51 protein-coding genes (2 of these 51 only partly in view) are annotated in these 57399 nt (G+C 65.6%); 33 read left to right on the top strand and 18 right to left on the bottom strand.

Translation table 11 applies throughout. The features are described 5' to 3' along the window. The 6 genes from QX121_RS17015 to QX121_RS17035 form a co-directional block, all read left to right on the top strand. On the top strand, window positions 1-671 hold the 3' portion of the coding sequence (locus tag QX121_RS17015; RefSeq protein ID WP_315812552.1) for a LysR family transcriptional regulator. It extends 181 nt beyond the left edge of the window; 671 of the gene's 852 nt are visible here — the last part of the coding sequence; the start codon falls outside the window, past its left edge; its stop codon occupies window positions 669-671. A 72-nt stretch (window positions 672-743) separates the two neighbouring features. After that, window positions 744-3809: a DNA polymerase I gene (gene polA / locus QX121_RS17020; protein WP_315812553.1), complete on the top strand. Its 3066-nt coding sequence runs from the start codon at window positions 744-746 to the stop codon at window positions 3807-3809. Between the two features lie 10 nt (window positions 3810-3819). Next, on the top strand, window positions 3820-4929 hold the full coding sequence (locus QX121_RS17025) for a DUF262 domain-containing protein (protein WP_315812554.1): 1110 nt from the start codon (window positions 3820-3822) through the stop codon (window positions 4927-4929). Then, window positions 4926-5381, top strand: a complete 456-nt coding sequence (locus QX121_RS31645) for a HEPN domain-containing protein (protein WP_409999344.1) — start codon at window positions 4926-4928, stop codon at window positions 5379-5381. Before QX121_RS17025 ends, QX121_RS31645 begins: the two co-directional genes overlap by 4 nt. Before the next feature lie 804 nt (window positions 5382-6185). Beyond that, on the top strand, window positions 6186-7385 hold the full coding sequence (locus tag QX121_RS17030) for a glycosyltransferase family 87 protein (protein WP_315812555.1): 1200 nt from the start codon (window positions 6186-6188) through the stop codon (window positions 7383-7385). Between the two features lie 84 nt (window positions 7386-7469). Beyond that, window positions 7470-8105 (top strand): LysE family translocator, encoded by a 636-nt coding sequence (locus tag QX121_RS17035; protein WP_315783931.1) that lies wholly within the window; start codon window positions 7470-7472, stop codon window positions 8103-8105. Between the two features lie 129 nt (window positions 8106-8234). On the opposite strand, the gene QX121_RS17040 is transcribed toward QX121_RS17035, so the two are convergent. After that, window positions 8235-8861, bottom strand: coding sequence for a glutathione S-transferase family protein (locus QX121_RS17040; RefSeq protein ID WP_315753834.1), 627 nt, complete (start codon window positions 8859-8861; stop codon window positions 8235-8237). 169 nt (window positions 8862-9030) lie between these two features. Here QX121_RS17040 and pyrE point away from each other — a divergent pair, with 169 nt between their 5' ends. Together pyrE and QX121_RS17050 are read left to right on the top strand one after the other, a co-directional pair. Further along, window positions 9031-9588 carry an orotate phosphoribosyltransferase gene (gene pyrE, locus QX121_RS17045; RefSeq protein WP_315734978.1) on the top strand — a complete coding sequence of 186 codons (558 nt, stop codon included), beginning with the start codon at window positions 9031-9033 and terminating at the stop codon, window positions 9586-9588. 188 nt (window positions 9589-9776) lie between these two features. Continuing rightward, window positions 9777-10595: a DUF2865 domain-containing protein gene (locus tag QX121_RS17050; protein ID WP_315812581.1), complete on the top strand. Its 819-nt coding sequence runs from the start codon at window positions 9777-9779 to the stop codon at window positions 10593-10595. Between the two features lie 105 nt (window positions 10596-10700). Here QX121_RS17050 and QX121_RS17055 read toward each other — a convergent pair whose 3' ends face one another. Continuing rightward, window positions 10701-11132: a hypothetical protein gene (locus QX121_RS17055; protein WP_315753838.1), complete on the bottom strand. Its 432-nt coding sequence runs from the start codon at window positions 11130-11132 to the stop codon at window positions 10701-10703. Between the two features lie 190 nt (window positions 11133-11322). On the opposite strand from QX121_RS17055, the gene QX121_RS17060 reads away from it, so the two are divergent. The 3 genes from QX121_RS17060 to QX121_RS17070 all read left to right on the top strand — a co-directional run bounded on the left by QX121_RS17060 (window position 11323) and on the right by QX121_RS17070 (window position 15279). Beyond that, window positions 11323-11625 (top strand): GIY-YIG nuclease family protein, encoded by a 303-nt coding sequence (locus QX121_RS17060; RefSeq protein ID WP_315812556.1) that lies wholly within the window; start codon window positions 11323-11325, stop codon window positions 11623-11625. A gap of 221 nt (window positions 11626-11846) precedes the next feature. Further along, window positions 11847-14354 carry a glycogen/starch/alpha-glucan phosphorylase gene (locus tag QX121_RS17065; protein WP_315812557.1) on the top strand — a complete coding sequence of 836 codons (2508 nt, stop codon included), beginning with the start codon at window positions 11847-11849 and terminating at the stop codon, window positions 14352-14354. A gap of 106 nt (window positions 14355-14460) precedes the next feature. Then, complete coding sequence (locus tag QX121_RS17070) at window positions 14461-15279, top strand: thioesterase family protein (RefSeq protein WP_315812558.1); 819 nt, start codon at window positions 14461-14463, stop codon at window positions 15277-15279. Between the two features lie 160 nt (window positions 15280-15439). Here QX121_RS17070 and QX121_RS17075 read toward each other — a convergent pair whose 3' ends face one another. After that, window positions 15440-17053 (bottom strand): phosphoenolpyruvate carboxykinase, encoded by a 1614-nt coding sequence (locus QX121_RS17075; protein ID WP_315734988.1) that lies wholly within the window; start codon window positions 17051-17053, stop codon window positions 15440-15442. Between the two features lie 728 nt (window positions 17054-17781). After that, window positions 17782-18507, bottom strand: a complete 726-nt coding sequence (locus QX121_RS17080; protein WP_315812582.1) for a HugZ family protein — start codon at window positions 18505-18507, stop codon at window positions 17782-17784. A gap of 214 nt (window positions 18508-18721) precedes the next feature. Between QX121_RS17080 and QX121_RS17085 the strand changes: the two genes are divergently transcribed. From QX121_RS17085 to QX121_RS31650, 6 genes are all read left to right on the top strand, one after another. Then, entirely contained in the window at window positions 18722-19423 is a 702-nt protein-coding gene (locus tag QX121_RS17085; protein WP_006611449.1) for a response regulator transcription factor, read from the top strand. 242 nt (window positions 19424-19665) lie between these two features. Continuing rightward, on the top strand, window positions 19666-21471 hold the full coding sequence (locus tag QX121_RS17090) for a sensor histidine kinase (protein ID WP_315734990.1): 1806 nt from the start codon (window positions 19666-19668) through the stop codon (window positions 21469-21471). Further along, window positions 21468-21929, top strand: coding sequence for an HPr kinase/phosphatase C-terminal domain-containing protein (locus QX121_RS17095; protein ID WP_315734992.1), 462 nt, complete (start codon window positions 21468-21470; stop codon window positions 21927-21929). The genes QX121_RS17090 and QX121_RS17095 overlap by 4 nt, the downstream gene beginning before the upstream one ends. A 195-nt stretch (window positions 21930-22124) precedes the next feature. Further along, window positions 22125-22526 (top strand): PTS sugar transporter subunit IIA, encoded by a 402-nt coding sequence (locus tag QX121_RS17100; RefSeq protein WP_315734995.1) that lies wholly within the window; start codon window positions 22125-22127, stop codon window positions 22524-22526. Next, entirely contained in the window at window positions 22523-22852 is a 330-nt protein-coding gene (locus QX121_RS17105; RefSeq protein WP_315734997.1) for an HPr family phosphocarrier protein, read from the top strand. Before QX121_RS17100 ends, QX121_RS17105 begins: the two co-directional genes overlap by 4 nt. 87 nt (window positions 22853-22939) lie before the next feature. Then, complete coding sequence (locus QX121_RS31650) at window positions 22940-23473, top strand: putative immunity protein (RefSeq protein ID WP_409999345.1); 534 nt, start codon at window positions 22940-22942, stop codon at window positions 23471-23473. Window positions 23474-23520: 47 nt separating this feature from the next. On the opposite strand, the gene QX121_RS17110 is transcribed toward QX121_RS31650, so the two are convergent. Continuing rightward, window positions 23521-25125 carry a glycosyltransferase family 39 protein gene (locus tag QX121_RS17110; RefSeq protein ID WP_315812559.1) on the bottom strand — a complete coding sequence of 535 codons (1605 nt, stop codon included), beginning with the start codon at window positions 25123-25125 and terminating at the stop codon, window positions 23521-23523. A gap of 116 nt (window positions 25126-25241) precedes the next feature. On the opposite strand from QX121_RS17110, the gene lepA reads away from it, so the two are divergent. From lepA to QX121_RS17125, 3 genes are all read left to right on the top strand, one after another. Beyond that, window positions 25242-27053, top strand: a complete 1812-nt coding sequence (gene lepA / locus QX121_RS17115; RefSeq protein WP_315775624.1) for a translation elongation factor 4 — start codon at window positions 25242-25244, stop codon at window positions 27051-27053. Window positions 27054-27126: 73 nt separating this feature from the next. Then, the gene (locus QX121_RS17120; RefSeq protein ID WP_315812560.1) at window positions 27127-28053 is read left to right on the top strand and encodes a hypothetical protein; all 927 of its coding nucleotides are present in this window, start codon (window positions 27127-27129) and stop codon (window positions 28051-28053) included. A 420-nt stretch (window positions 28054-28473) separates the two neighbouring features. Next, a complete protein-coding gene (locus QX121_RS17125) occupies window positions 28474-30441 on the top strand; it encodes a methyl-accepting chemotaxis protein (RefSeq protein WP_315812561.1) in 1968 nt (655 codons plus the stop codon). An 18-nt stretch (window positions 30442-30459) separates the two neighbouring features. On the opposite strand, the gene QX121_RS17130 is transcribed toward QX121_RS17125, so the two are convergent. After that, window positions 30460-30858, bottom strand: coding sequence for a rhodanese-like domain-containing protein (locus QX121_RS17130; protein ID WP_315812562.1), 399 nt, complete (start codon window positions 30856-30858; stop codon window positions 30460-30462). Between the two features lie 97 nt (window positions 30859-30955). Here QX121_RS17130 and ftrA point away from each other — a divergent pair, with 97 nt between their 5' ends. Beyond that, window positions 30956-31987: a transcriptional regulator FtrA gene (gene ftrA / locus QX121_RS17135; protein ID WP_315812563.1), complete on the top strand. Its 1032-nt coding sequence runs from the start codon at window positions 30956-30958 to the stop codon at window positions 31985-31987. On the opposite strand, the gene QX121_RS17140 is transcribed toward ftrA, so the two are convergent. After that, complete coding sequence (locus QX121_RS17140; protein ID WP_315775627.1) at window positions 31961-34180, bottom strand: putative bifunctional diguanylate cyclase/phosphodiesterase; 2220 nt, start codon at window positions 34178-34180, stop codon at window positions 31961-31963. The genes ftrA and QX121_RS17140 overlap by 27 nt on opposite strands. Window positions 34181-34573: 393 nt before the next feature. On the opposite strand from QX121_RS17140, the gene mepA reads away from it, so the two are divergent. After that, on the top strand, window positions 34574-35515 hold the full coding sequence (mepA, locus tag QX121_RS17145; RefSeq protein ID WP_315735718.1) for a penicillin-insensitive murein endopeptidase: 942 nt from the start codon (window positions 34574-34576) through the stop codon (window positions 35513-35515). A 172-nt stretch (window positions 35516-35687) separates the two neighbouring features. Then, window positions 35688-36206, top strand: a complete 519-nt coding sequence (locus QX121_RS17150; RefSeq protein ID WP_315735011.1) for a hypothetical protein — start codon at window positions 35688-35690, stop codon at window positions 36204-36206. Between the two features lie 3 nt (window positions 36207-36209). Here the strand turns inward: QX121_RS17150 and QX121_RS17155 are convergent, their stop codons facing one another. Further along, entirely contained in the window at window positions 36210-38003 is a 1794-nt protein-coding gene (locus tag QX121_RS17155) for a potassium/proton antiporter (protein WP_315735013.1), read from the bottom strand. 209 nt (window positions 38004-38212) lie between these two features. Here QX121_RS17155 and QX121_RS17160 point away from each other — a divergent pair, with 209 nt between their 5' ends. The 3 genes from QX121_RS17160 (at window position 38213) to QX121_RS17170 (ending at window position 41355) form a co-directional block, all read left to right on the top strand. Then, entirely contained in the window at window positions 38213-39532 is a 1320-nt protein-coding gene (locus tag QX121_RS17160) for a mechanosensitive ion channel family protein (protein ID WP_315812564.1), read from the top strand. 97 nt (window positions 39533-39629) lie between these two features. Next, complete coding sequence (gene map / locus QX121_RS17165; protein WP_315812565.1) at window positions 39630-40454, top strand: type I methionyl aminopeptidase; 825 nt, start codon at window positions 39630-39632, stop codon at window positions 40452-40454. Window positions 40455-40551: 97 nt separating this feature from the next. Then, window positions 40552-41355, top strand: a complete 804-nt coding sequence (locus QX121_RS17170; RefSeq protein WP_315812583.1) for an intradiol ring-cleavage dioxygenase — start codon at window positions 40552-40554, stop codon at window positions 41353-41355. Here the strand turns inward: QX121_RS17170 and QX121_RS17175 are convergent, their stop codons facing one another. Beyond that, entirely contained in the window at window positions 41356-42546 is a 1191-nt protein-coding gene (locus tag QX121_RS17175) for an MFS transporter (RefSeq protein ID WP_315812566.1), read from the bottom strand. It abuts the gene before it with no gap. A gap of 185 nt (window positions 42547-42731) precedes the next feature. Next, window positions 42732-43511, bottom strand: coding sequence for a methanethiol S-methyltransferase (gene mddA, locus QX121_RS17180; protein ID WP_315775632.1), 780 nt, complete (start codon window positions 43509-43511; stop codon window positions 42732-42734). Window positions 43512-43657: 146 nt separating this feature from the next. Here mddA and QX121_RS17185 point away from each other — a divergent pair, with 146 nt between their 5' ends. The 4 genes from QX121_RS17185 to QX121_RS17200 all read left to right on the top strand — a co-directional run bounded on the left by QX121_RS17185 (window position 43658) and on the right by QX121_RS17200 (window position 47059). Continuing rightward, window positions 43658-45208: an alpha/beta fold hydrolase gene (locus tag QX121_RS17185; protein ID WP_315812567.1), complete on the top strand. Its 1551-nt coding sequence runs from the start codon at window positions 43658-43660 to the stop codon at window positions 45206-45208. Window positions 45209-45244: 36 nt separating this feature from the next. Continuing rightward, the gene (locus QX121_RS17190) at window positions 45245-45412 is read left to right on the top strand and encodes a hypothetical protein (RefSeq protein WP_315783961.1); all 168 of its coding nucleotides are present in this window, start codon (window positions 45245-45247) and stop codon (window positions 45410-45412) included. 70 nt (window positions 45413-45482) lie between these two features. After that, complete coding sequence (gene radC / locus QX121_RS17195; RefSeq protein WP_315775855.1) at window positions 45483-46196, top strand: RadC family protein; 714 nt, start codon at window positions 45483-45485, stop codon at window positions 46194-46196. Between the two features lie 149 nt (window positions 46197-46345). Further along, complete coding sequence (locus tag QX121_RS17200) at window positions 46346-47059, top strand: hypothetical protein (protein ID WP_315812568.1); 714 nt, start codon at window positions 46346-46348, stop codon at window positions 47057-47059. 11 nt (window positions 47060-47070) lie between these two features. Here QX121_RS17200 and QX121_RS17205 read toward each other — a convergent pair whose 3' ends face one another. Continuing rightward, the gene (locus QX121_RS17205) at window positions 47071-47931 is read right to left on the bottom strand and encodes a DMT family transporter (protein WP_315753878.1); all 861 of its coding nucleotides are present in this window, start codon (window positions 47929-47931) and stop codon (window positions 47071-47073) included. Window positions 47932-48086: 155 nt separating this feature from the next. On the opposite strand from QX121_RS17205, the gene QX121_RS17210 reads away from it, so the two are divergent. Then, window positions 48087-49493, top strand: coding sequence for a PLP-dependent aminotransferase family protein (locus QX121_RS17210; RefSeq protein WP_315812569.1), 1407 nt, complete (start codon window positions 48087-48089; stop codon window positions 49491-49493). A gap of 3 nt (window positions 49494-49496) precedes the next feature. On the opposite strand, the gene QX121_RS17215 is transcribed toward QX121_RS17210, so the two are convergent. From QX121_RS17215 to QX121_RS17245, 7 genes are all read right to left on the bottom strand, one after another. After that, window positions 49497-49826, bottom strand: coding sequence for a hypothetical protein (locus QX121_RS17215; protein ID WP_315715302.1), 330 nt, complete (start codon window positions 49824-49826; stop codon window positions 49497-49499). Between the two features lie 107 nt (window positions 49827-49933). Continuing rightward, the gene (locus QX121_RS17220; protein ID WP_315812570.1) at window positions 49934-51586 is read right to left on the bottom strand and encodes a PAS-domain containing protein; all 1653 of its coding nucleotides are present in this window, start codon (window positions 51584-51586) and stop codon (window positions 49934-49936) included. Between the two features lie 159 nt (window positions 51587-51745). Continuing rightward, on the bottom strand, window positions 51746-52342 hold the full coding sequence (locus QX121_RS17225; protein WP_315735724.1) for an AprI/Inh family metalloprotease inhibitor: 597 nt from the start codon (window positions 52340-52342) through the stop codon (window positions 51746-51748). A gap of 92 nt (window positions 52343-52434) precedes the next feature. Beyond that, the gene (locus QX121_RS17230) at window positions 52435-53418 is read right to left on the bottom strand and encodes a 2-hydroxyacid dehydrogenase (protein ID WP_315775637.1); all 984 of its coding nucleotides are present in this window, start codon (window positions 53416-53418) and stop codon (window positions 52435-52437) included. Then, entirely contained in the window at window positions 53418-54146 is a 729-nt protein-coding gene (locus QX121_RS17235; protein WP_409997693.1) for an ABC transporter permease, read from the bottom strand. The genes QX121_RS17230 and QX121_RS17235 overlap by 1 nt, the downstream gene beginning before the upstream one ends. Before the next feature lie 83 nt (window positions 54147-54229). Beyond that, window positions 54230-55030, bottom strand: coding sequence for an ABC transporter ATP-binding protein (locus tag QX121_RS17240; protein ID WP_315812571.1), 801 nt, complete (start codon window positions 55028-55030; stop codon window positions 54230-54232). A gap of 25 nt (window positions 55031-55055) precedes the next feature. Beyond that, window positions 55056-56075: an ABC transporter substrate-binding protein gene (locus QX121_RS17245; RefSeq protein ID WP_409999118.1), complete on the bottom strand. Its 1020-nt coding sequence runs from the start codon at window positions 56073-56075 to the stop codon at window positions 55056-55058. A gap of 99 nt (window positions 56076-56174) precedes the next feature. Here QX121_RS17245 and QX121_RS17250 point away from each other — a divergent pair, with 99 nt between their 5' ends. Both QX121_RS17250 and QX121_RS17255 read left to right on the top strand, forming a co-directional pair. Continuing rightward, entirely contained in the window at window positions 56175-57005 is an 831-nt protein-coding gene (locus QX121_RS17250) for a creatininase family protein (protein WP_315812572.1), read from the top strand. A 229-nt stretch (window positions 57006-57234) separates the two neighbouring features. Further along, on the top strand, window positions 57235-57399 hold the 5' portion of the coding sequence (locus tag QX121_RS17255; protein WP_315812573.1) for a hypothetical protein. It continues 111 nt past the right edge of the window; only the first 165 of its 276 coding nucleotides appear in the window; the start codon lies at window positions 57235-57237; its stop codon lies beyond the right edge, outside the window.

Genomic DNA, 57399 nt, shown 5'->3' on the forward strand with positions numbered 1-57399 from the left:
AGGACGGCCGCCGCCTCGCCGCGGCCGCCGGCCCGATGGAGCAGGCCGCGTTCGCGATCGAGCGCGCCGTGGTCGCATCGCGTCCCGGTCTGGCCGGTGAGGTCTCGGTCAGCGCGCCGCCGACGCTCGCCAACAGGCTGATCGCGCCACGGCTGGTCGAGCTGCACCGACGGCATCCCGCCATCATCATCAAGCTGATCGGCGAGAAGCGCAGCGCCTCGCTCAACCGACGGGAAGCCGACATCGCTCTGCGACTGTCGCGTCCCGACGAGCCCGGCCTGATCGCACGCAAGATCGGCCGCTTTGGCTTCAACCTCTACGGCGCGCCGCACTATCTCAAGGAGACGCCGCAGCATGCGCTCGGATTCATCGCCTATGATGCCAGCATGGACTCGGCACCCCAGCAGCAATGGCTGAAGGCGGTCGCCGGGCAGCGCACGATCGTGTTTCGGAGCAGCGATCTCGAGAGCCAGGCCGCAGCGGCGCGCGCAGGGCTGGGGCTCGCCGCCCTGCCGCATTTTCTCGGCGATCATGATCCCGACCTCACCCGCTTCGAAGCCGGCGCGGCCATCAGCAGGGACATCTGGCTCATCGTTCATCGCGACCTTAGGCGCACGCCCCTCATTCGCGCCGTCATGGAGTTCCTGACCCGCTGCGTCCGACCGGACTGAGGGGCGGAAAAATCCGGTGCGCATGGCGTCGTCACGGCTGTCAATGCGAGCGAAAATCCCTACATTGCGGCCATGCCCAAAGCTCCCCAGAAAGCCGCCGCCACGCCCGCCGCTCCCGCGCCTGCCGCCGCCAAGGGCGCGGCCAAGGGCGACCATGTGTTCCTGGTCGACGGCTCGTCCTACATCTTCCGCGCCTATCACGCGCTGCCGCCACTCAACCGCAAGTCCGACGGGCTGCAGGTCAATGCCGTGCTCGGCTTCTGCAACATGCTGTGGAAGCTGCTGCGCGACATGCCCGAGACCGACCGTCCCACGCATCTGGCCATCGTGTTCGACAAGTCCGAGGTCACGTTCCGCAACAAGATCTATGCCGACTACAAGGCGCACCGGCCGCCGGCGCCCGACGATCTGATCCCCCAATTCGCGCTGATCCGCGAGGCGGTCCGCGCCTTCGAGCTGCCCTGCCTGGAGCAGGCCGGCTACGAGGCCGACGATTTGATCGCGACCTATGCGCGGCTTGCCTGCGAGCGCGGCGCCACCACCACCATCGTGTCCTCCGACAAGGATTTGATGCAGCTCGTCAACGACTGCGTCACGATGTACGACACGATGAAGGACCGCCGCGTCGGCATCGCCGAAGTCATCGAGAAGTTCGGCGTGCCGCCGGAGAAGGTGGTCGAGGTGCAGGCGCTGGCCGGCGATTCCACCGACAACGTACCGGGCGTGCCCGGCATCGGCATCAAGACCGCCGCGCAGCTGATCACCGACTATGGCGATCTCGAAGGGCTGCTGACGCGCGCGGGCGAGATCAAGCAGCCGAAGCGGCGCGAGGCTCTGATCGAGAACGCCGAGAAGGCGCGGCTCTCGCGCCAACTGGTGCTGCTCGACGACAAGGTCGCGCTCGAGGTGCCGCTCGACGACCTCGCGGTGCACGAGCCGGATCCGCGCAAGCTGATCGCGTTCCTGAAGGCGATGGAGTTCACGACGCTGACGCGCCGCGTCGCAGAGTATTCGCACATCGATCCCGCCGACGTGTCGGCGGATGAGCAGTTGAAGAGTGGTGCGGGCACTGCTGCCTCCGTTCCCTCCCCCCTTGTGGGGGAGGGTCAGGGAGGGGGGCACCCCACCAACGGTGCCGCCGCAGCACCCCTCTCCCCAGCCCTCCCCCACAAGGGGGGAGGGAGCCCTCGCACCGGTGATCCGCGTACCGACAAGTCGGCGATGAGCAAGGGCACGCCGGCGAGCCTCGCGGAATCCAGGGCGGAGGCGGCGAAGAGCGGGCGGATCGATCGCGACAAGTACCAGACGCTGCGTAGCCTCCCAGAGTTGAACACCTGGCTCGCGCGCATCCATGACTTCGGCCGCGTCACTCTCGAGGTCAAGGCCAGCTCGATCGATCCGATGCAGGCTAGCTTGTGCGGCATCGCCCTGGCACTTGCGCCGAATGAGGCCTGCTACATCCCGCTGGCGCATCGCCAGGCCGGCGATGGCGGCGGCCTGTTCGATGCCGGGCTCGCGCCGGACCAAATCAAGGAGAGCGATGCGCTCGCCGCGCTGAAGCCGGTCCTCGAATCCACAGGGCTGCTCAAGATCGGCTACAACATCAAGTTCATCGCCGTGCTGCTGGCGCAGCACGGCATCACGCTGGCGAATGTCGACGACATCCAGCTGATGAGCTACGCGCTCGATGCCGGGCGCGGCTCGCACAAGCTCGAGTCTCTGGCCGAGCACGTGCTCGGCCACGCCGTGCTCGGCGAAAGCGAGCTGATCGGCAGCGGCAAGAACAAGCTGACGTTCGAGCAGGTCGCGATCGACCGGGCCGCGGCGCATTCGGCCGAAGCGGCCGATGTCATTCATCGCGTCTGGCGCGTGCTGAAGCCGCGCCTCACGGCCGAGCGCATGACCGCCGTCTACGAGACCTTGGAGCGGCCGCTGGTGCCGGTGCTCGCGCGCATGGAGCGGCGCGGCATCTCGATCGACCGCCAGGTGCTGTCGCGTCTGTCCGGCGATTTCGCCCAGACTGCCGCTAGGGTCGAGGCCGAGCTGCAGGAGCTGGCCGGCGAGCCGATCAATGTCGGCAGCCCCAAGCAGATCGGCGACATCCTGTTCGGCAAGATGGGCCTTTCGGGTGGCACCAAGACCAAGACCGGCGCCTGGTCGACGTCCGCATCGATTCTCGACGACCTCGCCGAGCAAGGCAACGAGTTCGCGCGCAAGATCCTGGAATGGCGCCAGGTCTCGAAGCTGAAATCGACCTATACCGATGCGCTGCCGACCTATGTCAACCCGCAGACGCATCGCGTGCACACCACCTACGCGCTGGCGGCGACCACCACCGGCCGGCTGTCGTCGAACGAGCCGAACCTGCAGAACATCCCAGTCCGGACCGAAGATGGCCGCAAGATCCGCCGCGCCTTCATCGCGACTCCCGGCCACAAGCTGGTGTCGGCCGACTACTCGCAGATCGAGTTGCGGCTGTTGGCGGAGATCGCGGACATCCCGGTGCTGAAGCAGGCGTTCAAGGACGGGCTCGACATTCACGCGATGACGGCGTCCGAAATGTTCGGCGTGCCGATCAAGGACATGCCGAGCGAAGTCCGCCGCCGCGCCAAGGCGATCAATTTCGGCATCATCTATGGCATCTCCGCCTTCGGCCTTGCCAACCAGCTCGGCATCGCCCGCGAGGAGGCCTCGGCCTACATCAAGCGCTATTTCGAGCGCTTCCCGGGCATTCGCGACTACATGGATGCGACCAAGGAGTTCTGCCGCAAGCACGGCTATGTCGTCACGCTGTTCGGCCGCAAGTGCCATTACCCGGAGATCAAGGCATCGAACGCCTCGGTCCGCGCCTTCAACGAGCGCGCCGCGATCAACGCGCGGCTGCAGGGCACCGCAGCCGACATCATCCGGCGCGCCATGACCCGCGTCGAGGAGGCCCTGGCGCAAAAGAAGCTGTCGGCTCAGATGCTGCTGCAGGTGCATGACGAACTGATCTTCGAGGTGCCGGACGACGAGGTCGCCGCGACCTTGCCGGTGGTGCAGCACGTCATGCAGGACGCCCCCTTCCCGGCGGTGCTGCTGTCGGTGCCGCTACATGTCGACGCCCGCGCGGCTGATAACTGGGATGAGGCGCATTGAGGATACGATGATGGATGATCAATTGGAGCTGCTTGACGGCATCGAGCTAAATACAATCGCCGAGGCTAAAGACCTCGAGAACGTGCTCGACGAAGCGGAAAGCGAAGCGCACCTAAGCGATTCGTTTACGATATCGAGCTACGGCGCCGACTACACTGTAGATTCTCTCGTGAAGAGAATGAGAACAGAATCTTTCTTCGTGCCCCCATTTCAGAGATCGCTCGTGTGGAACGCGCGACAGGCATCAAGATTTGTAGAGTCGTTGCTGATGGGTCTACCTGTACCTGGCATCTTTGTGTTTCGAGAGGCGAAAACAAACCGCCATCTCATCATCGACGGCCAGCAGCGGCTGAAGACATTACAAGGCTTCTACGATGGACTTTTCCGTGGTCAAGAATTTCGCCTGCAAGACGTTCGAAAGCCGTGGGCAGGCAAAACATACAAGGAACTTGATACACAAGACGTCTTGCGGCTGGACGATTCCATCGTCCACACTACCATCTTTCGTCAGGAAAAGCCTGACGACAACACCGACAGCATATACGAAGTATTTGAGCGCATAAATTCCGGCGGCATAAAGCTCTCCGATCAAGAGATTCGCGTCTGCGTCAATTTTGGTGGCTCTAGTGAGCTTCTGCGCCAATTGAATGAAATTACCTCTTGGAGGCAACTTTACGGCGCAAAAAGCGCACGACTGAAAGACCAAGAACTGATTTTGCGTTTCTTAGCCCTGACCCACAACTTGGACAACTACTCCAGGCCAATGCGCACTTTCCTCAATCGATTCATGGAGTCGAACAAGTCTCTGGAGAAAACGGCTGCCGAAAAATACTTTTCCGAATTCAAGACAGCCATCGATTTTATCCAAAGCGCCCTCGGACGTCGCGCGTTCCGTCCTGAGCGTTCTCTTAACACCGCCGTTTTTGACGCAGTTATGGTTGGCACCGCGAGCCGCTTAAACAAAGGCGAAATCACAGATCTCGGTGGCTATGCCAAGGCCTACGATGAGCTTCTGGCCGATAGCGGATTTCGGGAGGCTTACACTAGGTCTACCGCCGACGAGGAAAAGGTTAGAGCACGAATTGGCTTAGCCCGAGATGCGTTTGCGAAATTGTCATGACGCCGACATATTTCAGTTTGGAGAAAAAGATCGAGTACTTGCTTGGCAAGATCAAAGATATTGACGATGACTATTTGCGATCTCACATCGCAAACTACGTTTGCGTGCTTCTAAGCGGACTGCTAGAGGCAGCAATTCGAGAGATAATCTCGGCGTGCTCAGAGCGCACGTCGACGCCGCGAATGTCGAGTTTCGTTAAATCTAGGATGGATGGGTTTCGGAACCCAGACATTGAGAAGATAACAGCACTACTGTCCTCGTTCGACAGAGCGATTGCTGAACGGCTTGAGAGTTTTTGGGACGAGGAGATCAAAGACGCGATCGGGTCAATTGTAGGAAATCGACACCTCATTGCGCACGGTCGCGACACTACAGTAACGTACAGTCGAGTATCCGAGTGGCATGGATGCGCAAAGAAGTTCATCAGTTTCTTAGAAGCTGAGTTCAGTTGATAGGCAAGCCGGAAGACGGCCCGTTGCCGGAATGCACTTGCATGCGGCGGAGCAACTCGATTTCACGATATCAAACAGCCTGAGATACACTTTCGCCTTCTCTCGTCACGATCTGCCCGAGTGGTGCAAACAATCCGCCCCTTCGAATTTCGATGAGGGCGCAGGGAAGGCCGGACCTGCGCGACGGCTTTAACTGCTGCTTCGCTTTCTCCCTGGCGCATCGGGCTTCTGGCCACCACCCCCACGCGAAGCAGAGCCTCAACGAAAGTTGATATCAGCATCGGGATATCAGGACCGCGCGACTTGACCGTGCATGCCCTGCTGTTCGTCCGGTGGTCAAGACCACGCTGCAGCGAAACAGGCCCATCGCATCCCCGCCAACGATCCGTGACGCTCGCGAAGCGCCCCTCGTGCGGCGGCGGGACGAGCAGAAATGTGCAGGTGATTTGCCCGACAAGGCAGCGCTGGCCGCCTGCGATAAACTACCTCGACGGGCAATTTGCGCACGAGGGGCATTCCCGCGGGGCCAGGGTTATCGCGTCTGACGATCTGAGTTTTCGCCAGGCTGTCTCCACATCGTCATGCCAGGGCCCCGTCCCGGCCATGACGACGCGGAGAAAGCTGGTAGCAAGCAGATACTCTTGTGCAAGATGCTGACGTGGCTCGGCGGCCGGCGACGACTTTACCCTTCGTTGACCATGATGCAGACCGGCGATTGTCGCCTGCGAGACGGTAAGACGGCGTGCAATTAGTTTGGACAAGAGTGCCCTCCGTGACAACGAACACGCTGGCCCAGACAGTCCCATGACCGCGACGTCATCCGCAGCCACCCATCGGACGCGCAACCGTCGCACGCTGCTGGTCCTGCTGATCGCACTCGTGCTCTACAACGGTGCCTATCTCGTCAGTTGGTGGCTGTCGTCGCCGCAGCCGGCGTTCGGTGATTTCTTCGGCCTGTGGTCATTCGGCAAGTTCGCCGCGCTGTTTGGCGCCGACGTCTACGATCCGATCGCGCTCGCGCGCTATCAGCAGACGCTGGATCCCGCCCTCAGTGGCGGCGGATTTCCCTATCCTTATCCGCCGACGTTCCTGCTGGCGTTGATCCCGCTGGGGATGCTGGCGCTGCCTGCCGCCTATGTCTGCTGGATCTCGGTGACGTTCGCGCTGTATGGCCTGGCGACGCTGGGCCGCGACTGGCGCTCGCTGTCGGGCCTTGCGCTGCTCGCGGCGCCAACGACGCTCATCAACGCGATCACCGGCCAGAACGGCTTTCTCTCGGCGGCCTTGCTGATCGCCGGACTGCGCCTGCTCGCGAGCCATCCCATCATTGCCGGCGCCCTGCTCGGCCTGCTCGCCTACAAGCCGCAATTCGTGCTGCTGATGCCGGTCGTGCTGCTGGCGTCACGCAACTGGCGCGCCATCCTCTCGGCCATCGCCACGACCGTGATCGTCGCGGTCGTCACCAGCGCTGCGCTCGATCCGTGGATCTGGCTCGAATGGATCGTGACGTTTCCGAGCTATCAGGCGCAATTGCAGGCCAACCAGGTCAGCCTCGATCACATGATGCCGACGGTCATCGCTGGCTTGCACGCGCTCGGCGCGCCGCCGCCGATCGGCTACCTGGTTCAGCTCCTGTTGTCCTGCTCCATCGTCGTGATGGTCTGGGATGCCTGGCGACGCGGCATGACGGAGCAGGCGATCGCGCTGGTCGCGGTCGGCAGCGTCATCGCCACGCCCTACGCGATGATCTACGACATGCCGATGGTGGCGGCGGGGATTGCGATCCACTGGAAGGCGCGGAGCGACGCCGGCGAGCCGATCCCGCCGCTGGAGATCGGCCTCGTGATCGCGCTGGGAGCCTGCCTGCTCGCCATGATCGTGCACTCCGTGCCGCTCGCGGCGGCCATTCTGCTGGTCCTGCTGGCGTTGAGCATCGCCGGTGTGTTCGACCGCTCCAGCCGGCGCGCCCCTGCATTGAACATGACGCCGCCGGCGGCGGGCTGATTGCTCTCGGTGCAATTGACCGGATGACGATGCGTGATCGTCCGCGCTAAAGCAGCGGCAGAGATCCCGATCATCGAACCAGTCATGCCGCACACATCCTCCCTGCTCGCCTTCGCCCTCGTCTCGCTCGGCATGGTGCTGACACCAGGGCCGAACATGATCTATCTGATCTCGCGCTCGATCACGCAGGGCCACGCCGCCGGCCTGGTCTCGCTCGGCGGCGTTGCCGTCGGCTTTCTGGTCTACATGCTGGCGGCGGCGTTCGGCATCACGGCGCTGCTGTTTGCCGTGCCGTTCGCCTATGACGCGCTGCGCCTCGCCGGCGCTGCCTACCTGCTCTATCTGGCGTGGCAGGCGGTGAAGCCGGGCGGACGCTCGCCCTTCCAGGTGAGGACGCTCGCCATCGACAGCCCGCGCCGGCTGTTCCTGATGGGGCTCGTCACCAACCTGCTGAACCCGAAGATCGCGATGCTGTATCTGGCGCTGCTGCCGCAGTTCATCGATCCCGCTGTTGGCGGCGTGCTGACGCAGTCGGTGGTGCTCGGCGCGATCCAGATCGTGATCAGCGTCAGCGTCAACGCCATGATCGCCATGGCGGCGGGATCGATTGCCCTGTTCCTGGCGACACGGCCGAGTTGGGCGCTGGTGCAGCGCTATCTGATGGGCACGGTGCTCGCGGGACTTGCGGTGCGCATGGCGCTGGAGGCGCGGCGGGGGTGATTTGCATCGGCTCCCCCGCCTTGTCCGCCGAAGCCTCCCGGCAAAGGCGGACGAGAGCGGGAGAGGGGGCACCGCGCGTGCGGAAAGATCTCGGAAGTCATCGTCGGCAAAGAACGGCCGATGAGCTTCTCAGTCCAGCTTCGCCTCCATGCCGCGCTTCACGGCGGGGCGGGCCATCAGGGTATCGTACCAGCGCTCGACGTGGGGAAAGTCGGCCAGATCGACCTTGTGGCGCGGGTGGCGCCAGGCCCAGCCGAGGATGGCGAAGTCGGCGATCGAGAGCGCGCCGGCGACGAACTCTTGCTGCGCCAGCCGGCGGTCGAGCACGCCATAGAGCCGGACCGTCTCGGCCATGTAGCGCTTGAGGCCGTAGGCGCGGTCCTGCTCGTTGGTCAGCGCGATGAAATGGTGCACCTGGCCGGGCATCGGGCCGAAGCCGCCCATCTGCCACATCAGCCATTCATAGACCGGAATCCGCTCGGCGAGGGATCTCGGCAGGAACTGCCCGGTCTTCTCAGCCAGATAGAGCAGGATGGCGCCGGATTCGAACACGCTGACCGGCTTGCCGTCGGGGCCGTCCGGATCCACGATGGCGGGAATCTTGTTGTTGGGGCTGATCGCCAGGAACTCCGGCGCCATCTGGGCGCCCTTGGTGATGTCGACCGGAACGACGCGGTATCGCAGCCCCATCTCCTCCAGCGCGACCGAGATTTTGCGCCCGTTCGGGGTGTTCCAGGTGTACAGCTCGATCGTCATGCGGGGCATCCTTCCCAATCGTCCTTGCTTGGTCGCGGGCTCCCATTAGCTCGAAACTGCATCCGGCTTCAAACGTACCGTTGTTGATGGGACATCGTGGCGGCTGGTCTCCGCCGCCCGCCCCCGATAGATTGCGCCACCCAAGAATCCACCCTCAGGGGAAAACGCCGTGTCCAAATCCGCCTCCCGCGCCCGCCTCCTCGAGATCATCCGCAGGCGCTCGTTCGGCCGTGGCGAGGTCACGCTGGCCTCCGGCCGCAAGAGCGATTTCTATTTCAACCTGAAGCCGACCATGATGGACCCGGAGGGCGCCACCTTGCTCGCCGAGCTCACCTATGAGGCGCTGAAGGACGAGGGCTTCGATTATATCGGCGGCCTGGAGATGGGCGCGGTGCCGCTCGCCGGCGCGATCGCCCAGATCTCCTGGATCAAGGGCCATCCGATCGCGGCCTTCTTCGTCCGCAAGAAGCCGAAGGAGCATGGCGCCAGGCTCGCGATCGAGGGCCTAACCCGCGACGAGACCCTGGCCGGCAAGCGCATCGTCGTGGTCGAGGACGTCACCACCACCGGCGGCTCGGCGATGAAGGCCGTGGAAACCCTGCGCGAGGCCGGCGCCGAGGTGACGCTGGTGTTCACGATGGTCGACCGCGAGGAAGGCGCCGCCGAGACCTTCGCCCAGGCCGGCCTGCCGTTCCAGGCGCTCTTCAAGGCGCACGAATTCCTCTGAGGCGCTTGGCGCGCGGCGCAATTCGCCGCCCGCGCATACCGCTCATTTACCAACGCCCGTTAAGGTTACCGCAAAGCTGATGGCGCCATGCCTTGGGCAAGGCGCGTTCGATCGCACATGATCGAACGACGCGGGTTGCCGCGTCACGGCGTGGCTTTGCGGTGAAGATCCTGGCGATGGAGCGGGCGTTGCGTAGCGTGTTGTCGTTTCGGCGGAGGTCCCGCCACGTCGCTGTCGCGGCGACGGTCGGCCTCGTCGCGGCCGGCGCGCTGGCGCCGCGGATGGCGTCGGCCCAGGGCCTGTTCGACTTCCTGTTCGGCGGCTTCAACAAGCCGCAATCGCAGCGGCCGGCGGCGCAAGGCGGCCTCTTCGCCGATCCGTTCGGCACCAACCCGCAGGCCCCCGCCCAGCCGCGCGCCGCGAGCGGCGGATCGGGGGCAGCGTTCTGCGTGCGCACCTGCGACGGCCGCTATTTTCCGCTGGCGCGCGGCCTCGCCTCGCCGGCGCAGATGTGCCAGGCGTTCTGCCCGGCCAGTGCGACCAAGATCTATTTCGGCTCCAACATCGACTACGCCACGGCGGCGAACGGGGAACGCTATGCCGACAGCGAGAACGCGTTCGCCTATCGCCAGGCGCTGCGCGCCGACTGCACCTGCAACGGCCGCGATCCGGCCGGGCTGGCGCCGGTCGATCTGTCGCTCGACACCTCGCTGCGCCAGGGGGACGTCGTCGCCACGGCCGACGGGCTGGTGGCCTATTCCGGCGCGCGCGGCAGCGGCGGCCAGCCGGCCGACTTCAAGCCGGTCGCGTCCTATCCCGGGCTCAACTCAGACATGCGGGCCAAGCTGAGCGAGATGAAGGTCGCGCCGGTGCGCGCCGACATGGTCGGCGCAGACGCGCAGGCCATGGCTCTGCCGGCGGACGTCAATGTCGGCGCCGCACCGCCGCCCCTGAGCATCGCGCCAAAGCCCGCCGCAAGCCGGCTGAAGCAGGCGGATGTGAATTGAACACGCGCTGCGCCAAGGCGCAGCGCCGGCGTCGGTGCAGGCCGGCTCGGCACAGCGACCTCTGGAGCTTGAGCGCGCACTGTCCGCCGGGACTGACGGCCAGGGCTAGCGCGCGACGATCACGCCGATGACGTTCGGCGCTTCCAGATATTTCTCCTCGATCGCCGCGCGGGCGGCGGCGCGGTTGTCCGGCGTCAGCAGGCCGCGCTTCTCGGCCAGGATCATCCAGCAGAAGCCCCACCAATCGGTCAGCATGCCCTCGTCGTCGACCAGGTCATAGCCCTGCTCCGCGGCGAAGATGCGCGCTCGCGCCTCGTCGAGGCCATCGAGGAAGGTGTGGTCGGTGGCCGAGAACAGGTCGTCGGAAATGTCGTCGGTGGTGTAGCCCCAGACCGACATGCACACCGCGTTGAAAGCGCGGTCGATCTGGTCGTCGTCGACGGCCCGCCGCCGCGCCGTCTTGTGCAGCCGCGTCAGGCTGCGCGCGAAATCGGCAATGCGGGTCAGGGCCAGGGGATCGAAGGCGATATGGGACATGGGTGTCCTCGCGGGATGCACTGATGCCGGTTTGTCTGGGGCGGATCGAATCGCAATCAGGATAATCGATCGCCTGCTGAATTGTTCTTAATTTGTTCTTGCGAAAAAAGGAAGTGCTGATTTATCGTCGTCCCGGCCCCCGAGCCGGGACCCAGAGCCACCGCAGCAGCCCTTTGGTTTGCACGGACCGATGAGCACCCAGGCCGCATGGACGGTCTACATTCTTGCCAGCGGGCATCATGGCACGCTGTACATCGGCATCACCAATGATGTCAGAAGGCGCCTCGAAGACCACCGTGCCGGGCGAGGCGCCAAGTTCGTCAGCAGGTACAAGGTTTTTCGCCTGGTTCACGTCGAGAGCTTTCCAACTCCGATCGAGGCGATCGCTCGCGAGAAGCAGCTCAAGAACTGGCACCGCGACTGGAAGGTCGAGCTGATTGAAAGGGACAACCCCGATTGGAGTGACTTGTCGGGCCTCATCCTCGGCCGGTGAGTCTGGATCCCGGCTTTCGCCGGGATGACGATGTGGAGAGTCCTTTCAACATCACCGCATATGCAACCAGCCGCCAGCGTGTTCCGCCCCCGGAACTCCGGCCCCGTTTTTGCATCATTTTCCATCACCTAGCTGTGCGGACCAGCCTTTCCCCGGGTTTCGGACCGCGCGCAACCATCGTATGCTTTTACCGGTTCCTCGTAGCATCACAGGTTTCCAAGGTGACAGATCAGCCGTCCCAGCGCAGCTTCGTAAGCACCGGCCAGCCCGTCGACGAATTGGCGGTCGCGGAGATCAAGAGCGACATCCTGGCCAAGCTTCGCCTCGCCATCGGCAAGGAAGCGAGCCAGGCGACGCAGCAGGACTGGTACCACGCCGCGGCGCTGACCTTGCGCGACCGCATCGTGCATCGCTGGCTGACCGCCGACAAGGAGAGCTACGACGCCGGGCGCAAGCGCGTCTATTATCTCAGCCTCGAATTCCTGATCGGCCGCCTGTTCAGCGACGCGCTCAACAACATGGGCCTGATGAAGGTGTTCGAGACCGCGCTCGGCGATCTCGGCGTCGGCCTGATGGACCTGCGCAAATGCGAGCCGGACGCCGCGCTCGGCAATGGCGGCCTCGGCCGCCTCGCGGCCTGTTTCATGGAGAGCATGGCGACCTTGCAGATCCCGGCGATCGGCTACGGCATCCGCTATGATTTCGGCCTGTTCCGCCAGGTGATCGTCGACGGCTGGCAGCACGAATATCCCGACGTCTGGCTGTCGTTCGGCAATCCCTGGGAATTCCAGCGCCCAGAGGTGGTCTATCACGTCCATTTCGGCGGCGGCGTCGAGCATGTCGACGACAAGGGCCGCGACCGCGCGATCTGGCACCCCGGCGAGACCGTGCAGGCGGTCGCCTATGACACCCCGATCGTCGGCTGGCGCGGCCAGCATGTGAATGCGCTCAGGCTGTGGTCGGCCCGCTCGCCCGACCCGCTGAAGCTCGACGTCTTCAACTCCGGCGACTATCTCGGCGCCTCGGCAGAAGAAGCGCGCGCCGAGGCGATCTGCAAGTTCCTCTATCCGAACGACGAGAGCCCGGCAGGACGCGAGCTGCGGCTGCGCCAGGAATATTTCTTCGTCTCGGCTTCGCTGCAGGATCTCGTCAAGCGCCATCTCGGCTCCGACGGCCAGCTGCGCAGCCTGGCGCAGAAGGCCGCCGTGCAGCTCAACGACACGCATCCTTCGCTCGCCGTGGCCGAGCTGATGCGGATCCTGGTCGACCTGCACAATTTCCGCTGGGACGAGGCCTGGAAGATCACCATCGCGACCTTGTCCTACACCAACCACACGCTGCTGCCGGAGGCGCTCGAGACCTGGCCGGTCGAGCTGTTCGAGCGGCTGCTGCCGCGGCATCTCGAGATCATCTACCACATCAATGCGCAGCATCTCGCGCTCGCCGAGCAGCGCGCACCGGGTGACATCGACTACCGCGCCTCGGTGTCCCTGATCGACGAGAAGAGCGGCCGTCGCGTGCGCATGGGCCAGCTCGCCTTCGTCGGCTCGCACCGCATCAACGGCGTCTCGGCGATGCATTCCGACCTGATGAAGGAGACCGTGTTCCACGATCTCAACCATCTCTATCCCGGCCGCATCACCAACAAGACCAACGGCATCACCTTCCGCCGCTGGCTGACCCTGGCCAATCCCAAGCTGACGAACCTCTTGCGCGAGGCCTGCGGCGACGCCGTCGTCGACGATCCGACGCTGCTGTCGAGCCTCGAGAGCTACGTTGCCGACGCCAGCTTCCACCAGAAGTTCCGCGCGGTGAAGCATCACAACAAGGTGCTCCTGACGCGTCTGATCGTCGAGCGCATGAACGTGCGTCTCGATCCGGGCGCGCTGTTCGACGTGCAGATCAAGCGCATTCACGAATACAAGCGCCAGCTCTTGAACATCCTCGAAGCCGTCGCGCTATATCAGGACATGAAGGACGACCCGCAACGCGACTGGGTGCCGCGGGTGAAAATCTTTGCCGGCAAGGCGGCGGCGAGCTACCGCTACGCCAAGCTGATCATCAAGCTGATCAACGACGTCGCCGACACCGTCAACAACGATCCCGCGATCGGCGGCAAGCTGAAGGTCGTGTTCATGGCCGACTACAATGTCAGCCTGGCGGAAACGATCATTCCCGCGGCCGACCTGTCTGAGCAGATCTCGACCGCCGGCATGGAGGCGTCCGGCACCGGCAACATGAAGCTGGCGCTGAACGGCGCCCTTACCATCGGCACGCTGGACGGCGCCAATATCGAGATCCGCGACAATGTCGGCGCCGACAACATCGCGATCTTCGGCATGGAGGCCGACGAGGTCATGCTCCGCCGCAAGCAGGGGCTGGACGCGTCCGACGTGATCCACCGGTCACCGCGGCTGGCGCGCGCGATCGATGCGATCGCGACCGGCGCGTTCTCGCCGGACGAGCCCGGCCGGTTCGAGCCGATCGCGCATGCGCTGCGCCATCTCGACCACTATATGGTCTCGGCCGATTTCGATTCCTACTACGAGGCCCAGCGCGGCATCGATGCACGCTGGCAGACCGTGCCGGCCTGGACCCGCGCCTCGATCCTGAACGTCGCGCGCATGGCGTGGTTCTCCTCCGACCGCACCATCCGCGAATATGCCGACGACATCTGGAACGTGCCGGTCGGCCCGGTGATGGCGCCGGTGCAAGCGCAGCGGGCGTGAAGGGCCCTTCCCTCCCGCCTTCATCAATGACCCATGACGTCATTGCAAAGGCCTTCGATTGCTTTTCACCTGACGGCCATCATACGATGACCGTCGGGAGGAATGCATGACCGAACCGCCAGTTCACTTGTTCGACGAGGCGACCCGGGTCACTGCCGGCGACAGCCGCTGGCAGGGGCGGACCAGCCCGGATTACTGGGCTTTCGTCGGCCCGTTTGGCGGCGTCACGGCGGCGACCGTACTGCGCGCGTTGATCCAGCACCCGCAAATCCAGGGCGATCCGCTGGCGGTGACGGTGAACTATTGCGCGCCGATCGCGGAAGGGCCGTTCGATCTCGACGTGCGGCTGGTGAAGGCCAACCGCTCCTCGCAACATTGGTGCGTCGAGCTGAGCCAGGGTGATGCAGACGCGGCGACGCTCGCCACCGTCGTGTTCGCCGAGCGCCGGCCGTCCTGGTCGCATCAGCCGGCCACAAAGCCCGAGGCGCCGCCGTTCGACCAGGTCAAGCGTCATCCCGACACGAACATGTCCTGGACCAAGCAGTACGATTTCCGCTTCATCGAGGGCCGTCCGGCATTTGGCGCATCGTCGTCGGGTGAGCCGCACAGCAGCTATTCCCGGCTCTGGATCTCCGACCGCAAGCCGCGCAAGCTCGACTGCCTGTCGCTGCTGTCGATGTCGGACGCCTTCTTCGGCCGCGTCTTCCACGCCCGCGGCGAGCTGGTGCCGTTCGGCACGGTGTCGCTGACGACCTATTTACACGTCAGCCGGGACGAGCTCGCGGCCGAGGACATCACGCACGTGCTCGCAACGGCCGATGCCAAGATCTTCAACCGCAGCTATCAGGACCAGCATGGCGAGCTGTGGTCACCCTCCGGCCGCCTGCTCGCGACGACAACGCAGATCGCGTATTTCAAGGCGTGAAAGCCGGGACGCAAGCCAAGAAAACGGCGTCGTCCCGGCGTTCGCCGGGACGACAGCTGTGGGTATGGCTTGAGCTCGCGCCTCTCGTGCATTGAACGGGGCGGAGCGGGAAAATGTGGGGTCAGCCGCAACGCGACCGCCCCCTTTGACGTTTGCAGCCCTACTCCGCCGCCAGCTTCAGATCCGGCGCGGCGTTACGGACCTCGGCATCGACCTGGGCTTCGAACTTGGCAAAATTCTTCTGGAACATGCCGACCAGGGCGCGCGCAGTCTTGTCGAACTCGGCCTTGTCCTTCCAGGTGTTGACCGGGTCGAGGATCTCGGTCGGCACGCCCGGTAGCGCGGTCGGCACCGCGAAGCCGAAATATTTGTCGGTGCGGAACTCGACGTTGCGCAAGCTGCCGTCGAGCGCCGCCGTCAGCAGCGCACGCGTCACCTTGATCGGCATGCGCGAGCCCGTGCCGTACTTGCCGCCGGTCCAGCCGGTGTTGACCAGCCAGCAGTCAACATTGTGGTCGGCGATCAGCTGCCGCAGCATGTTGCCGTAGACGGACGGATCGAGCGGCAGGAACGGCGAGCCGAAGCAGGTCGAGAATTCCGGCTGCGGCTCGGAGCCCAAGCCGCGCTCGGTGCCCGCGACCTTGGCGGTGTAGCCGGACAGGAAGTGGTACATCGCCTGCGCCGGCGAGAGCTTTGCGATCGGCGGCAGCACGCCGAAGGCGTCGGCGGCGAGCATCACGACGTTCTTCGGATGCGGCGCGCGGCCGGTGCGCGAGGCGTTCGGGATGTAGTCGAGCGGATAGGCCGAGCGGGTGTTCTCGGTCTTGGAGCCGTCGTCGAAATCGGGAACGCGCGTATCCTCATCGAGCACGACGTTCTCGAGCACGGCGCCGAAGCGGGTCGACGCCGCGAAGATCTGCGGTTCGGCTTCCTTCGACAGCTTGATGCACTTCGCATAGCAGCCGCCCTCGAAGTTGAACACGCCGGACGGGCCCCAACCATGCTCGTCGTCGCCGATCAGGGTGCGGTTCGGATCGGCCGACAGCGTGGTCTTGCCGGTGCCGGACAGGCCGAAGAAGACCGCGGTGTCGCCCTTCGGCCCGACATTGGCCGAGCAGTGCATCGGCATCACGCCGCGCTCGGGCAGATAGTAGTTGAGCGTCGTGAACACGCTCTTCTTCATCTCGCCGGCATAATAAGACCCGCCGATCAGGACGATCTTGCGGGTGAAATCGATCGCGACGACGTTCTGCGAGCGCACGCCATGACGTTTCGGATCGGCACGGAAGCTCGGCATGTCGATGATGGTGAGCTCCGGCACGAAGGTGTCGAGCTCGATGGTCTCGGGGCGGATCAGAAGGGTGCGGATGAACAGCGAGTGCCAGGCGAGCTCGGTGAAGACGCGCGTCTTGATGCGGAACGTGGGATCGGCGCCGCCATAGAGGTCCTGCGCGTACAGGGTCTTGCCTTCGGCGTGCTTGATGAAGTCCTGGTGCAGCGCCTCGAACTGCTCGGGCGTGATCGCCTGGTTGCCCGCCCACCACATCTTTTCGGTGGAGGCGTCGCGCACCGTGAACTTGTCCTTCGGGCTGCGACCGGTGAACTCGCCAGTATCCGCGCACAGCGCCCCATCGGCCGACAGCACAGCCTCGCCCGCCGCCAGCGAATACTGATAGAGCTGAGGAGCGCCGAGATTCCAGTGCACCTGCTTGAGGTTCTTTAAGCCGAACTTGTCGGCACCGAAGGCGCCGTTGCGAATACCCGTCTCTTGCACGAAGATCCCTCCTGAGAGCCCGCATCTGTTGCGCGCAGTCGCGCGCGTTGCGCGGTGACCGTTGCCGTTACATCGCCTTATCGAAGCGCGGTCGCCGACCTAATACTGATCAACGCTGGTCTTGCCAAGACGATCCGGCCCAATTGGTTATTGGCACCCCGTGATGCACGTAGCTCATCTTTTGCCGCGTCATGCACATTCCAGCGGCAGCCGCCTGCGCTTCGCCGAGATGCTGCAACGCAACAGATATATCAGCGCGGTTGGATTTCATGAGAGGGACGGACGATACTCGAATCGATAGATTCGCGCCGGCAAGCGAAGACCAAGCATCCAGCAACGCCTGTCGCAGCGCCTCGCTGCAATCAATCACGGGACGCCGCCAGAGCCGACGGAATGTGTCGGTGATCAGCCGTGTCGTCGCCACGCGCGATCAGCCGGCTTCCACTCACGATTTTCTCGCGCTTGCAGGATCACGTGATTCGATTCTCCCAGCCGGGACGATGGTCCCAGCGTTGGTCCATGGCACTCAACGCCGCACGCGTTCACCCCAGCCGCGACGTCAACGAGCTGACTAGCGCCCACGCCGTGGAGTTCGCGCGGCGCTCACCCTCCGCTGGACAGGCAGCGTGCACATCGAGCATCACTACAAACTGCGCTCATGGGTGAACTTCACGGTCTTTCATCACGAGACGATGAGCGCAGCCATCAAAGGGCGCTCGAACTACACCTCACTTCGCGCGTGCCTCGTCAGCAAGCCTCACCAGCATCTTGCGCAATGCCCCGGGCGTGGTCACGCGCTCGGGAAACTCCAGCCGCAGCGTCCTGCCGTCGGCCATCAGATCCAATCCCTCCGGGTCACAGCCGCTACACCGCCACTCCGCGGCTTCGGCGCCGAGCAGCGTCGTCGCGTAGAGGGCGAGCGCCTCGCGATGATCTTCGTTCATGTGATCGACGGCGCCCTGCTCTGCCAGAATCAGTTCGTCAGCATCGGATATATCCGTGAGAAACTGCTCGGGCTTGAGATCGACGATGCGGCCGAATCCGGCGACGAGATGCGTGCCTGACGGGCGAATCACGAAGAACGAGAAGTCGGCGAAATCCGCGTAGTCCGCAGCAGACGGATGCGCATTGAGATACCGACGGCGCAGCATCTCGCGATTGTCGTCGCTGGCCTGCTCGGCTTTTCCCGACAGCATGATGCGCGAACCTTCGAGCGGATCGCCGGGCGCGCGTTCATCGAGCATCACCGACACGCGCGAATCGGCAAGTACATTCCTGGTGTGAACGGCTAATCGCGAGATCAGGATGATCGGAGCACCATCGGACGCGGTGGCGACATTGACCAGCGAGCAGTAGGGATCGCCCGAGCCAACCATCAAGGTTGCAAGTGCGCCCTGCCGGCTCCGGCGCAGCAGGGAATGCGTCACGCGGTTAGGGTTAAAGCTCGCAGACATCATCTTTCCCTCGTCCAAGCAGTTGCAATGAAGGCCTTTTTTCGGCTAAACGGACCACAAACTTGGGCGGGGCACAAACTTTGCCATGCTATTTGTGGAACTCGGTCACACTTCAGCCCAGCTTGCATTGCTCGTTGACCATGTTCGAAGCCCAGTTATGCGGCCCTTAGCTCGATTCTCGTGTCTCGGCTAACCAGACTCTGAAAGCAGGCTCATGCCCACAATCGCCTTGGTCGATGACGACCGCAACATTCTGACATCCGTCTCGATCGCGCTCGAGGCCGAAGGCTATCGCATCATGACCTATACCGATGGTGCATCGGCGCTCGACGGATTCCGGACCAGCCAACCCGACCTTGCCATCCTCGACATCAAGATGCCGCGCATGGACGGCATGGAGACGTTGCGGCGGCTGCGGCAGAAGTCCGACCTGCCCGTGATCTTCCTCACCTCCAAGGACGAGGAGATCGACGAGCTGTTCGGCCTGAAGATGGGTGCGGATGACTTCATCCGCAAACCGTTCTCGCAGCGCCTGCTGGTCGAGCGCGTCAAGGCCGTGCTGCGTCGCTCGCAGCCGAAGGATCCGACGGCGCTGCCGAAGGAGAACGACGCCAAGGCGCTCGATCGCGGCCTGCTGCGCATGGATCCGGAGCGTCACACCTGCACCTGGAAGAACGAGCCGGTCACGCTGACCGTCACCGAGTTCCTGATCCTGCAGGCGCTGGCGCAGCGTCCGGGCGTGGTCAAGAGCCGCAATGCGCTCATGGACGCGGCCTATGACGACCAAGTCTATGTCGACGACCGCACCATCGACAGCCACATCAAGCGGCTGCGCAAGAAGTTCAAGATGGTCGATGAGGAGTTCGAGATGATCGAGACCCTCTACGGCGTCGGCTATCGCTTCAAGGAAACCTGAAACGATAGCTCTGAAGCCCTGGCCCTGAAGCAAGGGACCTGAAGCATTGCCTTGCGCGACGTCATGCGAAATTGCGCGCTGACGTCGCGGTCTCGATTGGATAGGCTACGCCTCCTGCGCGTTTGTCCGAGCGCAGATGCCGGAACGGGGCCATTGTTGCGGCGAATTCGGGTGCGGCAAGTCGAGTTCTCACGGGAATTCGCCGCACGACCCCTACGAAATTCGGAATCGGAGCACTCACATTGCTCGATCGCACGCAGCTTGACCCAGCCGTGAATGCCCACGACGCCGCGGCGACGATCGCGTCCGAGGCGGCGGACGAGACCCCGCAGGTCTCCGGCTGGCAGCGTCCGCTGAGCTGGCTGCGCCGCGCCGGACAGTTCCTGTTCGCACTGTCGTTCTCGAGCCTCACCCGCCGCATCGTCTCGCTGAACATCGCCGGCCTGCTCGCACTGGTTGCAAGCATTCTGTACCTGTCGCAGTTCCGCGCCGGACTGATCGATGCCCGCGCGCAGAGCCTTCTGGTGCAGGCCGAGATCATCGCCGGCGCCATCGCCGCCTCGGCCACGGTGCAGACCAACACCATCACCATCGATCCCGAGCGCCTGCTCGATCTCAAGCCCGGCGAGAGCTACGGCGCGCCGGACGAATATTCGCCGCTCGACTTCCCGATCAATCCGGAACGCGTCGCGCCGGTGCTGCGCACGCTGATCTCGCCGACCAAGACCCGCGCACGCATCTATGACCCGAATGGCGGCCTGTTGCTCGATAGCCGCAATCTCGAGAACGTGCTGCGCTTCGACCTGCCACCGCCGTCGAGCGAGAAGCCCGGCTTCGTCGAGCGCGCGCTGATCTCGGTACGCACCTGGCTCAATCGCGGCGACCTGCCGCTGTACCGCGAATATGGCCCCGAGAACGGCAACGGCTACGAGGAAGTCGCCGACGCGCTGAAGGGCCAGAAGCGCAGCATGGTCCGGGTCAATTCGCGCGGCGAAGTCATCGTCTCGGTCGCGGTGTCGGTGCAGCGCTCGCGCACCATCCACGGCGCCTTGATGCTGTCGACGCAGGGCGACGACATCGATCAGATGGTCACCGCCGAGCGTCTCGCCATTCTGAAGGTCGGCGGTGTTGCCTCCGCGGTCATGATCGTGCTGTCGCTCTTGCTCGCCAGCACCATCGCCGGGCCGGTGCGCCGGCTCGCCGACAGTGCCGAGCGGGTCCGCCGCCGCATCAAGACCCGCGTCGAGATTCCCGATTTCACCCGCCGCCGCGACGAGATCGGCCATCTCTCCGGCGCGCTGCGCGACATGACGGACGCGCTCTACAACCGCATCGAGGCGATCGAGATGTTCGCCGCCGACGTCGCCCACGAACTCAAGAACCCGCTGACCTCGCTGCGCTCGGCGGTCGAGACCCTGCCGCTGGCGCGCAACGACAACAGCCGCGCCCGCCTGCTCGCCGTGATCGAGCACGACGTGAAGCGGCTCGACCGGCTGATCTCCGACATTTCCGACGCCAGCCGGCTCGATGCCGAGCTGCAGCGCCAGGACATGACTCTGGTCGATCTGCGCCGCCTCCTGAACACGCTGACCTCGGTCGCCAACGAGACCAAGCTCGGCACCGACGTCGCCGTCGAGGTCCGGTTCGAGGGCCGCGGCGCCAACGACACGTTCTCGGTGCCCGGTCATGATTCGCGGCTCGGCCAGGTGATCTCCAACCTGCTGTCGAATGCGCAGTCGTTCTCCGCCGCCGGCGGCAAGGTGCGCATCACCTGCCGGCGCGTGCGCTCGGAGATCGAGATCACGGTCGATGATGACGGTCCCGGCATTCGCGAGGACGCCCTGCAGCGCATCTTCGAGCGGTTCTATACCGACCGGCCGCACCAAGGCTTTGGCCAGAATTCCGGCCTGGGCCTATCGATCTCCAAGCAGATCATCGACGCCCATGGCGGGCGGATCTGGGCCGAGAACCGGCCCGGCCCTGTCGACGCCGACGGACATCCGACCTCGGCCGGGGCCCGCTTCATCGTCCGGCTGCCGGCGTCGTGACGAACGAAGCGGCGAGCATCCATGCGTCTGCCGTCCAGGTGGGGGAACTGGCCGTCCTGATCCGGGGTCCCTCCGGGTCCGGCAAATCCCGTCTCGCCTTCGATCTGATGCTCGCCGGACGCGCGGGACAGCTGCCGCCGACGGTTCTGGTGGGCGACGACCGTGTTCATCTCGCCACACGCGGCGGGGAAATGTGGGTAAGTCCCGCACCCGCTCTGGCCGGACTGATCGAGATCCGCGGCCTTGGAATCCGCGCCTGCGACCATGTGTCGGAGGCGAAACTGGGGCTGGTGGTCGACCTGATGGCCGAGGATGCCGCCCGCCTGCCGAACGCCGAATCGCTTCGCATTCATCTCAACGGTATCAAATTGCCACGCATACCGGTTGGGCCGGGTTTTCCACCCCTCCCTTTGGTTGTAGCGGAGCTTATTACCACTCCGACTTTCATGTTCCGGTAATCTTTCGGCCGATTGTGTGGAGCAAATTGGTAACCATATCAGCCCCACTATCGCGACCGATTAGACCGCCGCCAGCTCCCATTCTGTATGCCAGAATCCGGGAGGCTCATGAATATGCCCTCTTGCGCGGGGGCTCCGGATGGTCAAAGTGGCGCGTTCGTGCGGTGCACCCAAGGCGCCCGCGAGGAGTATCCGATGATTGGCCTGGTACTGGTGACCCATGGGCGCCTCGCCGACGAGTTCAAGGCGGCGCTGGAACACGTCATGGGCCCTCAAAAACAAATCGAAGCAGTCACGATTGGCGCCGACGATGATTCCGATCTCTGTCGCAGCGACATCATCGAAGCCGTGAACCGCGTCGACACCGGCGACGGTGTCGCCATTCTCACCGACATGTTCGGCGGCACGCCTTCGAACCTCGCCATCTCCTGCATGAGCCGGCCCAAGGTCGAGGTGCTCGCGGGCATCAACCTGCCCATGCTGGTGAAGCTCGCCAAGGTGCGCGAGGAGCGCTCGCTGCCCGACGCCATCGCCATGGCGCAGGAGGCAGGACGCAAATACGTCACCATCGCCAGCCGCGTGCTCGCCGGCAAATGAGCGACGAGGACGCCCCGCAGGACAACGTCGCCGGCCCGGCGGTCCCTGCCGGAGCCCTCTCGCGAGAGCTGCTGATCACCAACAAGCGCGGCCTGCACGCGCGGGCCTCGGCGAAATTCGTGCAGATGGTCGAAAAGTTCCAGGCCGAGGTCTGGGTGACGCGCGGCGGCGAGACCGTCGGCGGCCGCTCGATCATGGGCCTGATGATGCTGGCGGCGGCGCCGGGAACCAAGATTCTGGTCTCCGCCACCGGGCCCGAGGCGGAGGCCGCGCTGCAGGCGATCACCGACCTGGTGAACGACAAGTTCCACGAAGAAGGCGTGTGAGGGACTCCCGAACCTCGCTTTGCCTGCAGCAATGGGCATTCTACCCGATGTGCGCCTATCCTCGCATAGCGACGCGGTAAGGATGGCATGTCCAATAGCGCTATTCGGCTGAGCGAGGCAGACCTGCGAGCCGTGGCTGAATACGCAGCCCTCTCTGCACTTCCCGCGCTGGCGATCTTCGAATGCGACCGACCGGATGATCTTCGTGCACGAGCCGCAATACAGGCCGCCCGAAGCTTTGCGAGCGGTGGGAATCGGAGCAAATCCCTACGGGATAGCGCGTGGGCGGCGCAGCGGGCGGCAATCGAGGCCCGCGATGAGGGGTTGCGCGCGGCCTATGAGGCCGCTCGCGCTGCCCTCGCCGCGGCGGGCGCGGGCTTCCTTCATCCCCTCCCGAACCCTTCCCAGGTCAAGCACATCCTCGGAGCTGCCGGCCACGCGGCGCGAGCTTTCGAAATCTCAGCCGGAGACGTTCCCGCCGTCGGCGCTGACTACCTCGCGCGATCACGGCTTCTTGCTTCTCAAGCGGTCGTGGACGTCCTCAGACGTTATCCTTGTCCACCGCCCGGCGGAGGCCGGGTCGGAGAGCTGATCCGCCAGCTCGATACCCTGCTCCGGTGATCGGGAGGCCTCGCGCGCAGGAGCGCTTGGCCGGGACGGCAGCGGAGCTATCTCCCCGGTCCCTGAATATACACCCTCCAAACGATTGCAGGACCCGCCTGGCCGTGGAAGAAGCGCTGGGTGGTCATCACCAGCGGCTCGGCCTTCGGCGCCTCCTTGGCCATCCAGGCCTCGCAGGCCGCGATCCGGTTGTCGGTGGTGTCGCAGATGCCGATGAATCCCTCGCGCTTGAGGTCCTCCAGCGTGCTCAGGCCGGAACTCCAGGTCTCCTCCGCCGTGGTGGGCACCGTGAACGGCCGCGGGTGGTCCGGGCTATAGAAGGTCATCGGCGTGTTCATCTCGGAAAAGCCGGCCACGAGGGGCCAGGGCGAGCCGAACCGGGCGTGCCAGGCCTTGGTCAGCTCCCGCGCCAGCTCCGAACGGGCGCCATAGCCGGTGGCGCCGTTCGGATTGGCGGCCATCTCGCGCCGGGCAATCCAGGGCGAGGCGACCAGCGTCAGCAGCGACAGCACCAGCCAGACAGCGGCGAGCCGCGGCACCATGACCCGCCGCAGCCGCAGCGCGGGGATCGCGACCAGCGCCAGCGGCACCAGGAAGAACAGCGAGATGCCCCAATCGGTCTTCATGTAGATCGTGAAAGCGAGCCCGCCGAGCGGCGGCCCGACGGCGACGATCGCCTGCACCAGCCAGACATTGATCGCCTGGCTCACATTCACGCCGGGATTGGGACCGCCGCGCCAGTTGTGAAACGCAAAGCGCGGCGGCCAGGCCAACACGAGGGCCGCCAACACGACCGGCAAAGCGAGCAGCGCGAGATTGTGGCCGACATAGCCGAGCACGAGCTCGGCGGCCCGGCCGCGGTCCGACAGCGTATAGACATCCCCGGCATAGGTGATGGCGACGAAATCGACCCGCCACAGCCACACCAGATGCGGGATCATCGCCACCAGCATGGTGACGATCGCGACCCACGGCGCGGGCGACGCCAGGAAGCGCAACCGTTCCGGGTGCAGCAGTGCCGCAAGGCCGATGGCGCCGATCATGGTCAGCACCCAGTATTTGGTCATCAGCGCCGCCGCGCCGGCGAGGCCGAGCCACAGGCCGGAGGCGGCGCTGCGCTTTTCGAACGCGTTGAGATAGGCCAGCACCAACAGCGGCAGGGTCAGCAGCTGGACCAGGTCGGCGTTGTACTTGAAGCCCTTGAAATTGAAGATCGGGTACAGCGCGACCATCACCACGACGAAGAAGGCGCGACGGCGGTCGACCACCTTGAGGCTCGCGAGCCAGACGATCACGAGGCCGCTGCCATTCACGGCCATCGCCAACGCATAGGTCGCCCAGTCCTTGATCGGAAACACTGCGAACCACAGCCCGGCGATCCAGCCCGACAGCGGCGGATGCTTGCCGTAGCCGAGCAGGAAGCGGCTGCCCCAGGCATAGGCCTCGGCGACGTCCATGTGGACGTCCTGCGCTGCCTTCAGATTGGTGAGGATCGCCGTCCACAGCACCGCGTGGACCACCGCGAAGCCGATGACGACCCAGATCGACGTTGCCGGCGCCGTGGCGCGCGCCACCAGCCAGGCGGCGATCCGCCGCGGTCCGAAACGGCCGCGCATGCGCGCCGCGAGAGGCGGGAGAGAGGTACTCGACATCCGCCCTCGGTAGCCTGTTTTCAGCGCCCGGGGAATCAGCTTGCCGTGAAGAAAGGCCCTGGAAATTCAGCAATATGGTTGCTGGTTGGGGGCTCGGGGTGCTATCTGCGCGACCCATGACGACCGTCCCCATTCCCAACATCCGTAACTTCTCCATCGTCGCCCATATCGACCATGGAAAGTCCACCTTGGCCGATCGCCTGATCCAGATGACGGGCGGGCTGTCGGACCGCGAGATGGCGGGCAAGGAGCAGGTGCTCGATTCGATGGACATCGAGCGCGAGCGCGGCATCACCATCAAGGCGCAGACCGTGCGCCTGCGCTACCGCGCCAAGGACGGCAAGGATTACATCTTCAACCTGATGGACACGCCCGGCCACGTCGACTTCGCCTACGAAGTCTCCCGGTCGCTGGCGGCGTGCGAGGGCTCGCTGCTGGTGGTCGACGCTAGCCAGGGCGTCGAGGCGCAGACGCTCGCCAACGTCTACCAGGCGCTCGACAACAACCACGAGATCGTCCCGGTCCTCAACAAGATCGACCTGCCGGCGGCGGAGCCCGAGAAGATCAAGCAGCAGATCGAGGACGTCATCGGCATCGATGCCTCCGATGCCGTGATGATCTCGGCCAAGACCGGCCTCGGCATTCCCGACGTGCTGGAGGCGATCGTCACCCGGCTGCCGCCGCCGAAGGGCGATCGCGACGCCACCCTGAAGGCGCTGCTGGTCGACAGCTGGTACGACGTCTATCTCGGCGTCGTCGTGCTGGTGCGCATCGTCGACGGCGTGATGAAGAAGGGCCAGCGCATCCGGATGATGGGCACGGGTGCGGCCTATGACGTCGAGCGCGTCGGCTTCTTCACGCCGAAGATGACCCAGGTCGACGAACTCGGCCCCGGCGAGGTCGGCTTCATCACCGCCGCGATCAAGGAAGTGGCGGACACCCGCGTCGGCGACACCATCACCGACGACCGCAAGCCGGTGACGGAGATGTTGCCGGGCTTCAAGCCGGCGATCCCTGTGGTGTTCTGCGGCCTGTTCCCGGTCGATGCCGATGATTTCGAGACCCTTCGCGCCGCGATGGGCAAGCTCCGCCTCAACGACGCCAGCTTCTCCTTCGAGATGGAAACGTCGGCCGCGCTCGGCTTCGGCTTCCGCTGCGGCTTCCTCGGCCTGTTGCACCTCGAGATCATCCAGGAGCGCCTCTCCCGCGAGTTCGATCTCAACCTGATCGCGACCGCGCCAAGCGTCATCTACAAGATGAAGCTGACCGACGGCGAGGAGATCGAGATCCACAACCCGGTCGACATGCCCGACGTGGTCAAGATCGCCGAGATCCAGGAGCCGTGGATCGAGGCCACCATCCTGACGCCTGACGAATATCTCGGCAGCGTGCTCAAGCTCTGCCAGGACCGCCGCGGCAATCAGAAGGAGCTCACTTACGTGGGCAGCCGCGCCATGGTCAAATACGACCTGCCGCTCAACGAGGTGGTGTTCGACTTCTACGACCGGCTGAAATCGGTCTCCAAGGGCTACGCCTCGTTCGACTATCACCTGACCGACTACAAGCCGGCCGACCTCGTCAAGATGCAGATCCTCGTCAACAACGAGCCGGTCGATGCGCTGTCGATGCTGGTGCACCGGACCCGCGCCGAAGGCCGGGGACGCGCCATGGTCGAGAAGATGAAGGACCTGATCCCGCCGCACATGTTCCAGATCCCGATCCAGGCGGCGATCGGCGGCAAGGTGATCGCGCGCGAGACCGTGCGCGCGCTGCGCAAGGACGTCACCGCGAAGTGCTACGGCGGCGACATCACGCGCAAGCGCAAGCTTCTGGAGAAGCAGAAGGAAGGCAAGAAGAAGATGCGGCAGTTCGGCAAGGTCGACATCCCGCAGGAAGCCTTCATCGCCGCGCTCAAGGTGGATAGCTGAGGCAGTGTGGTGTCCCGACACAACCGGCGTGCTACCTTAGATAAGTCCGTCGTTAGAGATCGGGAGACCAATAATGAGTTTATTGAGGGATATTCAAGGATCATTAGTCGAAGGAAAGCCGTTAGGTCCAATTCTGCTTAAGCTGCGTCTTCTAGCATCACGTTTAGGTAGCGAGACTCTTGAGGAATGGGTCAAACACGAGTCTGAGGGCTACCCTTCCGATATTGATTTACCGGACTACAGAAAGATCCCGATAGCTTACAAAGCCACCTTTACAGGTCCGTTTGGGAGCGGAATGCAGAATGCTCCCATACCTCCGTACTTAATTGAGAAATTTGCGGGCGCCAGCTGGAATTTCAGCCACATGCGCCAAAGCATCGCAGGCATCGATAAACTTGTAGGTGCAGAGCAAGACCCAGGACAGACTCTGCATATCAATGCGTCAAACCTGATCCTTCTGCTACAAGGTAACGTATACGAAGATTATGCCTGCAACAGCGTAACCGGCATAATATCGGCCGGGGCTCTGGTAGAAATACAGAACGTTGTTCGAGCCAAGATTCTCGAACTGACTATCCAGTTGGAAAAGTCAGTTCCTGATGCGGTCGAGATTGGCTTGGGTATCTCGCCGACAAATCAATTCAGCAAGGATCATGATCGAGTGACACAGATTACGCACCAGGTAATCAACGGCAATGTAACATCAATTTCGAACACTGGGGACAACGCTCTATTCTCTTTCAACAATTCAGCAGGCGACCGAGATGCTTTCGTAAACACGTTGACAAAGGCAGGCATAGCGAAATCGGACGCGCAAGAACTAGCCACGGTTATTGCTTCCGAGAAGCCAGATAGCAAAGCTGAGCCGTTTGGGCCTAGGGCCAAGGGGTGGATCGTGAAGAACATTGGCAAAGCTGCCGACGGAACCTGGAAAGCAGGAATGGCTGTTGCTACTAATGTGCTGACCGAAGCGGCATTGCGGTACTACGGACTGAAGTGAGCTCTTGAGCGGCTTGTTGATTTTGGGCAACGAGATCAGACGCGCCCTTCTCCAACATTCGCCATCGAGCGGATCGGCGGTCGGAGACGCATTCGCGCCAGCCGACTGCTCTGACGGACTGCCGCCCTGCCCGGCGCAGCCCGACAACATCAATCCCAGGAGCGCCACGACAGCGCGCGGTGGCACTCGCCCTTGGCGCGAGCCCGATATAAAGGCACAGCCTACACGCTCGTTTCAGAGGTATTGCACTCGCGTACGGACGACGTGTGGACCAGTGAGAAGCAATCACGGCCCTGCAATCCGCGCGGAGAGGAGGGGATGTCCGTAAGGATGATCAACAATCCGCGCCCCCGTAGAATCACGGTATTCGTTCCTTAATGGTATTCTGGGACCCTTGCTGCAAAGCAAGGAATGCCCCGAATGTCCCGCCTCCGGTCCATCTCCGCCCGCCTCATCGTCGCGCTCTCGCTCACCGTCGCCATCGCCTGTGCCGTGCTCGGCACCTTCTCCGTCATCCAGCAGCGCGCCCTGACCCGGCTGGCGCTGGAGCAGCAACTCAAGCTGCAGTTCGACAGCGTGTCGGCCGGCATCGACTATGAAGGCCGCGCCGCGCTGGCGGTCAGCTCCACCCTGGCGGCGCTGCCGCCGATCGCCGATGCCTACCTCAAGGGCGACCGCGACGCGCTGGGCGCCCTGCTCGGCGGCGCCATGACGTCGCTGAAGGCGCAAGGCATTCCGCTGGTGAACGTATGGGCGCCGCCGGCCACCAATTTCTATCGCGTGCACGAGCCCAAGGTGTTCGGCGACGACACCTCCAAGCGCCGCATCACCGTGGTGCAGGCCAACCAGACCGGCCGCCTGATCGCCGGCGTCGAGCAGAGCCGGCTGTCGCTCGGCATCTTCGGGATGACGCCGATCGTGCGCGACGGCAAGGTGATCGCGACCGTCGACGTCGGCGCCGCCTTCGGCAAAGAATTCGTCGAGCGCGCCAAGCAGCGCTTCGGCATCGATCTCGCGGTCTACTGGATCGACAACGGGCAGCCGAAGCGGCTGTCGTCGACGTTCGGCGACGATGTCGTCGCCACGCCGGACGAGGTGCTCGCGGTGTTCAAGGGCACGGCGCTGCTGCGCGATGCCACCCTGGCCGGCAAGCCCGCCGCGGTCTATGCCGGCCAGATCAGGAACTACGCCGGCGACCCGATCGCCGTGCTCGAGCTGATCAAGGACACCACGGCCTATGAGGCCGCAGCCAGCAGCGCGCAGCAGCAGCTGATCATCGGCACGGTCGTGATCCTGCTGCTCGCCGTCATCGTCGCGCTGTTCGTCGCCCGCGGCATCTCGCGGCCGCTGGTCGCGATCACCGCCGTCATGCACCGGCTGTCGAGCGGCGACACCGAGGTCGCGATCCCCGGCGGCCAGCGCAAGGACGAGCTCGGCACGATGGCGCAGGCGGTCGACGTGTTCCGCCGCAACATGATCGAGACGGCCAGCCTGCGCGAGGCGCAGGAGGCGACGCAACAGCGCGCCGAGCAGGAGAAGCAGGCGCTGCAGCGGCAGATGGCCGACCGGTTCGAGGCCGACGTCAAGGGCGTGGTGTCCTCGGTGGCCAAAGCCACGGCGGACATGGAGCGCGTCGTCCACGAGATCACCGTCAGCGTCAACGGCACCTCGCAGCGCGCAGCGGCCGCCGCTGCCGCATCCGAGGAAGCCTCGAGCGGCGTGTCGACCGTCGCTGCGGCCTCTGAGGAGCTCGCCTCCTCGGTGACCGAGATCGGCCGCCAGGTCGCGCATTCCAGCAAGGTCGCCGATGCCGCGGTCGTCAAGGCGCGCCAGACCACCGAGATGGTCGGCAGCCTCGCCGCAGCCGCCGAGAGGATCGGCGACGTGCTGCGCCTGATCGACGCGATCGCGAGCCAGACCAACCTGCTGGCGCTCAACGCGACCATCGAGGCGGCGCGTGCCGGCGAGGCGGGCCGCGGCTTCGCGGTCGTGGCCGCCGAGGTCAAGGAGCTGGCCGGCCAGACCGCCAAGGCGACGGAAGAGATCGCCGGCCAGGTCACCTCGATCCAGGCCGCGACGTCTGACTGCGTGACCGCCATCGGCGGCATCAGCACAACGATCCAGGAGATCAGCGGCATTGCCGCGACCATCGCCGCCGCCGTCGAGCAGCAAGACTCGGCGACGCGCGAGATCGCGCGCAGCGTCCAGCAAGCGGCGTCCGGCACCAACGAAGTGTCGCAGAACGTCGTCGGCGCCAGTGACGCCGCCGAGCAGTCACGCCAGCTCGCCGACCACGTCATGGTCGCCACGCGCGACCTCGGCAAGCGTGCGAACGACCTGTTCAAAAGCGTCGACACCTTCCTCGCCGGCCTGCGCAAGGCCGCGTAGCTGGCGGGCCGCTTGCGCTCAGCCGCCCGGCGTGAGCGCAAAGCCCTCGTCGAGCCAGCCGGCAATGCCGCCGATCATCATCTTGACCGGCAGCCCGAGCTGCGCGAGGCGGATGGCCGCCCGGTTGGCGCCGTTGCAATGCGGACCGGCGCAGTAGACGACGAAAAGCTCGGTCTTCGGATACTCTGCCATCCGCTCCACGGTCATGGTCCGGTGCGGAATGTTGATGGCGCCCGCGATGTGGCCCTTCGCGAACGAGGCCGGGCCGCGGACGTCGACCAGGATGAAGTCCGGAGCGGCCGCGCGGAGGCTCTCGTGAACGTCCCAGCAATCGGTCTCGAATCCGAGCATCGCCTCGAAATGCTGGAGCGCCAGCGCTGAGGGAGCGGCGGGTACTTCGGTGACACGCGTGGTCATTGGGTCTCCATTCGGTGATGTAAACAGGCCCGAATCTCGCCCGAGATGCCCGGCGCCCCAAGTGACGGATCCGACAAAGTCCGGTAAGTTTCCGCCAATGCCGCCAGCCGCAGCCAGCAGCCATCCGCAGGATCCCGGCCTCGTCGCCGTCATTGCCTATGACGGGCTGTGCACGTTCGAGTTCGGCATCGCGGTCGAAGTGTTCGGACTGCCGCGGCCGGAGTTCGATTTCTCCTGGTATCGGTTCAAGGTGGTCTCGGCCGAGGGACGGCGGTCACGCGCGATCGGCGGCATCGTCGTTGAGGCCGGCGCGCCGCTCTCGCGCCTGAAGGACGCCCGCACGATCATCGTGCCGGGGTGGCGCGATCGCACCGAGCGGCCGCCCGAGCGCCTGCTGCGCGCCATCTCGCAGGCGGCTGCGCGCGGCGCGCGATGCCTGTCGATCTGCTCCGGCGTGTTCGTGCTCGCAGCCGCAGGCCTGCTGGACGGCAAACGCGCCACGACGCATTGGCGGCACATCCCCGACCTGAAGCGGCTCTACCCCCGCATTCAGGTCGAGGAGGACACGCTCTATGTCGACGAGGGCAACGTCATCACCTCGGCCGGCAGCGCGGCGGGCATCGACGCCTGCCTGCATCTGGTCCGGCGTGATTTCGGCAGCAAGGTTGCGAACACCGTTGCGCGGCGGTTGGTGATGCCGCCGCACCGGGACGGCGGGCAGGCGCAGTACGTCGTCGCACCGGTCCAGGCGCGCCCGGGACGGACGATCGGCGAGGTCATGGACTGGGCGCGTGCGCGACTGGCGCAGCCGATTGCGATCAGCGCGATGGCAAAACGCGCCGGGATGAGCGAGCGGACCTTGCTGCGGTCGTTCAAGGACAGCACTGGCGCGAGCCCTGCAGCCTGGCTGCAGCAGGAGCGCATGGCGCGGGCGCGGGAGCTGCTGGAGACTGCGACGCTCTCCCTGGCGGACATCTCGGCGCAGTGCGGCTACCGGTCGCTCGAAACGTTTCGCGTCGCTTTCCGTCGCATCGTCGGAACATCGCCCGCGGCGTATCGCCGGCGCTTCGAGGCGCGCCCGACATCAGCCAGCGTCGCTCGCTCAAGCCACCAGCGCGTTGCCAGATGAGGCACCGTCCATGGCATCTCGCTGCGCCTGCAACAGCCGGACGATGTCGACATTGGGCCGGGGCCGGCTGAACAGATAACCCTGCCCTTCATGGCAGCCCTCGGCGCGCAGACAGCGCAGCTCCGCCTCGGTCTCGACGCCCTCGGCCGTGATGATGACGCCGAGCCCCTTGCCGAGGCTGACGATCGAGCGGACGATCGCCTGCGCCTCGCGATTGGCGGCGAGATCGCGGATGAAGGATTGGTCGACCTTGATCTTGTCGAACGGAAAGCTGCGCAGATAGCTCAAGCTGGAATAGCCGGTGCCGAAATCATCCATCGAGATGCGGACGCCGAGCGCGCGTAGCGCATGCAGGGTCGCCAGCACCTGGCCGCTCTTTTCAAGCACCAGGGTCTCGGTGATCTCGAGCTCGAGCCGGCTCGGCGGCAGGCCCGACTGCTTCAGCACGTCCATGACCAGCGACAGCACGTTGCCGACGCGAAACTGCAGCGGCGACATGTTCACGGCGACGCGGACGTCGTCCGGCCATTTTGCAGCGTCGCTGCAGGCCTGGCGCAGCATCGCGCGGCCAAGCGCCGAGATCAGGCCGGTGTCCTCGGCGACCGGGATGAACTCCGACGGCGGGATCATGCCGCGCTCGGGATGCGGCCAGCGCACCAGCGCCTCGAACCCGGTGATGCGTCCGGTCGAGAGGTCGATCAGCGGCTGATAATGCGGCTGCAGCACGTCGCGCTGGATGGCCTCGCGCAGCTCGGATTCGATCTTGCGCCGGCTCTGCGCGCGGGCATCCATGCCGGGTTCGAAATAGCTGAAGGTGCCGCGCGTCTCGTTCTTGGCGCGCGACAGCGCCATGTCGGCGTTCTTGAGCAGCTTCTCGGCATCGTCGCCGTCGTTCGGCGCCATGGCGATGCCGATCGTGGCGCCGATCGTCACCGAGCTGCCGTCGATGAGATAAGGATCGGCGATCGCCTGCAACAGCCGGCGGCAGAGCTGGGCCGCATCCTCCGGCCGTGCCTGCCCGCCTTGCACCACCGCGAACTCGTCGGAGTTGAGACGGGCGACGATGTCCTCCTGGCGCAGGATCGAGCGCAGCCGCTTGCCAACCCCGCGCAGCAGCCGGTCGCCGACGGCGTGGCCCAGCGTGTCGTTGATCGACTTGAAATGGTCGAGGCCGAGCACCAGCACGGCGATTTTCTCGGAGCCGCGCCGCATCTGGGCGAGCTTGTCGTCGATCTTCTGGCGCAGCAGGTTGCGGCTCGGCAGGCCGGTCAGTGCATCGTGCTGGGCCAGGAAGGCGAGCCGCGCCTCGGCGCGCTTGCGTTCGGTGATGTCCATCAGCGCCAGCAGCACGGCGGGCTGGCTGTTGTGGACGAGATGGCGTGAATAGATCGCGAGATCGATCAGGGCGCCATCGGCGCGGACATGCTTCCAGGTGCGCGCCGCCTGCTCCTCGCCGGACTGTTCGCCGGCCCAGGGCGGCTCGCTCTCATAGGCCTGCAGGTTGCGGATGCCGAGCCGCTCGAAGGCGGCGCGGCTGTAGCCGTAATGCTGGGCCGCCGCTTCGTTGACGCCGAGCACGCGCCCATCATCCGTCGCGCAGACGATCATCGGCACCGGATTGCCGTCGAACAGCAGGCGGAACGATTCCTCGCGCTGCTTCAATTCGGTGATGTCGACGCGCAGGCCGACGATCCCGCCATCGCCGGTCAGGCGCTCCTCGATCAGGATGGTGCGGCCGTCGGACAATTTCTGCTCGTGGCGGCCGCTCGGCTGGAACAGCCTCTCCAGCCGCTCGGCGATCCATTCCTCCTCGCGCCCGGCGGCTTCCGGATAGTCGCCCCGCGCCACGCCGACCCGGATGGTGTCCTGCAGCCGCGCGCCGGCTTCGAACAGGTCCGAGCTGCGGTTGTAGATTTCGGCGTATTTCTTGTTCCAGAGAATGTAGCGGCCGTCGGCGTCGAGGAACACGATCCCCTCGGGAAGAATGTCGATCGCTTCGATGAGACGATCATGCGCCTTCTTCGCCTCCGCCATCGCCACTTCGGCGCACTTGCCCGCGCTCTCATCGACGGGGCCGAGGTTGCGCAGGTTGTGCCGCCGCAATTTCGGGCTCGGCTTGACCGGGTGAATTGCATCGCGGGCGCTTGGCACGCGATTGCGCTTTTTTGCCGTGGGTGGCCGAACGGGCCGCATTGCGTGCCTCACTCTCCTTCTCGACGAGCAGTTTTCGGCCACGTTTCTGAAAAAATGGTATCTTGATGCGGAGCACGACAGCCACTGGTTACGGGAATTGGCAGATGCACTCGCGTATTTGGAGAGCTGAGACTTGCGCGGAGGATCAACCAAGGGCTGCGGTACAACCAGCGATAAGTGATGTCGGTTGCCGCAGACCAAAAAAGACCCGCATACCGTGCAATGGCCCAGCACATGGTGTTCATTTACCGAACGAACTCACGCAATTGAGCCGTGTTCAGCCGGTTCCGCCAATCCGGCAGCAGGGTTAAAGTCAGGTTAAAGTGGCTCGAATGCCTGACGTTGACGTAGAATTGGGCATCTCGACCGGTCGGCAGCCGCTACACTCGCTTCATGCATGTCCGCCTGATTCTGGTCGCCATCATCAGTTCGGCCGTCATTGCCGCGACGGCTCCGGCCCATGCCCAGGACAAGGGCAGCGTCGAGCCGAAGGCTCTGCCGCCCTTGGCGCATCCGGACGATCCGGATACACCGGCCAAGGAGCTGTTCGCCCGCAGGATCCTGCCGTCGGCGCAACCGACCAAGGTGATTGGAACCTATAATCGCGGCTGCATCGCCGGCGCCGAGCGAATGCCGATCAATGGCGAGGGCTGGCAGGTGATGCGGCTGTCGCGCAACCGCAATTTCGGTCATCCCAACCTGATCGCGCTGCTGAAACGGCTGGCGACCCGCGCGCACAAGGATGCCGGCTGGCCCGGCATCCTGGTCGGCGACATCAGCCAGCCGCGCGGCGGGCCGGCGCTGAGCGGCCATGCCAGCCATCAGATCGGGCTCGACGCCGACATCTGGCTGACGCCCATGCCCGACCATCGGCTGTCGCGCAACGAGCGCGAGGAGATGTCGGCGGTCATGATGGTGCGGCCCGATCGCCTCGACGTCGATCCGCGCGTGTTCACGAAGGGTCACCTCGCCGTGATCCGCACCGCCGCGCAGGAGCGGTCGGTGCAACGCATCTTCGTCAACGCCGCGATCAAGAAGGCGCTGTGCCGTGACGCTAGGGGGGACCGCAGCTGGCTCACCAAAGTGCGGCCGTGGTGGGGCCACGACTATCATTTCCACATCCGCATGGTGTGCCCGCCGGGCAACCCGGACTGTCATGGCCAGACCGACCAGGAGGGCGGCGACGGCTGCGGCGACCTCGACTATTGGTTCTCGGACGCGGTGCTGCATCCGCCGCCGCCGAAAGAGCCGCCCAAGCCGCCGCAACCGATCACGATGGCGCAACTGCCGCCTGGCTGCCGGGCGGTGCTGCATGCGCCGGACGCCAAGAATTGATGCGACCGAACGACGCGACGAAGGAGTCGCAGGAGCGGCTGGATCGCTCTCGGATGACGGCACTCGCGCCGTGAGCGCGACGATCGAAGGGGATGACGGTCCCTCCAGCTCCTGTTATCGCGGTATCGAAATGCCGCGGGCCGCTACGCGGCGTAACGGTAGCGAGTCCGTCATGATCCTGATCCGTCCCGCCGCGACTGCCCTCCTCCTCACGCTGGCCGCCAGCACGGTCGCGCTCGCCGCCGAACCGAGCGGCTGCGACAAGTTCAAATGGGACATCGCGCGCGAGCGTGCCGCGCTGACCGCGGCTGACCGCCAGAAGCTTGCGTCTGGCGCCGAGATCGCCGCCATTCCTGCGACCGGCATCGTGCTGGAGCTGCGTCCGACGGCTGAGGCCAAGCTGGCGATGCCGCCGGAACGCGCGCCCAAGGACGGCACTTTCGCCGGCCTCGCGCGGATCACCGCGGCGCCAAAGGCCGGCGTCTACACGATCAGCCTGTCGGCCGCGGCCTGGATCGACGTCGTGCAGGACGGCAAGATCCTCAAGCCGGCCGGCTTCAGCGGCGCCACCGATTGCGACGGCATCCGCAAGACCATGAAGTACGAACTGAGATCGCAGCCCCTCGTGCTGCAGGTCAGCGGCGCGCCGGAGAATACGATCTCGATCGCCGTGCTGCCGGCGGCGGATTGAAGCTCAGACGCCCGCGACCGACGACCAGACACTGGCCAGCCTGCGCTTCATCCGCTCCTTGCGCGTCAGCACCGGCACATCCTCCTCGTCCTCCGGCAGGCGCAGGCCGACCACGTTGACGCGGCCGCCGGAGATCGAGCGGGCGACCAGCACGATGGTGTCGAGCGCCAGGGTCGCGCCTTCCTTCGGCGCGTTGTCGAGATGGATGTCGAAATAGTCGGCGAGCGTCAGCTTGTCCTCGCCCTCGTCGAGCTTGACGCCATAGATGCCGGCGACCTCGTCGAGCGTATGCTCGGCCGAGACCATGAAGTCGCCGAGCAGATGCGGGTCGGGCGCCGCCGACGGCGGCATGTCGACGAAGAAGCGGTCGAGCGACTCGGCCTTTTCCGGCGGTGCCAGCAGATAGAGATAGTCGCCCGGCGCGATCGGCTCGGCCTCGGGCGGCGACAGAATCTGCTCGTTGCGGATCACCAGCGTCGGCTTCGACCAGGACGGGATCAGGCCGCGGCGGAAGTACAGGCTCTTGGAGCGAATCGAATAGCCGACCAGCTGCTGCTCGAGCTGGCCGGGCAGATCGAGCTCGATGCGGCGCGGGCCCCGATCGGTGCGCGGCAGCGCCACGTGCAGCTTGCGCGCGGCCACGCCGAGCGTCCAGCCCTGCGCGAGCAGCGAGATGATCACGACCACGAACGCGACGTCGAAATAGAGATAGGCCTTGGACAGCCCGACCAGCAGCGGGATCGAGGCGAGGAAGATCGCGACCGCGCCGCGCAGGCCGGTCCAGGCGATGAACGCTTTCTCCCGCCAGTTGAAGCGGAACGGATAGAGGCAGAGAAACACCGCGACAGGTCGCGCCACCAGCATCAGCATCAGCGCAACAGCGATCGCCGGCAGCAGGCTGTCGAGCAGCCGCTGCGGCGACACCAGGAGCCCGAGCAGCACGAACATCACGATCTGGGCGAGCCAGGTCGCGGCATCGAGGAAGGTGACGACAGAGTTGTGCGCGCGGGTCGGCCGGTTGCCGACGATGAGGCCGGCAAGATAGACCGCGAGGAAGCCGGAGCCGTGGGCGATCTGCGCCATGCCGAAGATGACCAGCGCGGCCGTGGTCACGAACGGCGCGTGCAGACCCTGCGGCAGCGCCACCCGGTTGAGGCCGATGACGACGAGGCGCCCGCCGACGATGCCGAACAGCGTGCCGAGCACCGCTTCGCGGACCAGCTCGAACGCGAAATGTCCGAACGAGCCCTGACCGACCGAGATCAGCTCGACCAGCATCAGCGTGAGGAACACCGCGAACGGATCGTTGCTGCCGGACTCCGCCTCCAGCGTGGCGCCGACGCGCGGCCGCAGCCGCAGGCCCTGGGCGTGCACCAGCAGGAACACGGCCGCCGCATCGGTCGAGGCGATGACGGCGCCGACCAGCATCGCCTCGGTCCAGCCGAGGTCGAGGGCATATTTCGCCACCGGCGCGGTGATGAACGCGGTCATCAGCACGCCCACGGTGGCGAGCACCATCGAGGGCGCCAGCACGGTACGGATGCTCTGGAAGCGCGTGCGCAGGCCGCCGTCGAACAGGATCAGCGCCAGCGCGACGGAGCCGACCAGATAGGTGGTACGGACGTCCTGAAATTCGATATGACCAGGGCCGGAATCGCCCGCCAGCATACCGATGACCAGGAACACCAGCAGCAGCGGTGCGCCGAAGCGCAGCGCCAGCAGGCTCGACAGGATACCGGCCATAACGAGGACCGCACCGAGGAGGATGGCAATGCTGACGGCATCGAGGGATGTCATGAAAAAACGCTGATGAATCCGAGTTTTACATCCTTATCGTCGCCACACTTGCACGCCAACCGGATTTGCTCCTATCGCGGCGATATGCCCATTTTTCCATCCTCGGCCGTGTTCGGGGTATATTTCGCGGCAATCGCCCGTGACGAAAACGAACTAAATCCCGCTGATCCCGCCAACCCGCGCCACTGTTCCCCTCCGAGACCCCGCTGATGGACCTCGACCTGAAAGACGTTCTCGAATTCCTGCAGACCGTTGGCCGCTCGATCGGCGCCGAGGTCACCTCGCCGTGGTTCTACCTTCAACTCGGGCTGGTGCTGAGCGGCGCCGGCATTGCCTTTGCGGCACGTGCCGCCGTGCGCGCGCGCATCGACATGACCTCGCTGGCGATGGGCTGGCCGGGCCCGCTGCGGCAGCTGCTACGGGTGTTGCTGGAGAGCGTCGCCACGGTCGTGTTCGTGATCCTGATGCGGATCGCCCGCACCGGCATGTTGCTGTGGACCTGGCCGAGCCGCAGCTACCTGCTCGCCGTCGCGCTCAAGCTGGCGCTGGCCTGGCTCGTGATCCGGCTGATCACCTCGGTGATCCGCAGCACCTTCATCGTGCAGATCGTGTCGATCTCGGCCTGGCTGGTCGCCGCGCTCAGCATCATCGGCCAGCTCGACAACGTGGTCGACGCGCTCGATTCCATCTCGGTCGTGCTCGGCGGCCTCAGGCTGACGCCGCTGCTGGTGATCAAGCTCGGCGTGCTGCTGCTGGGCGTGCTGTGGCTGACCAACATCGCCAGCAATTTCGTCGAGAGCCGCATCACCCGCTCGACCGACCTGACACCGTCCATCCAGGTGCTCTTGATCAAGATGGTCCGCATGGGCCTGATGATCCTCGGCGTCGCGATTGCGATCAGCGCGGTCGGCATCAATCTGTCGGCGCTCGCGATCTTCTCGGGCGCCGCCGGTGTCGGTATCGGCCTCGGCCTGCAGCGCATCGTCGCCAATTTCGTCGCCGGCATCATCCTGCTGGCCGACAAATCGGTGAAGCCGGGCGATCTCGTCACCATCGGCGACAGCTCGGGGCGCATCAGCGCGATGAACACGCGCTACATCTCGGTCGCCGCCGGCGACGGCCGCGAGTTCCTGATCCCGAACGAGGACCTTGTCACCCAGAAGGTGACCAACTGGACCTACACCGACAAGAACACGCTGGTGAAGGTCAATTTCGGCACCAACTACGACGCCGATCCCCGGGTCGTCTGCAAGCTCGCCACCGAGATCGCGGCCGAGACGCCGCGCACCTTGAAATCGAAGGCGCCGAACTGCCTGCTGACCGAGTTCACCGAGGCCGGCATGAAGTTCTCGCTGACCACATGGATCGCCGACCCCAGCTACATGGACAGCGTCAAGAGCGAGGTGATGCTGGCCCTGTGGGAGGCATTCAAGCGCGAGGGCATCAGGGTGCCGTATCCGGTGCGAGAGCTTCGCGTTCGCGGCGGTGCGCTGCCGGTGGAGACCACGCTGGAGGTGCCGACCGGCTAGGCGGCAGATCCGGCCGTGCACACCCGGCTTGCACCGGCCGGCACGATCATTAAATTAGGCGATCACCCCGCGACACCCCTGAGAACGAAACAGGCCCATGAACTATATCGAAGCGACCGACGCCACTGCGCGCAAGAACGGCCAGATCAAGCTGCACGGCCCGAGCGGCTTTGCCGGCATGCGCAAGGCCGGCGCGCTGGTGTCGAGGTGCCTCGATGCGCTCACCGACATCGTCAAGCCGGGCGTGCCGACCTCGCGGATCGACGATTTCGTCCGCGACTTCGCCTTCAGCCACGGCGCCTATCCGGCGACGCTGATGTATCGCGGCTATCGCTACTCGACCTGCACGTCGATCAACCACGTGGTCTGCCACGGCATGCCGAACGACCGGCCGCTGAAGGAAGGCGACATCATCAATGTCGACGTCACCTTCATCGTCGACGGCTGGTACGGCGATTCCAGCCGCATGTATGGGATCGGCCCGATCGCGCGCAAGGCCGAGCGGCTGATCGAGGTCACCTACGAATCGATGATGCGCGGCATCGCCGCGGTGAAGCCCGGCGCCACCACCGGCGACATCGGCCATGCGATCCAGAGCTTCGTCGAGCCGCAGAGCATGAGCGTGGTGCGCGACTTCTGCGGCCATGGCCTCGGCCGGCTGTTCCACGACGAGCCGAACATCATCCATGTCGGCCGGCCCGGCGAGGGCGTGCTGCTCAAGCCCGGCATGTTCTTCACCATCGAGCCGATGATCAATCTCGGCAAGCCGCATGTGAAGATCCTGTCCGACGGCTGGACCGCGGTGACGCGGGACCGCTCGTTGTCGGCGCAGTTCGAGCATTCGGTCGGCGTCACCGCCGACGGCGTCGAGATCTTCACGCTGTCGGAGCGCCATGGCGAGAAGCCGCTGACGCAGGTGTGAGCGGGCTCCCTGGACGAATGGTCGCAGGGCGTCCGATTGTTGCCATGTCCGGCTGATCGACTGCCGGCTCCATCGCATGCGATTGCGGGAGGCAGCTCTGACCATCGCAACACGCCGTGGCGTTCTCGGCCTTCTCTCCGCGGGCGCAGCGCTGCTGACGCCGCCGGCGCGCGCCGCGTCGGAGACAGTTCCTGCATCGGCGAATGCCGACGATGCCTGCATCCTGACGCCGCAGTCGGAGTCGGGACCCTATTATCTCGATCCCAAGCTGGTGCGCGCCGAGATCGCTGAGGATCGGCCGGGCGTCCCGCTCAGGCTGCGCCTTCGCGTCATCGACGCCGGCTCCTGCGCACCGATCCCGGGCGCACGGGTCGACGTCTGGCACTGCGACGCCCGTGGCATCTATTCGGGTTATCCCGGCCAGAGCGACAATCACAAGCTCGACCAGAGCGGCAAGACGTTCCTGCGCGGCACCCAGATGGCCGATGCCGCCGGCTGGGCCGGCTTCAGGACGATCTATCCCGGCTGGTATGCCGGCCGCGCCACCCACATCCACTTCAGGGTGTTTGTCGACGAGGCCACGGTGTTGACGGGACAGACCTTCTTTCCCGAGGCGCTGAACGAGTTCATCTACACCAACGTGCCCGACTACACTAGACGGCCGAAGCAGCGGCTCGTCATCAATGCCAACGACCGCGTCGCGACCGAGGCCGATCCCGATCACCGCGCGCATTGCGCGGTGAAGGAGGAGCGCGACCATTATCTCGCAACATTGACGCTGGCTGTGAGGCGCAACCCGGCCGCCGCGGTCGAGATGCCCACCGGCAAGCTGCCGCCAGCGCCGTGGATCAAGGACCGGCTGGCGGCGCTGGTGCCCGGGCTGAGGCGCAGCCCGTTCTGATCAATTCGGCTCGGTGAACTGATAGGCCAGCGCGGCGAGCGGCAGCGCCATGCCGAATGCGGCGGCGGCCGTCCAGCCGCCATGCGCATAGGCCCACGCGCCGAGGCCCGACCCTGCAGCGCCCGCGACGAAGAAGGTGGTCATGTAGAGCCCGTTGAGTCGGCTGCGCTGGCCGGCGCCGAGCACGAACAGCACGCGATAGCCGAGAATGAGGCTGAGCTGCGCGCCGCAATCGATCGCGATGGCGGCGATCACCAGCGAGATCAACGACCAAGTCGTTCCGAGCGGGACCAACAGTGTCAGCGCGAACCCGGCAGCGCACAGCACCATCGACGCAACCGTCGCCGGTCTCGTCCAGCCGCGGTCGGCGATGCGGCCGGCCACCGGTGCCATGATCGCGCCGGCGACGCCGGCCAGCGCAAACAGGGCGATGCCGGTCTGCGACATCCGGAAATTCGGTCCGGCCAGCAGCAGCGGTGACGTGGTCCAGAACACGCTGAAGCCGCCGAACAGCGCGGCCTGGTACAGCGCGCGGCGGCGCAGCGCCGGCGTGTCGCGATAGAGCTCGACCATCGAGCCGAGCAGCTGGCCATAGCTCAGCCGCGCCTGCGGCTCACGCGGCGGCAGGGCCAGGCGCAGCACGACGGCAAGGATCAGCATGGCGAGCGCCGAGGCCGCATAGATGACGTGCCAGGAGGCATGCGCCGCAACGAAGCTCGCGAGCGGCCGCGCCAGCATGATGCCGAGCATCAGGCCGGTGGTGACATTGCCGACGGCGCGGCCGCGGATCGCCTCCGGCGCCATATGGCCGGCATACGGGATCAGGATCTGCACCGCGACCGAGCCGAAGCCGATCAGCAGCGCCGAGAGCAGGAATGTCGGAGGGCTCGTCGCCAGGGCCGCACAGCCGAGTGCGGCGGCGCCGACGATGATGGTCGTGATGACGAGCTTGCGGTTCTCGATGAGATCGCCGAGCGGCACTACGAGCAGCAGACCCGCGCCGTAGCCGATCTGGCTCATCGTCACCAGCAGTCCCGCGAGCTGCGGCCGCAGCCCGAGGTCGGCGCTGATCGGCCCGATCAACGGCTGCGCGTAATAGATGTTGGCGACGATCAGCCCGCAGGAAAAGGCCAATAACAGCGTGATCCAGGCCGACAGCGAGTCGCCGGAATCGGACGTGATGGTGGTCAACGCGGATCTCTCTCGGGCGGAAACGGCAGGCCATAGGGCCTTATGAGAACAGAGGCTGTCGAGCTGTGATTTTGCATCGCAGCATTCAAGCCCGACATAGGTGCTGAGGTCCCCCGCACCAATTCACGTCTACGTGGGCGCTGCATCGCCCAAGCCGGAGCGGAGGGAGCAGGCAATCGAGGCCGCTAGCGCATGCCACGCGCTGACGTTTCGGTCTCTTCGGTGCGCCGGCCGCCGATCAGCCGCGGCAGCAGCATCGGCACCCGCTGGCGGTAGCGCCGATAGCTCTCGCCGAACTCGGCAACCAGGTCCCGTTCCTCGAGCTGCAGCCCGATCAGGATGTAGGCCGTGCTGAGGACCGCGAACAGCAAATGACCGACCGACATCTCCGGCGTGGCCCAGAACGCGAGCAGGAAGCCCAGCATCAGCGGGTGGCGCACCAGGCGATACAGCAGCGGGGTCTTGAACGGCTGCGCCGTCGCATCGGTGCCGCGGAGGGCGAGGACGGCCTGCCGCAGGCCGAACAGATCGAAATGATCGATCATGTAGGTCGAGCTGAGCGCGATGAGCCAGCCGAGCCAGTGGACGCCGGTCAGCACGGCCGCGGCGACGCCCTCGACGCGCCAGACCGGAATCGGGATCGGACGCCATTGCCAGAACAGCAGCAGCAGGATCACGCTGGACAGCAGCACATAGGTGCTACGCTCGGCCGCCGCCGGAATGATGCGCGTGAACCACCGTTTGAAGGCCGGACGCGCCATCACGCTGTGCTGGGCCGCAAACAGCGCCAGCAGCAGCACGTCGACGACGACGGCCTCGGTCACGGTGCTGGACTCGCCCACGTCGATCGACTTGGCCGTGAGATAGTTGTAATTGCCGACGAAACCGACCGCCCAGACGAACGACCCAAGAAAGACGGCATAGCTCGTGATGGCGTAGAGCATGATGAGGAGACGTCCGGACATGAATGTTTCCTTGTTGCATCGAGGACGGCATGGCCGTGATCGAGACGCCCGATCCTGGGATCGTTCACGTCCCGCGCGAGCCTGAGCCTTACCAATCGACCGTCCCCCGAGCGTCCCCCGGACGCAGCCATGCAGGTCGCACGACAATGGTTCAGTTCCGCGTCCGGACATTCGGCTTTCCCGAGCTGCATCGCGACGGCCAGCCATGCCCGCTGTCGCTGCGCAAGGGCCTCGCTCTGCTGGTCTATCTGGCGGAGGCCAAGGGCCGCGTCGCGCGGGACGTTCTGGCGACGATGCTCTGGCCCGAGAGTTCCGAGGAGGTGGCGCGGGCGCGGCTGCGGCGCCTGCTGCACCGGCTCCAGCTCACGCTCGGCGACGGCTGCCTCACCGTCGATCGCGCGACGATTCGGTGGGCGGCCGCGGTCGAGCTGGAGGTCGAATCCGGGCTGTTCGAAACGGCCTGCGACCGCGGCGAATTCGAGCTGGCCTGCCGCCTCTATGCAGGTGACTTCCTCGACGGCTTCACGCCCGGCGATTGTCCGCAGTTCGAGGAATGGGCCTTCTTCCGGCGCGAAGCCTTGCGCGGCCGGGCGGTCCAGGCGCTGGAGCGCTTGGTGCAGGACCGCAGCGCGGCCGGTGACCATGCCGCGGCGGCGGCCCACGCCCGGCGCCTCGTCGCGTTCGATCCGCTCAGCGAGGTCTATGGCCGCGCCCTGATCCGCAGCCTGCTGCTGGCCGGCGACCGCGCCGCCGCCGAGCGTCATCTCGACGCCCTGACACAGCGCCTGCGCGACGAGCTCGGCGTCTCCCCCGAACCGGATACGCTGGCGCTGCTGACGCAGGGCGTCGCGGCGCAAGGCGAGAGCGCGCCGCCGACGCGCTATGTCCTGGGCGACGGCGTTCATCTGGCCTATCAGACCTACGGCACCGGTCCGCTGGACATTCTGCTGCTGCCCGGCTTCGTCTCGCATGTCGAGCGGATCTGGGAGGAGCCGCGCTGTCGGGCCTTGCTGTCCGCGCTCGCCAGAATCGGCCGTCTGATCCTGTTCGATCGCCGCGGCATCGGGCTCTCCGACCGGGTCGGTTTCAGCCCGAGCGTGGAGGCGACGGCGCGCGACATCGCGACCGTGCTCGACGCCGCCGGCAGCCGGCGCACGGTGCTGCTCGGCGCCTCCGAGGGCGGGCCGGCCTGCATCACCTTCGCGGCCGACCATCCCGAGCGAGTCGCCGGGCTGATCCTGTTCGCCTCGCTCGCCAAGGGCAGCGCGACATCAGACTATCCGCATGCGCTGCAGGCCGGCCAGTACAGCATCTGGCTGCGACAGCTCGTGGCCGAATGGGGCGGACCGGCGGGCATCGAGACGTTCGCACCGAGCCTGGCCGGCGATCCCCAGGCGCGGGCCTGGTGGGCCGGACTGCTTCGCGCGGCATCCAGCCCCGGCGCCATCAAGGGCCTGCTCGAAGCCTTCAGGGATATGGACGTCCGCCACCTGCTCGCCCGGGTCTCTGCGCCGACCCTGGTGCTGCACCGTCGCCATGACCGCGCCGTGCTCGTCGGGGCCGGGCGGCATCTCGCCAGCCATATCCGCCGCGCGCGCTTCGTCGAGTTCGACGGCGCCGACCATTGGATGTTCGCCGGCGACCAGAGGCCGGTCCTCGCCAGCATCGAAGCCTTCATCGGCAGTCTGCAGCCATAAGCAGGATCGCCCGACGGACGAGAAGGACGTCGTCCGGTGCTGCTCACGCTCGTGATCCTGTTCGGCCTCGGGCGGCTGCTGTTCTGGCTCGGCTATGCCAGGGGCGCGGCGGGCCGCGCCTTCGGCGTTGCTCTCACCTTCCACCCCACAGCGTTTCCGCTCATCGTCGGCCTCGTCCTCGTGCTGACCGGGCGCGCGGCCTAGCAAGGCGCGCCCTGCGGCGCGCGAGCACTTCGAGGTTGCAAAAATGCGGCATCACGGCATGCTGACGCCGATGCCCGAGAAAGCCCCTCCCCCCGACGATACGCCGCCGGACACGCCGCACTATCACGGCCACCGGCAGCGGCTGCGCGAGCGCTTCCACAGCGCCGGTCCCGACGCCCTCAACGACTACGAGCTGCTGGAGATGGTGCTGTTCGCCGCGCTGCCGCGGCGAGACGTCAAGCCGCTGGCGAAGGCGCTGCTGAAGACGTTCGGATCGTTCGCCGAGGTGATCCACGCGCCGGAGCCGCGGCTGCGCGAGATCGACGGCGTCGGCGACGCCTCGATCACCCAGCTCAAGCTGATCGCCGCCGCCGCGCACCGCATCGCCAAGGGCGAGGTGCGGCAGAAGCACGCGCTGGCGTCATGGCAGGACGTCATCACCTATTGCCGCACCAGCATGGCGTTCGCCGACAAGGAGCAGTTCAGGCTGTTGTTTCTCGACAAGCGCAACCAGCTGATCGCCGACGAGGTGCAGCAGACCGGCACCGTCGATCACACGCCGGTCTATCCGCGCGAGGTGATCAAGCGCGCGCTCGAATTGTCGGCCACTGCGATCATCCTGGTGCACAATCACCCTTCGGGCGATCCGACGCCGTCGCAGGCCGACATCCGGATGACCAAGACGATCGTGGAGATCGCCAAGCCGCTCGGCATCACGGTTCACGATCACATCATCGTCGGCAAGAACGGCCACACCAGCCTGAAGAGCATCGGGGTGATGTGAAGGCGCGACGCCGACGAGACGACGCATGCAGCGTGCCGCGGTCGGAGCCGCCAAAAGATCGCCGCGGGATAGACGAAACGTCGGGCCGCGTTGAACCGGCCGTCTTCCCACGTCGGCTAATGCTGGCGAAGCGTGGAGAGGAATGACGGATGCGCGCGGCCTTCATCGGACTGATCCTTGGCGTCCTGACCGTCACGGCGGCGGCTGCCTACGACGCCAACGATCCCGCCAATTGCAGTGGCATCGGCTGGGACGATGCGCGGCCGCTCGTCGTCGCCAAAGTGAGCGGCCAGCCGCGCGTGAATTTCGTCAAGAGCCCCTATGACGATGACTTCAAGGCCGCAGGCTGTCCCGCTGCGACCGACGCCTGCCGGAAGAAGGCGTACCTCGTCGGCGACGACCTCGTGCTGGTCGGCAGGACCCACGGCGGTTTCGTCTGCGTCAGCTACCAGGCGCCGCGTGCGAAGGCCCAGATCTGGACCACCGGCTGGCTGCCGCGCGCAGCCCTCACCACCGTCGCGCCGATGGCCGCGCCGGCAATGTCCGACTGGGCCGGAAGCTGGGAGCATCCGGGAGGGGGATTGACGATCAGGAAAGCGGCCGGCAACCGGCTCAGGATCGAAGGCGATCAGGTGTTGCCGGCCGGGCGCGAGTTGCGCAACGGATCGCTCGGCGCGACGGCAGAGCCCAAGGGCGGCCTGATCGCCTTTGTCGACGACGGCAGCACGCCGTTCGATCGGCCGAATGCCGGCGACGAGTGCCGCGTGCGTCTGCAGCGCATCGGCGCGCTTTTGCTGGTCGAGGACAACAATGATTGCGGCGGTGCCGGCGTCAGCTTCACCGGACTCTATCACCGCAAATAGCCGCTGACGGCTTACGCCCAGCGACGCGCCATCGCCACACAGACGACGACGATTCCGGCTGCGGCGATCATCGTGGCCGACACCGGCTCATGCAGCAGCAGGCTCGCGAAACCGAGGCCGAGGAAGGGCTGCAGCAATTGCAGTTGGCCCACCGTCGCAGTGCCGCCGCGCGCGAGCCCGCGGTACCAGAAGGCGAAGCCGATGAACATGCTGAAGACGGAGACATAGGCGAGGCCCAGCCACGCCGCGGCCGTGATGTCATGTGACGCGCCGGGTAGCGTCAGCACCGCCATCGACAGCATCAGCGGTGCGGACAACAGCAGCGCCCACGAGATCACCTGCCAGCCGCCGAGCCGGCGCGTGAGCATGGCGCCCTCGGCATAGCCCAGGCCGCAGACGATGATCGCGGCGATCATGGCGAGATCGCCGATCGGCGCCGCGACGCCGTCCTGCGACAGGGCGAAGCCCGAGACCGCCGCAGCGCCAAGGGCTGCGAACAGCCAGAACAACGGCCGCGGCCGCTCGCCGCCGCGCAGCACGCCGAACAAGGCGGTCGACAGCGGCAGCAGACCGACGAACACGATCGCATGGGCCGAGGTGATGTGCTGGAGCGCGAGCGCCGTGAGCAGCGGAAAGCCGATGACCACACCGAGCGATACGATCCCGAGCGACACCAGATCACGCCGGCCGGGCAGCGGCTGCCGCAACAGCAAAAGACAAAGCGCAGCCAGCACGGCCGCGAGCGTCGCGCGTGCGCCCGTCAGGAACAGCGGCGCAAAACCCTCCAGCGCCGCCCGTGTGGCCGGCAGCGAGCCACTGAAGATCGTCATGCCGACGATGCCGCTCCCCCAACCTTCGATCGATCCCTTCATGCACGGCTCCTCCTCGCAGATCCCTTAGCCGGATCGGGCTTGTTGCGGCAGTCACAGACCGATACAATTTCGACATTCTGTACTGATGCCGAAGGCAATACACTTTGGAATCAAGGACGCTCGAGTCCCGCCGAGACGGCACGCGGACCACCGCCGTGGTCGATGCGATCCGGCAGCGTCTGGCGACGCGCGCGCTCGACGTCGGCCAGCGCCTGCCGTCGATCCGCGCCTTCGCCGCGGCGATGGGCGTCTCGCCGGCCACCGTCGTCGAGGCCTATGACCGGCTCGCCGCCGAGGGTGTGATCCGGGCCCGGCGCGGCTCCGGCTTCTATGTCGCCGACACCGCGCTGCCGCCGTTGGCCCTCGCCGATCGCGAGCCGCACCGTCCGCGGGCGGTCGATCCGTTCTGGGTGTCGCGGCAGTCGCTCGACGCCGGGCCGGGAACGCTGATGCCCGGCTGCGGCTGGCTGCCGGCCGAGTGGATGCCGCAGGACGCGCTGCGGCGCGCGGTCCGCACGCTGGCGCGCGGCGGCGGCCCAGTGCTGAGCGACTACGGCGCGGCGCGAGGATCGGCGGCGCTACGACGGCTGCTGCAGGGCCGCCTTGCCGGCCTCGGCATCGACGCGTTCAGCGAGCAGCTGGTGCTGACCTCGTCCGGCACGCAGGCGATCGACCTGATCTGCCGCATGCTGCTGCGTCCCGGCGACGCCGTGCTCGTCGACGATCCCTGCTACTTCAATTTCCTGGCGTTGCTGCGCGCGCATCAGGCGCGGATCGTCAGCGTGCCGATGACGCCGGGCGGACCCGACGTCGCGCGGTTCGAGGCGATGCTCGCAGCCGAGCACCCGCGGCTCTACATCACCAATTCGGGCCTGCACAATCCGACCGGCGCGACGCTGTCGCTGCAGACGGCGCACCGGCTGCTCAACGCCGCCGCCGCGCACGACACGATCATCATCGAGGACGACATCTACGGCGATTTCGAGCCGGAGCCGTCGCCGCGGCTCGCGGCGCTCGACGGGCTCACGCGGGTGATCCTGGTCGGCAGCTTCTCCAAGACGCTGTCGGCCTCGGTGCGCTGCGGCTACATCGCCGCGCGCGCCGACTGGATCGAGCCGCTGATCGACCTGCAGATCGCGACCGGCTTCGGCGGCCCCGGACAGTTCGCCGCGGAGACACTGACCCAGGTGCTGACCAGCGGCAGCTACCGCAAGCACATCGAGGAGCTGCGCGCTCGGCTTGCGCGGGCGCGGCCGCGCGTGGCAGCACGGCTGCAGCGCATCGGCATCGCGCCCTGGCTGATGCCACGCGGCGGCTTTCATCTGTGGTGCAGGTTGCCGGACGGCCGTACGGCGATCGAGGTGGCCCAGGCCGCGCTCGAGGAACATGTGGTGCTCGCGCCCGGCGACGTCTTCAGCGCGGCGCAATCCGCCGCGACGATGATGCGCTTCAACGTCGCGCATTGCGAGGATCCGCGCGTCATCCACGTGCTGGAGCGCGCGACCAAGCCACCGGCCGCGCGTTCATCGCGCCGCCAGGCGGCCAATTCGGCCGACCGGTAAGACTTAGTAGCAGTAGCGCGGGTGTGCGCGGACCCATGACCCGTCGCCGCGCTGCAAATAGCAGCCATTGCGATAGGAATAATAACCGCCACGACGGCGCTCGCCGTCGGCCGCGATTGCAGCTCCGGTGCCGGCCCCGATCACGGCGCCGATCGCAGCGCCCCGGCCGCCGCCGATCGCGCCGCCCAGGATCGCTCCGCCGGCGCCGCCGAGGATCGCTCCGCCGAGCACGTCCTGCGCAGCAGCCTGATGCACCGGCGCGACGACGGCGAGCGTGAGCAGCGCCGCAGCGCCAAGGCGGGTAGCAAAGGGAATCCCCAGACGTCGGATCATGAACAGGCCTCCGTTCCGGGCACGCTAGTCCGCCCGGCGTGGCCGTTCTTGATGCAGATCAAGGCGACCTCAAGGCAGGGCAATCCCCGGCGTTGCCACGTGACGCATCATGCCGCCACGCGCTGATCCTGCGTGCGGTCCTCGATGATGCTGAGCAGATATTTCGGCTCGCCCTCGCCGATCGAGACCGGCAGCCGGCGCACGACGATGTCGCGCGGACCGTTTCCGGGTGTGAGGATGCTATGGGCTCGCGGCTCATCGTCGCCGCGCCCTGCGAGCTGTTCGCGGGCGGCTTCCTCGAGGATCGCGCCGGTCGGCGCGGAGAACAGTTCGCCCGGCGTGCGGCCGATGATGTCGGTGCGAGGCACGCCGAACAGACGCTCGGCGGCGCGATTGACGAACATGTAGCGCAGCGACTGCGCGTCCTTGGCCAGCACCGCCTGCGGGATGTTCTCCAGCAATGCGGCGAGGAAATATTCGACGCGCGCGAGCTTGCGCTCGGCACGGCGCTGCGCGGTGAAATCCTCGTGCGTCGCGATCCAGCCGCCGCCGTCCATCGGCCGCTCCGAGATGCGGATGATGCGGCCGTCGGCGAGCTCGACCTCGACGATCTCGGCCCTTCGCTCCTTCATGCACTCCCGTAGCGCGGCGAGGAACTCCGACGGCTTCTCACGCAGCAGGCCGAGCTTGGCGCGGTGCGCGAGGATCTCGCGCACATGCGCACCGGGCTTCGCAACCGAGGCAGGAACGCCGTACAGCTCGCGGTACTGCTCGTTGACCATCAGCACGTAGCCGAAGCTGTCGAGCATGATCAGGCCCTGGGCCATGTTGGCGACCGCGGCATCCAGACGCTGCTGGTTGCTGAGCGCGCCCTGCTCCAGCCGCTCGTGCTCGCGCAGGATGTCGGCGTGCTGGCGCTCGATCTCGACCTCGTGCTGCTCGAGCTCCTGAATCCGGAAGGCGCCGTTCTGGAAAGTCTCCACCGCATGCGCGACCCGTCCGATCTCGTCATGGCGCCGCGCATGGGGAATCTTGAGCTTGATGCGGCCGGCGGCGATGCGGTCGGTGACGCGGGCGATGTCCAGCAGCGGCATCAGCACGCCCCAGCGCAGCGCCAGCGCCGCGGCCGCGATCAGCACGATGATCACCGCCCCGAGCGCGCCCAGATAGAACGCGGCCATGCCGCGCGCGTCGGCCGCCTCGCCGAGCTCGCGGGTGCGGTCGGCATAGAGCCGCGACAATTTCTCGAGGTCCTCGTTGAGCGCGGTGCGCACCGCGCGATTCTCGTCATTGTCGCCGAGCTCGCGCGCCGCCGACGATCCGACCGAGATCGTCTGCCGCGCCATCTCCGTGCGGAATGCGACGAACTGATCGATCCGCTTCCTGAACGGGGCGAACAGCGCGGCGTCGTCATCTGTGACCCGGCTTTCCCATTCGTCGACCACCTTGCTCAGCTGCGCAATCTTCGCAAGCTGCGAATCGGCGTAGCGCCGCGCGACGGTGCGGTCCAACGACATGTAGATGCCGCGCGATTCCATCACGACCGCGTAGATCAGCGCGTTGGTGCGCTCGATGTTGCGGGCTGCAATGGAAAGCGCTTCGAGCCGGTCGTAGAACAGGCGCTGCTCGCGCAGCGCCGACAGCGCGCCCAGCGTCGACAGCATCACCAGGACGGCGAACGCGGCCGCAGCCGCAGAGATCTTGTCGTTGAGGCTGAACGACGGCAGCGACCTGTTGAACCGGCGCAACAACTCACGCATGGCGGGCCCCCTCGATGGAATGCAACCATCAGACGCAAGATGCGTAAACAACAAGTTCCAATTGGTGGAACAGGCACGTAACCGACCGTTAACCAAATCCGATGCCGGAAGAGGCTTGCCCGACGCGCGGCAAGGGCGCTCAACGGCGCGCGTCTCGCCCTACTGCCTGAGCATGATCAGCGGATTGGCGCTGTCGGGCACCAGCCGCCACTGCGCATTGTCGTCCGCCTCGAACCGCCAGGTCTCGCCGCGATCCGACATCAGCATCATCTGGCCGTGCTCGAGCCGCCACTGGCTCGGCGCGAACGCTGCGATCATGGGGTCGCATTTCGGCTTCACGAACACCTGGAAATTGTCGTGGCCGGCGTCGTTGTTGGTCAGCACCAGGCTGCAGATCGTGGCGCCATTGCCGCGGACCATGGCCCAGTCGCCGATCATCTGGTCCATGGATTTCGCCAGCGACCGCGCCGCCGCCAGGTTCTGCAGGATGTAGACGCCTTCGCCCTGGCGCAGGCCCTCGAAGATGCCGGCCTCGACCTCGGTGAAGTCGATCACCGCCTCGCCATTGGCTGCCTGGAGACTGACGATGTCGAGGCCCTTCACGTTCCAGCCGGCGATGTCCTTGGTGAAGGGCAGCGCGGCGGCACAGCCCGGCTCCAGTTCGAGCTTCTGCCCACGCGGCGCCGCGTCCGGCTTCAAGGTCACGACGCAGGTCTTGCTGCGCTCGGTGGTCGCAAGCTCCCACTGCCCGATCATCGCTTTCTTCAGGCCGGCGGCGTCCTGCGCAACGGCAGGGACGCCCGCCACTGACGACAGCAGCGCGATCAGCATTGGGAGCGAACGTTTCATCAGCGGCCTTTCACCGGCGTTTCCGGAACGGGCGTCAGCGGCGGCTTGCCGGCAAACCAGACCTTGAGATTGTCGACCACCAGCTGATCCATCGCGTTGCGGGTTACGATGGCAGCCGAGCCGATGTGTGGCAGCAGCACGACATTGTCCATCGCCTTGAGCGCGTCGGGCACCACCGGCTCCTTCTCGAACACGTCGAGGCCAGCCGCGAGAATCGCGCCGGATTTCAGCGCCTCGACCAAAGCCTGTTCGTCGATCACCGAGCCGCGGGCGACGTTGACGACGACGCCGCGCGGTCCGAGCGCCTTCAGCACCTCGGCATTGACGATCCGGTTGGTGCCGGCGCCGCCGGGCACGATCACGATGAGCGTGTCGACGTCCTTCGCCATCGCGAGCAGGTCGGGATAGTGCTTGTTGGCGACACCGGCCGCCGGATTGCGCGAGTGATAGACGACGGGGACCAGCGAGGCTTCGAGCCGGCGCGCGATCGCCTGGCCGATGCGGCCCATGCCGACCATGCCGACGGTGCGGTCGCGCAACGAGCCGACGCTGAGCGGATAGGGCTTCGACGTCCACTCGCCGGAGCGCACGAAGCGGTCGGCCTTGATGAACTCGCGGCAGGTGGCGATCAACAGGCCCATCGCGACGTCGGCGACCTCCTCGGTCAGGACATCGGGCGTGTTGGTGACGATGATGCCGTGCTGACCGGCATGGGCGGCCGCGATGTGGTCATAGCCGACGCCGAAGCTTGCGATCATCTCCAGCTTCGGCAGCATCGCCATCACGGCGGCATCGGTCTTCACGGTGTGGAAGGTCACCGCGACGCCGCGGATCCGCCCTTTCACGTCCGCTGGCAGCGCTTCGAGATCGGCCTGTGTCGTCGCATGGTGCACAGTGAAGCTGTCCGGGAAACCCTTTTCCAGGATCGGCCGCAGCGGCCCATAGATCAGAACATCGATCTTGTCAGACGAAGTGGCCGCCATCAGTTGTCCTTTCCAAGAGCACTTTCGTGCCAGCGCCGCAAAACGAGGTGCGAAACTAGCGCCAGCAAGCCATAGATGACAATCCCGGCGACCGACAGCAGCACCAGCGCGGCGAACATGCGGGGTATGTTGAGACGATAGCCGGATTCTGCGATGCGATAGGCGAGGCCTGATCCCGCGCCGGCGCTGCCGGCGGCGATCTCGGCGACGACGGCGCCGATCAGCGACAGGCCGCCGGCGATGCGCAGACCGCCGAGAATATAGGGCAGAGCGGCGGGCAATTTCAGATGGCGCAAGGTCTGCCAGCGCGAGGCGCCGTAGAGCTGGAACAGGCCGGCGAGATTGCGATCGACCGAGTTGAGCCCGAGCGCGGTGTTGGACAGCACGGGGAAGAAGCCGACGATCCAGGCGCACACGACCACCGCGGTCTGCTGCGGCAGATAGATCAGGAGCAGCGGCGCGACCGCGATCACGGGCGTCACCTGCAGCACCACGGCATAGGGAAACAACGCCCATTCCAGCCATCTCGACTGGTTGAACAGCAGCGCCAGCGCGATGCCGCCGAGGGCGGCGGCGATGAAGCCTTCGAGCGTCGTGATCAGTGTCGTCAGCAGCGACTGCGCCAGAATGTCCCAGTCGGCAACCAAGGTCTTCAGGATGAGCAGCGGCCCCGGCAGCACATAAGGCTGGATGCCGTTGACGCGCACCACCAGCTCCCACGCCGTCATCGCTGCGACGAAAACCAAGGCCGGAAAGGCGAGGCTCGCCAGCCGCGCTGCCGCGACAAACGTTCTCTGCTCTCGTACGCCGCTCACAGCGCATGCACCCCGGTGTAGGCCGGCGCCAACGCGTCCGAGACGCGGCGGCAATATGCGGCGTAGTCCGGCGAGGCGCGGAACGCATCATCGCGCGCGTCGACGTCGATCCGGATCTCGGCGCTGAGCCGGCCGGGCCGCGCCGTCATCACCAGCACGCGCTGCGACAGGTAGACCGACTCGAACACCGAATGGGTGACGAACAGGACGGTCATGTTCAGGCTGCGCCACAGCGCCAGCAGGTCGTTGTTGAGGCGGAAGCGCGTGATCTCGTCGAGGGCCGCGAACGGCTCGTCCATCAGCAGGATGTCGGGCCGTGTCACCAGCGCTCGCGCCAGCGAGGCGCGCATCTTCATGCCGCCGGACAATTCGCGCGGGAATGCATCGGCAAAATCCGACAGGCCGACCTGCGCCAAGGCGGCATCGATCCGCGGCCGTGCCTCCGTGGCCGGGACATGCGCAAGCTTCAACGGCAAGCCGACATTGTCGCGCACGCTGGTCCAGGGCATCAAGGTCGGCTCCTGGAACACGAAGCCGATGCGATGACCCGGATGCGTCTCGGACGCGAACGCCGCGACGTCGACCATACCGCCGCTCGGGCTCGCAAGCCCGGCGATCAGCCGCAGCGCCGTCGACTTGCCGCAGCCGGAGGGGCCGAGCAGCGAGACGAACTCGCCTTTGGAAATCGTCAGGTCGATCGGCCCCAGCGCGGCGACGCCGGACTCGTACACCTTGGTGACGCCGCGCAGGCGTACCGCGGTCGCAACGGCGCGCTCGGACGAGGGAGGTGAGCTCATGTGCTGAAAGCGCCGCTCAAGCGTCCTACTTCTTCGGCCGGAGATCGATGCCAACGCCCTTGTTGACGAAACGCAGCGTATAGGACTTGCGATAGTCGATCGTCGACTTGACCACGCCGGCTCGCACCATCTTGTCGAAGAAGCTGGCGATGCGCTCCTCCGTCATGGCGCCGATGCCCTTGTCCACGCTGTCGCCGGAATCGACGATGCCATACTCCTTCATCTTGGCGACCGAATAGGCCAGCAGGTCGTCGGTCATCTCCGGGTTCATCTTCTTGATCAGCGCATTGCCGGCGGAATTGTCGCCGTAGATGTAATTGTACCAGCCGACGATCGAGGCATCGACGAAACGCTGCACCAGGTCCGGCTTGCTCTCGATCAGGTCGCGCCGCGTCTCGATCAGGGTCGAATAGGTGTTGAAGCCGTTGTCTGCGAGCAGGATCACGCCGGGCTTGAAGCCGGCGGCGCGCTCGACCGCGAACGGCTCTGATGTCACGTAGCCCTGCATCGCGCTCTGCGCGGTGGCGATGAACGGCTGCGGATTGAACGTGTAGGGACGCACGTTCTTCTCCGAGAAGCCGTATTCGGACTTCAGCCACTGATAGTAGCTGGAGATGCCTTCCTTGGAGACGAACAGGGTCAGCGGCTTCAGCTCTTCGAGCTTGGTGATCCTGGACTCCGGATGCGTCAGGAACACCTGCGGGTCCTTCTGGAACATCGCGGCGATCGACACCACCGGCACGTTGTTGGCCACCGCGTCGAACGACATCAGCGTGTTCGCGGCCATGAAGAACTCGATCTTGCCGGAGATCAGCAGCATGCGGTTGTTCTCGTTCGGACCGCCCGGCACGATCGTCACGTCCAGACCGTAGCGCTTGTAGGTGCCGTCGGCGACCGCCTGGAAGAAGCCGCCATGCTCGGCCTCGGCGACCCAGTTGGTGCCGAACGAGACCTTGTCCAGGGTCTGGGCCTGGGCCGCCGGGACCAGCGCACCCGCGACGAGCAAAGCCGCCATTAACGTTCGCGACAGAAGCCCCTGCGTCATGATTGGATTCCCCGGTTAGTCTCGCCCAAGATGCCGTTCGAAATGCTATGGTCGGGCGATAAGTACCCTGCCCGAGGCACGAAAGAAACAGCCAGCACGATGACCACCCCGCCCCACGACTGGACCGAGCTGCACTGGCCCTTGATCGGAACGTCCGAGGCGGCGCGCTGGATCGCAGTGCTGCCGCTCGCGGCCACCGAGCAGCACGGACCGCATCTGCCGCTCGGCACAGATGTTTACATTGCGGAAGCCTATCTCGCCCGCGTGCGCGCGCTGCTGCCGCCGGCACTGCCGGTCACCTTCCTGCCGGTGCAGCCGGTCGGCATTTCCACCGAGCATATCGATTATCCGGGCACGCTGACCTTGCCGACCGAGACCGCGCTGCGGAGCTGGCGCGCGCTCGGCGACAGCGTGGCGCGCGCGGGAATCAGGAAGCTCGTGATCGTCACCAGCCATGGCGGCAACAGCGCCGCGATGACCCTGGTCGCGCAGGACCTGCGCGCCGCCTTTCGGATGCTGGTGGTGACGACATCTTGGTCGCGCTTCGGCGCGCCCGACGGCCTGTTTTCTTCCGACGAGCTGCGGCACGGCATCCATGGCGGCGCCGTCGAGACCTCGATCATGCAGGCCTGTCATCCGGAGCTGGTGCGTGGCGACGCCATCGCTGCCTTCGCGTCATCTGGCGCTGAGATCGAGAAGAACAATCGCGTGCTGTCGACGCAGCGGCCGGCGCCGATGACTTGGCAGACGCAGGACCTGAATGCGAGCGGTGCGGTCGGCGATGCCACGCAGGCGTCGGCGGAGAAGGGCGAGCGCGTGCTCGACCACGGCGCGCGGGCGTTCTGTGCGCTGCTCGAGGATATCGATAACTTCGACGTGAACGGGCTCGGCGGCGGCCCGCTGGCGAGCCGTTGGATTGGGCCCAACTAGAGCATGATCCGGAAAAGTGGAAACCGGTTTTCCGGAAAGATCATGCTCAAACAAAGAGATGAGATCATGATGCGATTCCGTGGAATCGCATCATGATCTAACTGGATTTTCAAACGAATCTCTGAACCGCCCCGGCCTTGTTCGGGCGATTCGAACCGCTTTCGAGAAGCCTCCGTCCAATTTGACAGACGGCCAGCACCGGCCGCCCAACGGAAAACAGGAGCCTTCCATGTTCATCAAGACCAAGCTTGCCGCCCTGACCCTCGCCGCCCTGACCGTGACCGGCGGCGTCGCCGCGACCTCCACGCCTGCCGAGGCCCATGGCTTCCATCACGGCTGGGGCTGGGGCGTCGGAGCCGGCCTCGTCGGCGCCGCTGTCGTCGGCAGCGCCATC

Origin of the sequence: Bradyrhizobium sp. SZCCHNR2028, from assembly GCF_032380995.1 — a bacterium.
Lineage (GTDB): Bacteria > Pseudomonadota > Alphaproteobacteria > Rhizobiales > Xanthobacteraceae > Bradyrhizobium.

What these genes read in the sequence shown, in the direction of transcription:
- polA (WP_315812553.1), top strand. Translation starts at nt 744, where the DNA reads ATGCCCAAAGCTCCCCAGAAAGCCGCCGCCACGCCCGCCGCTCCCGCG.
- QX121_RS17025 (WP_315812554.1), top strand. Translation starts at nt 3,820, where the DNA reads ATGGATGATCAATTGGAGCTGCTTGACGGCATCGAGCTAAATACAATC.
- QX121_RS31645 (WP_409999344.1), top strand. Translation starts at nt 4,926, where the DNA reads ATGACGCCGACATATTTCAGTTTGGAGAAAAAGATCGAGTACTTGCTT.
- QX121_RS17030 (WP_315812555.1), top strand. Translation starts at nt 6,186, where the DNA reads ATGACCGCGACGTCATCCGCAGCCACCCATCGGACGCGCAACCGTCGC.
- QX121_RS17035 (WP_315783931.1), top strand. Translation starts at nt 7,470, where the DNA reads ATGCCGCACACATCCTCCCTGCTCGCCTTCGCCCTCGTCTCGCTCGGC.
- QX121_RS17040 (WP_315753834.1), bottom strand. Translation starts at nt 8,861, where the DNA reads ATGACGATCGAGCTGTACACCTGGAACACCCCGAACGGGCGCAAAATC.
- QX121_RS17055 (WP_315753838.1), bottom strand. Translation starts at nt 11,132, where the DNA reads ATGTCCCATATCGCCTTCGATCCCCTGGCCCTGACCCGCATTGCCGAT.
- QX121_RS17060 (WP_315812556.1), top strand. Translation starts at nt 11,323, where the DNA reads ATGAGCACCCAGGCCGCATGGACGGTCTACATTCTTGCCAGCGGGCAT.
- QX121_RS17070 (WP_315812558.1), top strand. Translation starts at nt 14,461, where the DNA reads ATGACCGAACCGCCAGTTCACTTGTTCGACGAGGCGACCCGGGTCACT.
- QX121_RS17080 (WP_315812582.1), bottom strand. Translation starts at nt 18,507, where the DNA reads ATGTCTGCGAGCTTTAACCCTAACCGCGTGACGCATTCCCTGCTGCGC.
- QX121_RS17085 (WP_006611449.1), top strand. Translation starts at nt 18,722, where the DNA reads ATGCCCACAATCGCCTTGGTCGATGACGACCGCAACATTCTGACATCC.
- QX121_RS17100 (WP_315734995.1), top strand. Translation starts at nt 22,125, where the DNA reads ATGATTGGCCTGGTACTGGTGACCCATGGGCGCCTCGCCGACGAGTTC.
- QX121_RS17105 (WP_315734997.1), top strand. Translation starts at nt 22,523, where the DNA reads ATGAGCGACGAGGACGCCCCGCAGGACAACGTCGCCGGCCCGGCGGTC.
- QX121_RS31650 (WP_409999345.1), top strand. Translation starts at nt 22,940, where the DNA reads ATGTCCAATAGCGCTATTCGGCTGAGCGAGGCAGACCTGCGAGCCGTG.
- QX121_RS17110 (WP_315812559.1), bottom strand. Translation starts at nt 25,125, where the DNA reads ATGTCGAGTACCTCTCTCCCGCCTCTCGCGGCGCGCATGCGCGGCCGT.
- lepA (WP_315775624.1), top strand. Translation starts at nt 25,242, where the DNA reads ATGACGACCGTCCCCATTCCCAACATCCGTAACTTCTCCATCGTCGCC.
- QX121_RS17120 (WP_315812560.1), top strand. Translation starts at nt 27,127, where the DNA reads ATGAGTTTATTGAGGGATATTCAAGGATCATTAGTCGAAGGAAAGCCG.
- QX121_RS17125 (WP_315812561.1), top strand. Translation starts at nt 28,474, where the DNA reads ATGTCCCGCCTCCGGTCCATCTCCGCCCGCCTCATCGTCGCGCTCTCG.
- QX121_RS17130 (WP_315812562.1), bottom strand. Translation starts at nt 30,858, where the DNA reads ATGACCACGCGTGTCACCGAAGTACCCGCCGCTCCCTCAGCGCTGGCG.
- ftrA (WP_315812563.1), top strand. Translation starts at nt 30,956, where the DNA reads ATGCCGCCAGCCGCAGCCAGCAGCCATCCGCAGGATCCCGGCCTCGTC.
- QX121_RS17140 (WP_315775627.1), bottom strand. Translation starts at nt 34,180, where the DNA reads ATGCGGCCCGTTCGGCCACCCACGGCAAAAAAGCGCAATCGCGTGCCA.
- mepA (WP_315735718.1), top strand. Translation starts at nt 34,574, where the DNA reads ATGCATGTCCGCCTGATTCTGGTCGCCATCATCAGTTCGGCCGTCATT.
- QX121_RS17150 (WP_315735011.1), top strand. Translation starts at nt 35,688, where the DNA reads ATGATCCTGATCCGTCCCGCCGCGACTGCCCTCCTCCTCACGCTGGCC.
- QX121_RS17155 (WP_315735013.1), bottom strand. Translation starts at nt 38,003, where the DNA reads ATGACATCCCTCGATGCCGTCAGCATTGCCATCCTCCTCGGTGCGGTC.
- QX121_RS17160 (WP_315812564.1), top strand. Translation starts at nt 38,213, where the DNA reads ATGGACCTCGACCTGAAAGACGTTCTCGAATTCCTGCAGACCGTTGGC.
- map (WP_315812565.1), top strand. Translation starts at nt 39,630, where the DNA reads ATGAACTATATCGAAGCGACCGACGCCACTGCGCGCAAGAACGGCCAG.
- mddA (WP_315775632.1), bottom strand. Translation starts at nt 43,511, where the DNA reads ATGTCCGGACGTCTCCTCATCATGCTCTACGCCATCACGAGCTATGCC.
- QX121_RS17185 (WP_315812567.1), top strand. Translation starts at nt 43,658, where the DNA reads ATGGTTCAGTTCCGCGTCCGGACATTCGGCTTTCCCGAGCTGCATCGC.
- radC (WP_315775855.1), top strand. Translation starts at nt 45,483, where the DNA reads ATGCCCGAGAAAGCCCCTCCCCCCGACGATACGCCGCCGGACACGCCG.
- QX121_RS17200 (WP_315812568.1), top strand. Translation starts at nt 46,346, where the DNA reads ATGCGCGCGGCCTTCATCGGACTGATCCTTGGCGTCCTGACCGTCACG.
- QX121_RS17205 (WP_315753878.1), bottom strand. Translation starts at nt 47,931, where the DNA reads ATGAAGGGATCGATCGAAGGTTGGGGGAGCGGCATCGTCGGCATGACG.
- QX121_RS17215 (WP_315715302.1), bottom strand. Translation starts at nt 49,826, where the DNA reads ATGATCCGACGTCTGGGGATTCCCTTTGCTACCCGCCTTGGCGCTGCG.
- QX121_RS17220 (WP_315812570.1), bottom strand. Translation starts at nt 51,586, where the DNA reads ATGCGTGAGTTGTTGCGCCGGTTCAACAGGTCGCTGCCGTCGTTCAGC.
- QX121_RS17225 (WP_315735724.1), bottom strand. Translation starts at nt 52,342, where the DNA reads ATGATCGGGCAGTGGGAGCTTGCGACCACCGAGCGCAGCAAGACCTGC.
- QX121_RS17230 (WP_315775637.1), bottom strand. Translation starts at nt 53,418, where the DNA reads ATGGCGGCCACTTCGTCTGACAAGATCGATGTTCTGATCTATGGGCCG.
- QX121_RS17235 (WP_409997693.1), bottom strand. Translation starts at nt 54,146, where the DNA reads ATGACGGCGTGGGAGCTGGTGGTGCGCGTCAACGGCATCCAGCCTTAT.
- QX121_RS17240 (WP_315812571.1), bottom strand. Translation starts at nt 55,030, where the DNA reads ATGAGCTCACCTCCCTCGTCCGAGCGCGCCGTTGCGACCGCGGTACGC.
- QX121_RS17245 (WP_409999118.1), bottom strand. Translation starts at nt 56,075, where the DNA reads ATGACGCAGGGGCTTCTGTCGCGAACGTTAATGGCGGCTTTGCTCGTC.
- QX121_RS17250 (WP_315812572.1), top strand. Translation starts at nt 56,175, where the DNA reads ATGACCACCCCGCCCCACGACTGGACCGAGCTGCACTGGCCCTTGATC.